Origin of the sequence: Campylobacter concisus (assembly GCF_003048985.1) — a bacterium.
GTDB lineage: Bacteria > Campylobacterota > Campylobacteria > Campylobacterales > Campylobacteraceae > Campylobacter_A > Campylobacter_A concisus_AY.
The window spans coordinates 57,672-115,342 of record NZ_PIRS01000008.1 but is presented as its reverse complement, the minus strand read 5'-3'; the positions used below and the strand labels follow the sequence as shown (position 1 = coordinate 115,342).

Below are 57,671 nucleotides of genomic sequence, written 5' to 3'. Positions count from 1 at the left end.
AAAACTAGGTCGCCACAAGACGAAATAACACTAAGAAAAGCAAATGCTGCTAAAAATCTAGCTGTAAAAATATTTTTAAATAGCCTTTCTAACACATCAGATGACATAAGAATGAGAGATAGGCTAAATGAAGTTTTAAAAAACGCAAATGCAAGTTGGGAGAGCTCTAATCTCTCGTTTCTTAGCTTTGTTGAGTTAGCAAATTCTGCTGTTGAAAGTGGGCAAATTTTATTTAGAGATATTGCTTTAGACATTGATATCAAGCGCTATATACTCTCTTTACTCAGAGCCTATGAGCTGCTTCAAAACGTAAATACCACAAAAGAGCATATCTTGGCTGTGCTTATGGGTAAAGAAAAAATTACCGAAAGTTCGCTAAAACAATTTCTAAATAGCCTTAAATACAATGATATAAATGCAAATTTACTCCCAAATGGCGACATAAAAGACAACATAATAAGAGATATAGAAAGGCTTGATAATATAGAGACCTCTCAGGGCTATGACGAGATCCGCTTTAAGCTAAAGCTAAAAAATGAGCTAACACGTGATGAAATTTTGCAGATATATACCTTTGAAAGCAATAGAGCCAAGCTCTTTAGCAAGATAGCAAATGTCTTAAGTGACGAGCTAAAGAGATTAAATGATAACTTTAGAGTAAAGGTGCTTTGTCTAACGCTTTTGATGTTTTTTCTTTCTCTTTGGCTCTTTTACGCTGGCTATAAAACATACATCTGGCTAAAAGATCTAGAGAATTTAAATCAAAAAATGAAGTTTGTAAGAGATGAAATTTTTAAAAGAGGGGATAGAAATCCACAAAATTTAATAGAAAATTTCATAACCCTATATAAAGAGCTACTTCAAAAATATGAGCAAGAAAGAAGCTTTGCTGCTATAAAAGATAGACTGCTTGTTAGGCTAAGTAAGAAATTTTATCAAGCAAAAGAGCAGATCTTTAGCTCGGTCGCTACCCTAAAAAAAGATGAAAACGTCCTTAAAAATGAGCTTCTTTTTGAAAATTTAGAAAAAAATAGCCAAATAATCGCGCTAAATTATAGCAATATAAAAGGCTTGCTTGATAGCAAAAATGGCGAAGTTGGACTAAATTTAAAGCCATTTAACCCACAAATTTTATTTTCAAACATACTTGAAGCGCAGATACCTTTTACGCAAGAGAAAAAGCTAAATTTCTTAACCTATCTTGACGCAAACATTAGCGACGAGCTAGAGGGAGATAGCGAGAAGATAAGCGTCGTCTTTGGCTCTATCATGCAAGCTGTCGTGACAAAATGCGATAAATTTGCCAACTTGATAGTAGAGATAAAAAATGTCAGCGACGCCCTTAGTCAAAGTGGTCTTTTGCTAATCGAAACAAAGATAAGGACAAATCAAATTTTCATAAATGAAGAGCAGATAAAGGCTTTAAGCGCAGAAGATGAAAATGAGATAAATGACGAAGAGAGCGAGTTTTATCTAAGACTTGCCGGCTTTTATCTAAAGCTTTTTAACTCAAGCCTTGACATAAGCACGCTTGGCGGAGCTGGCAATGAGTTTAAATTTATCCTTAGCCTAAAAAAGGTGCAAAAACTGCAAAATTTCAGCCTAAATCACGAGCTAAGGATCGCGTATCTGCCTGATATAAATGCAAAATACAATGAATTTTTCGCAGCTACTTTAGAAGATATGGGGCTTAGGTTTCAAAATATTATCTCAAATAACCAAGCACTAGCGAAAAACTACGACATCGTCTTTGCAAGGCAGAGTGCTAGTAAAAATATAAATATAAAAAATGCGGTCTTGCTAAAAGATCCGCTCACGCCACTTAGTGTTGCGCGGCTTGTCTATATGGAGAAGAACAAGGGCGAGAGCTTGACTGAAGAGAAAGTGCTCTTTTTGCTATGTGATAAAAATCCGCTTAGTCTTGAGATGTTTTCGCGCGCTTTTAGCTTCTTAGACTGCGAAGTTATAGGCGTTAGCAGTCATAAAGAGCTTAAGCAAGCACTACTTTTAAATAGGTTTAACGCGGTATTTATTGATGCTTCATTTTTTGAAAATGGCGTGGCAAATTTCGTAAAAGAGATAAGATCGCTTCAAGAAGAGAAGATAAATTTAGTCGCTGTGGTCTCAAACACCTCAAATATCCCTGAAAGAGAACTGCTACCTGCTTTTGATGAGAAGATCAGAAAGCCTTTTAGCAAAGATGATCTAAATCAAATTTTGCCTAAATTTATAAAAAACTATAAGCCAAGCAAAGAAAATAGATACTTTAGCAAAAATGAAAATATAGTGATTTACAAGAGCACGAAGCTTGAAAATAAGATATTTGCTGGCGCTCTTGGCGAGTTTCAAAACACGCTTGAGATCGCAAATAGCTTTAGCGAGCTTTTGATAAAGATAAAGACAAAACCTTGCTCGTTAGCGCTTGTGGATGAAGCAGCAGAGGGCTTTGATATAAAAGAGCTAATAGCCACGATATCTGAGCTTAGATCGGGGCTAAAGCTAGATGCTAGAGTGCTACTTTTTAGCAACAACTTGGAGCTTAAAAATCAAAAAGAGTATATAAAAATCCTATCTCCAAGTGTGAGCAAGATAGAGCTTACAAACTTTGTAAAATCAGAGCTTGGTGAGATAAATTCGACCCAAAATGAACTAAAGAACAACTTTAAGTTTATAAAATTTAAGAGTTGAGTGTTTGGCTAGCTTGTAAATTTAAACTAAATTTCTAGGCTTGCATCTTTAGTAAATTTATGTGAGATAAAATTTAAATTTTTGCTGGTAAATTTGCCGCTTTGATTTAATGTAGCTTGCATTTTTGACAAAGCGATTTTAATCAAATTCTAGCTAAGGATTTGCAGGTTTTTGAATTTATTTAAGCCGATAGTAGATCAAATTTATTCTTAAAACGGCATAGGTAAAAATAGAAATTTAACTAGCCTGTAAATTTGGCATTAGGCTAGCTTTGGATCAATTTTGCTCTTTTATCCTACCGATAGCTTCAGCGAATTTAAGCTCTTTATTTTCAAAAAGGTTGTATTCGATCGCATCTTTTTCGCTAAGTATGACGATAGTTGAGCCAAGCTCGAAATTTCCAAGACGCTCGCCCTTTTTGATGTGTAAATTTTCATACTCATAAATTTGTGTAAAATTTGCCATCGCATTTGTCTGGATGCGTTCATCAAAGCAAAATTTCATCTTGCCAACGTTTAGCGCACCCACAAAAACTAGCCAAAGTTTTTTGCCATTTTTCATCTCACAAAGTAGCGCCACACGCTCGTTTTTGGTATAAAGGCTATCGACCTTGCCAAGCCATTTTACCGCCACACTGTAAAGCTTGCCAGGGATATAGACCGCTTTTTTTATCGTAATATCACAAGGTGCATGATAGTGATGATAGTCTTTTGGGCTAAGATAGATGTTAGCAAAGTCATACTCGCCCTCAAGCTCGCCCTGCCCCAAAAGCTCCTTCACGCCGTAGCTCATGCCTTTTATACTAAAAGCTTCTAGCTCTTTCGTGGTGCCAAAACTAAGGCAGGTACCATCAACAGGACTTATAAATATCTCATCTGCTGCGTCAAATTCTCTTGGCTTCAAAAGCTCTCTGGTGAAAAGTTTGTTTAAATTTTTATACTCACTTGCTGGCTTAAACTCGCTCATATCGATCTTAAATAGCTTTACATAAAAGGAGTTGATAAGCTCTTGAAGCGGCTTGAAAAAGTTTATTTTTGCAACCTTGCCAAAAATTTGAGAAAAGAGATTGTCCTTGTTCATTTTAGTCCTTGCTTAAATTTAAAATAGCGATCTCACTAGGAGCAAATATCCTAACCGGAGGTCCCCAAAATCCTGCACCACTACTAACATAAGCTTGCATTTTATCATTAATCTTATAAAGCCCATGTAAAAAACCTTGATCCAGCAAAACTAGGATACTAAAAGGGAAAATTTGTCCAGCGTGCGTGTGCCCGCAAAGCACTAGATCGACATCTTTTTGCATAGTTTTTATAAATTTTGGCTGATGAGAGAGTAGGATGGTAGGCAAATTTGGGTCACATCCTGCTAGCGCTTCGTTTAAATTTGGCTCTAAATTTTTAAACCTTATGCCAGCTAGATCATAGACCCCAGCTAAATTTATGCCAGCTATTTTTTCATTTTTATTGCCAAGTATCCTAATGCCAAGAGCGCGAATTTTTTCTAATATCCCATCAACTCCGTGGTAGTATTCGTGATTACCAGGAACATAAAAGGTGCCATAGGTGCTTTTAAGATTTTTTAATGGATCTAAAAAATCGCCTATAAGCTCGGCTCTCATATCAACCAAGTCGCCAACTATCACCACTAGGTCTGGTCTAGCTAAATTTATCTCTTTTGCAAGCTCAGCAACAAAGTCCTTTTGCAAAAACTCACCAATATGCACATCTGTTATCATGGCTATTTTTAGATCATTTTGTAAATTTTTTATTTTTATACTAATTTGTCTAATTTTTGGCGGAGTAAGTGCATTAAAAATTCCTTTTAAAAAGCAAGCAACTATAAAAACAACAAATGTCACATCAAAGCAAAATTTAATAAATTTTCGTCTTGTGGGATTAAAATGAGCTTTTGAACAAATAGATCTAACAACATCATAAAACAAACTAACACCAAATAAAAATAGAGAAAAACCAATGAGCGTCCCTGCTATCAGATAGAGTTCTATATTTAAAAAAGAAAATCTTAGTTGAAGAACAAATATAAACTCAAGCACACTAATAATATAGAAAAATATACGAATTTTTTTAAGATGCGGTGTAAAAAACGATACCTTTTTGATAAAACGTTTGTATGAGTATAAATTTGTAAGAACACTAAAGATAAATGCCCCAATAATTATCCGAAAAAGTCCCAAAATATCTCCTTGAAAACAAGGATTATATTTTATATTTTTAAATTTACATTATAAATTTTATTAATTATTTAGAACAATTTGTAGTGCTAAGCCGTATGATTTTATAATTTAAATTTATAAAAATAATTGTTAAAAGGTATTTGCTTTAGGATAATAACTAAAAGATAAAATTTTGGAATTTAAAAATAAAAAGGTGGGAAAAACTCCCACCCTAAAAAGCATTACTCTACTTTACCAGATTCCATTCTTTTTTTGTAGATCTCGCGAAGTTTTCTTATATCATTTTTAACTTCGAATACACCATGCCAGTGTGAGTAGTCAGGGCCACCCATTAGAGCGCCTTGTCTCATACGACGACCTTCATGGTGCCACATATGATAATAGACATCTTGGAATTCATCTGACCAAGCATCTTCTAGTAGTAGGTTTTTAGCTTTCAACTCTTCAAGCATCTTAGTTGCTTCAGCGCTATAAACGTTATAAAGCTCTACTTGTTTATCACCCATAATGAAGAAGTTATCTGTGTGAGTTGTAGAGTGGCAAGCTTTACAAACTAGTTTCATCTCAGCACGTGCTTTTTCAGGATCGCCACTTGGGTGACCTGCTAGAGGTGTTCCTATGTTTAGTTTGCCAGTTTTTTCGTAAATAGCAGCAGCTTGTTCATCACCAGCTGTTCTTAGCTTACTGCTGATGCCCCATAGGTTCCATTTTAGTCTTCTTGAAACGTTGTGAGTTGTTGTTGTTTCACCAACACCGCTCATATGACAAGCTGCACAAGTTGGAGCTCTAAAGTCTGGTACATCCCATGTATCAGGAGCAGCATCAAAGTTCCATTTGTGAGCTTCACTGTTATAGATATGTCCGTGCATTGAGTTGTTAAAGATCTCAATATCTGGGTGATCAGGTCCAAGGTGGCAAGATGCACAAGCAGCTGGTTTTCTAGCTTCAGCTATACTAAATGTGTGCGCGCTGTGACATGATTTACAGTTACCTACGCCACCATCTGGATAAACATTGCCTATACCATAGTTTGGCCAAGTCTCTTTTGTAGGTTTGTGATCAGCGTCTAGTTTGATGACGGTTCCGTGGCACTGAGAACAACCAGTGGCATCTGGAGCCATTTTAAAGTCAGGATGATCTGCTCCCTCATAGTGATACATTAGTTTCACCATTGCAGGATTAGCATACATTTGCATAGCAGCTCTTGCGTGACCGCTCTTTACTAGTTCATCAACTTCGTTTTCGTGGCACTTAGCACAAGTTTTTGGGCTAACTAGCATTGAAACATGGTTGTTAGAATCTTTTGGATGCACCTTAACTGAAGCCATAGGATTATCTGCATTTACAGAGTGGCAATCCATACAACTTACGCCAACGTGAGCGTGGCGACTATTTTTCCAATCGGCAACTATGCCGGGTGTCTCTTTAGCGTGGCACTCAACACAGCTTTTTGATAAGTCTGACATTTTGTGAGCAACTTTAATGTTTTTTACAACATTAAGGTTTAAAGCATCAGATTTATTTGCATCCATGTTTGCGGCAAAGCCAAAAGACATTAGACAGGCTAATAACATTAGCGACTTTTTAAACATCTCTCCTCCTTACTTGGTTTTATTGTTTTCTTGTTTTTTAATTGCTTCAAATTTATCGATTTGTAGTCCTAAATTCTTGTGACCAACATGCTCGTGGCAGTCAACACATGATTTTTTATTAGGATTTCCAAGAACGAAATAATCTCTATGTGGCAAGAATGATTTACCAGCTTGAATAACATTTTTTAAATTTGAGTGGCAAGTCAAACATCCACTATCATATACAAAGTGAGATGCATGCTCGCGTTTTTTACGCCAGTCGATCTTGTCTGTATCTGTAAAAAATGTCTTATAGCCATCATTTATCGATACTTTAAGTTTTGTAAGCACATAGGTATAGGCACTTGTATGATTTAGGTGACAGGCTGAACATTCAGCTTTTATGCCAAGCTTGTTATTGCCGCCGTGTACATCTTCATGATATGCAGCATTCATAGGATCCATCGTGTGACACATGGTACAGACAAATCCGCTACCAGTCGCATGAAGTGCATCAGCTATGCCCATAGAAGCGATAAGGCCGATTACGATGCCTATTATCACAGATGACCAAACAAAAAATTTCTTCTTAACTTCAGCCAAATTTTCCTCCTGAATTTATCAATATATCGTAAATTTTTACGAAAATTTTAGACGAATACTATCCAAAAATATATAAATTTTTTCTTTAAGTAAATGAAAATATTTATTTGATATTAACTTTCAATAAGAATAAATTTCTTGTAGCCCACCTATATCTTTTTCCAAAATTTGGTTCTTCTCATCAAGTTTGACTAAACCATTTGTTTTAAATTTATTTAAAATTCTCGAAAAAGTTTCTGGAGTCATATTGAGTATTGATGAAATTTTTGTATGCTTTAACTCATTAAATAGATCTTCATGATCTAAAATAAACCTAGCGACCTTCTCTTCAGAGCTTAGTATTAGCTCTTGGTGGAGTAAATTTGTAGTTATTCTTATCTTTTGAGCCATTGACTTTAGAAATTTCATGCAAATTTCTGGCTTTGTTAAAAATTGTGCTTCAAATTTTTCATAATTTATCTTTAAAACTTCACCAGAGATAGTAAAAATGGCGCTTGCAGGATAAGGGATATTTTCAAAATTTACGACTTCAGCTACAAAATTCATAGGTGCAAGCTGATGGATAAAAATTTCTTTGCCATTTGCCGTAGTTTTATAAAGCTTAACTGAGCCAGTTATCAAAAACGTAAGCCACTTTGGCTCCTCGCCCTCTATAAATAAAAACTCGCCTTTTTTGTATTTTTTAACAACACTTATTGCTTCAAGTTTGGCTAGGTCCTCGGCGCTAAGACCTTGAAAAAATGGGATTTGTTCTATCATATTTCACTCGCTTTTAAGATGAAAAAGCATTTTAGCATAAAAAATAGGACAAAATTTAACGGATTTCAAAGGGAGCTTTCTCCCTTTGATTTAAGAATTTATTTTTTAAGAAGATCTCTGATCTCTGTTAGAAGTGCTATATCAGCTGGAGTTTCAGGCTCTACAGGAGCTGCCTCTTCTTCTTTTGGTAATTTATTTTTAAGTGTATTTAAAGCTTTGATGACGCAAAAAATACAAAATGCAATGATTAAAAAATCAACCATTGTTTGTATAAATGAGCCATAGTTTATCGTAACAGCTGGCGCACCTTCTGCAGCTTCTTTTAGTGTTAGCTTAAGATCAGTGAAATTTACACCGCCTGTTATAACACCAACAACTGGCATAATAATATCACCAACTAGCGATGAAACGATCTTTCCAAATGCCCCACCGATAACAACACCAACTGCCATATCTATGACATTTCCGCGCATCGCAAATTCTTTAAATTCGCTGATAAAACTCATTCTTTCTCCTATAAATAGTTAAATTTTCGTGCGGATTTTATAAAAAATATGCTTTGCTTAGCCTAAAAATTTAAAATTACATAACTTTAAATTTATCAAGCGAGTGTTATAATCCAAACTTCAAATTTAACGTAAGGAATGAGCTTATGTATCGTTTTGCACCCTCTCCAACAGGAGATATGCACATAGGAAATTTACGTGCTGCTATTTTCAACTATATTTGTTCTTTGCAAGATAAAAGTGGCTTTATTTTACGCATAGAAGATACCGACAAAGAGCGAAATATCGAGGGAAAAGAGAAAGATATCTTAGAAATTTTGAGCAAATTTGGCATAAAACCAGAGCAAATTTACATCCAAAGTGAAAATTTAAAATTCCACAGACAGCTTGCATCAAAGCTTCTCATCGATAAAAAAGCCTTTGCTTGCTTTTGCACCGAAGAAGAGCTCGAAGCAAAAAAACAAAAAGCAAAAGAGCAAGGCGTGGCATATAGATATGACGGCACCTGCGAGAGACTAAGCGACGCTGAAGTTTTAAACTGCGAGAAGCCATTTGTCATCCGCATGAAAAAACCAACACGCACGATGAGCTTTACAGATGCGATCAAAGGCGAGCTAAGCTTCGAGCCAGACGCTGTTGATAGCTTTGTCATCATGAGAGCAGACAAAACTCCAACTTATAACTTCGCCTGCGCGGTTGATGATATGCTTGAGGGCGTAACCTTTGTCATACGCGGCGAGGATCACGTGAGCAACACGCCAAAGCAAGACCTCATACGTGAGGGGCTTGGATACACCGGCAAGATGAACTATGCGCATTTGCCCATCCTTTTAAATATAGAGGGCAAAAAGATGAGCAAACGCGAGAACGAATCAAGCGTAAAATGGCTCTTTGAGCAGGGATTTTTACCTGAGGCGATCGCAAACTATCTGATACTTCTTGGCAATAAAACTCCAACTGAAATTTTTACGATAGAAGATGCGGTGAAGTGGTTTGATATAACCAAAATTTCACGCTCACCTGCTAGATTTGACGTGAAAAAACTTGAGCAGATAAATAGAGAGCACATCAAAATTGCCTCAAAAGAGCGCATAAAAGAGATCTTTGGTGTGGATGAGAGCAAGGTTGAGCTAGTTAAATTTTACACTCAAGAGAGCTCTCTAGTGCCTGAGATAAAGGCAAAAGTAGAGGCTATTTACTCACCAAAAATAGCTCCAGATGAGTATAAAAACGAATTTGAGATCATCAAAAAAGCAGCTCTAAATTTAAAACCGTGCGAAACATTTGATGAGTTTAAAAAAGAGCTTATGAGCGCTACAAATTTAAAAGGCAAAAACTTTTTCATGCCACTACGTGCGCTTCTTACAAACGACCTTCACGGCCCTGAGCTTAGCGAGCTCTATCCGCTCATCAAAGATGATCTAGGCAACATTTTAATCTAGGAGCAAAAATGATACTTTCCACCCTATTTTCAGCGGTCGCAAACATTTTGCACCTTATCATCACGGTCTATACGTGGATCGTCATCGCAGCAGCTCTCATTAGCTGGGTCAAGCCTGATCCTAGCTCGCCAGTCGTGCAGCTACTTTATAGGCTGACTGATCCTGTTTATAGCTTCATCAGACGCTACATCAAAACAGAATTTAACGGCATCGACTTTGCCCCACTCATCGTGCTTTTAGCACTTCAACTCATAGATCAATTTTTAATAAGGCTTTTATTTGTTTTTGCTGCGTCACTTTAGTATCCTCTCTTTAGCCTGCGTTGCTCTTTTAGCTAAAATTTACACCTACGAGGAGCTAAAAAACGAGCCAAAAAGCCTTGCAAAAGACTACTACATAAACCGCCTTATAAACGAGGGTAGCTATACAAAGGAGCAGATAGCTGAGCTTTCACGCGACGTTTTTAGAAAAAGTGGCTTAGTTCAAAAATCAATCAATAAAATTTTACCTCCCAAAGCAGCCCCTAGCAAGTGTCCTGGCATAAACGCAAGTAACATTACAAGTGCTAGCTTGGCTTGCCAAAATTTACTAACAACGATGAGCTTTTCTCTAAAACTTGATAGCAAAACTCGTGAAATTTTAGCGGCAAATCTTGCAAGCACAAATCCAGAAAAAGCTAGAATTTTACGCACTTTAAACGAGCCAAACCCGGCTCTTAGCTTTGCAAATGCAAACGATACAAAGAGCTTTTTAGAGCTTTTTAATGCTTCAAGTCCGCAAAGCAAAAGTGCTCTTTTTAGCGTAAATTTTGAAGCAAATTTTATGAATAAGCTCTACATGCAAAAGGGCTTTACAAATTTATTAAACGATGTCGTATTTAATAAAAAATACGAAAGCTTTAGAAGAAATTTACTTAGCATAGATCCTGCAGTCACTGAAAAAAGCGACGCATTTACACTTGGGCTAAACGCTATCTTGCTTGGTCAAAATGACGTTGCATTTAGTTTTTTCACAAGGGCTAAAAATACCTTTGATAGGGCTTGGCAAAGAGACAATGCCACATTTTGGCAGTATGAGCTAAGCGGTGATGAGAGCTTTTTAAAAGAGCTAAGTGCTAGCAAAGATGCAAATATCTACTCACTTTACGCAAGAGATTTGGTCGGTGGCGAGCCACTTGAGGTGATAGTGCCAAGGCCTAGCAAGCAAAATATCGAAAATTTTGATGTGAGCGATCCATTTTTATGGAACAAAACCGCGGCCCTTGCAAAGGATATGAACGCCACGCAGGCAAGCGAATTTGCGATGAAATTTTACACAAACGAGAGCATCGGTGCATACGCATACTTCATGCAAAAGGCACATAGCTGGGAGAAGCAGTACTTTTTGATGCCAAGCTCACCAGAGCTTGAGGGCATCAGCACTGAGCGAAAGTCGATGATCTACGCACTTGCTAGGCAAGAGAGCCTCTTTATCCCAAGCGTCGTTTCTACCTCATACGCCCTTGGTATGATGCAGTTTATGCCATTTCTTGCAAATGCGATCGGCAAAAAAGAGCTAAAAATTCCAAATTTTGACCAGGACGATCTTTTTAAAACTGATGTTGCCTTTAAATTTGCAAATCACCACCTAAACTACCTTGATAAATTTCTTTACCATCCGCTCTTTACAGCCTACGCGTATAACGGCGGTATCGGTTTTACCAAAAAAGTCATCACAAGAGATGATATGTTTAAAGAGGGTAAATTTGAGCCGTTTTTATCAATCGAGCTAGTCCCTGTGGCTGAGACTAGAAACTACGGCAAGAAGGTGCTTGCAAACTACGTGATCTATATGGCGCTTAATGGTTCCAGTATAAAGATTTCGCAACTTTTCGAAAATTTAACAAAACCGGCTTTGACTGATAAATTTCGAAACTAAGTGCGAGATCGTCACTTTGCTTACTTGGTGCGGTCACTTCGTAATAGACCGCCCAAGGCATAGAGAATCCAGCAAATTTAAGCATCTCGTCACTTTCATCAAGCAGTCTTGCGCTTGTGGCATTTGAGTCGCCATTTACCTTTATGTTGCTCAAATTTTGCGCATGCTCTTTTGGGTTTATAGCTACTAAAAAGTGCTCTTTGCTCTCGTCTAAATTTGAGTTATATATAGGATTTAGATAGGTTGCGATTATGAGCGTTCTTTCGGTGCCATCAATGATCTCACTCTTGCTTGTGTAGGCTAAAAGCTCATTTTTTAGTGGCTCATGCACGATCACTTTTTGATCGGCGCAGCCAAATATCATCAAAATAAATATAAAAAATAGTGTAAATCTTCTCATAAAAAACTCTTAAAACATTAAATTTTCTCGCATTTTAGCATTTTATTTTTTAAATTTCACTCATAAATTTTAAAGCCAATATGAGCTATAATCGCAAGAAATTTTAACTAAAAAGGCTCTTATGAAAAGACTTGCCATTGCTTTTTCTGGCCCTTCAAATAGCGGAAAAACGACGCTTATCTTAAAAGTCGCAAAAAAATTTATAGATGATGGGCTAAAGGTCGTTGTGGTTAAGCACGACCCAGGCGACAAGGCCAAATTTGACGTTGAAGGCAAGGATAGCTTTAAATTTTCTCAGGCAGGAGCTGACGTAGTCGTGATGAGTCCGACTAGAACGACTTACTTTTCACAAAGCTCGCAAGGCATAGACGAGGTCATAAGGATGATCGGCGAGTTTGACATGCTCTTAGTTGAGGGGCTAAAGACACTGCCACTGCCAAGACTAAGCGTCTTTAGAGGCGAGATCGATGAAGCTTATCTTAGCTTTTCAGACGCGATCGCCACTTATAAAGAGCAGATCCCCTACGAGATAACAAATCTAAATTTAGACGATATAGACGCCATTTGTGCGTGGATAATCAAAAATGCAAAGGCTGTATAATGCAAGAACTAAACCAAATTTTTAACACCATTAAAGATATCGCAAAAGAGATAAGCGAGGTCATAAAATACGCCGATCTTGGCTACACAACTCACGAAAATGCAACTGGCGACACCCAGCTAAAGCTTGATGTCAAAAGCGATGAGATCATCACGGCTAAATTTAAGCAGCTTTCATGCGTAAAAGCGCTAATTAGCGAAGAGAAAGAGGACGAGCTTGAGATAAATAAAAATGCTAAATTTATCATCGCTTACGATCCGCTCGATGGCTCAAGCCTAGTTGATGTAAATTTCGCTGTTGGCTCGATCTTTGGCATCTACGAAGACGAGGTAAAACCAGAAAATTTAATAGCCGCAGCTTACAGCATCTATGGTCCAAGGCTTGAGCTAGTAATTGCCGAGAAAAAGGGCGCTTTGCCTAAATTTTATAGACTTGGCAAAGATGGCGAGTTTAAATTTGTAAAAGAGCTTGAGCTAAAAGAAAAAGGCAAGCTAAACGCTACAGGAGCTACGCAAAAAGGCTGGAGTCAAACGCATAGAAATTTCATAAACGAGCTATTTAACGAGGGCTACAGGCTAAGATACTCAGGTGCGATGGTGAGCGACTTGCATCAAATTTTACTAAAAGGCGGCGGTCTTTTTAGCTACCCAGCAACGAGCGATCATCCAAATGGCAAGCTAAGGGTTGTCTTTGAAGTGTTGCCATTTGCCTTTATATATGAAAACGCAAAGGGCGCAACCTCAAACGGCAAAAACCAAACACTTTTTGATATAAAAATAGAAAAAATTCACCAAACTACGCCATGCTTCTTTGGCTCACGTGATGAAATTTCACTTTTGCATAAATTTTACGAGCAAAAATAATGCAAGAAGCACAAGCAAACGAGCCACTTGACGCATTTGAGCTAGCCCTAAAACAAAAGGCTAAAATCATGCAAGAGTGCCAAGAGCAAAAAGGGCGCAAAAGCTGTTTTAACTGCGAGGCATTTTTTGACTGCGAGACTAGGATAGAGTATGTAAATAGCTGCTACAACTCGATGTCAAAAGGCAACACCGGCAGTGACGGCGGATTTGATTTTTAAATTTAAAGGAAAAATATGAAAGAAAAAGCTTATATAACCACTCCGATTTATTACGTAAATGACGTGCCACACATCGGCCACGCCTACACGACCATCATCGCTGATACGCTAGCTAGATTTAACCGCTTGCAAGGCAAAGAGACCTACTTCATGACTGGCACAGACGAGCATGGTCAAAAGATCGAGCAAGCAGCTCGCGCTAGAGGTAAAACACCAAAAGAGTATGCTGATGAGATCAGCGGCAAATTTAGATCGCTTTGGGACGAATTTGAGATAAGCTACGACCATTTTATAAGGACGACCGACGAAGAGCATAAGCAAACCGTGCAAAATGTCTTTGAAAAGATGCAAACAAACGGCGATATCTACAAGGGCGAATACGAGGGCTTTTACTGCGTTAGCTGCGAGACATTTTTTAACCAAAGAGACCTACTTGAGGACAACCGCTGTCCAGACTGCGGCCGCGTGACATCTTTGGTTAAAGAAGAGAGCTACTTTTTCAAGCTTTCAAAATACGAAGACGCACTTTTAAAATGGTACGAAAACGACGAGCTTTGCGTCATCCCAAAGGGTAAGAAAAACGAGGTCGTAAGCTTTGTAAAAGGCGGACTAAAAGACCTATCTGTGACAAGAACGAGCTTTGACTGGGGCATAAAGCTACCAAAGAGCGCAAATGACGACAAGCACGTTATGTATGTATGGCTTGACGCGCTCATAAACTACCTAACAACACTAGGATACTCAAGAGATAACGCTAGAATGAACTTTTGGCCGCATACGACACACATTGTCGGCAAAGACATTTTGCGTTTTCACGCAGTTTATTGGCCGGCATTTTTGATGAGCCTTGGCTTGCCACTACCAAAACACGTCGCAGCGCACGGCTGGTGGACGATAGATGGCGAAAAGATGAGCAAAAGCAAGGGCAACGTCATCAACCCAAGAGAGGTCGCAAACGCTTATGGACTTGAAAATTTCAGATACTTTTTGCTTAGAGAGGTGCCTTTTGGACAAGATGGCGACTACAGCCAAAAAGCCTTGATCGAGCGCATAAACTCAGAGCTTGGCAACGGACTTGGCAACCTGCTAAGCCGAATTGTGGGCATGAGCGCAAAGTATAGCGACTATAAAATCGACTCAAAAGATGTGATCAAATTTCATAAAGCCGAGCTTGATGAGGCGAAGGGCTACCTTGATGAGGCTATTAAAAATTTAGAAAATTTAGCGACAAACCGCTATTTAGAGGATCTTTGGAAGGTTGTAACGCTTGCAAACGCAGCCGTTGCGAAGTATGAGCCATGGTCGCTCGTAAAAGCTGGCAAAAGTGACGAGGCAAACGCACTTGTGGCACTTTGCGCAAATTTACTTGCAAAAGTGGCGATACTGCTTAGCCCAGCTATGCCAAAAACTTGCGCTAAGATAGCTGATACGCTTGGCTTTAGCATAGATACAGCTTCTTATGAAACTCTTGTATTAAAAAATGAAATTTCAAATTTTACTGCAAAAGCTACTGAGCCACTTTTCCCAAGGATAGAAAAAGAGCTAATGGGCGAGGCTAGCAAGCCAAAAGTAGAGGCAAAAGCTGAGCCAAAAGAGGAGAAAAAAGAAGAAGGTATCATTAGCATCGATGACTTTGCCAAGATCGTGATAAAAGTAGGCGAAGTGCTCGAGTGTGAGAGGGTTGAGGGCAGTGAGAAGCTGCTTAAATTTAAGATAGATCTTGGCGAGGAGCAGCCACGTCAAATTTTATCAGGCATCGCCAAATACTACGAGCCTAGCTCGCTTGTGGGCAAGCAAGTTTGCGTTTTAGCAAATTTAAAAGAGCGAACGATGATGAAAAAATATGTCTCACAAGGCATGATCCTAAGCGCATCAGACGGCTCGCTAACGCTTCTTGGCACGCAGGGCAAGGTCAAAAACGGCGCGATCGTTGGCTAAATGACGATAGAAAATTTAACCCACATAATAAATGGGCAAATTTTAAACAACCCAAGCATCTCAAGCGTGACTAGCTTCGCGTTTGAGGCTAAAAATATAAAACGAGGCTACGCTCTCATCGCCACGCAAAGCGATCAGATCGCACCTGCGATAAAGCAAGGTGCCTACGCTATCATTAGCGAAGAGGAGATCACGCCAAGCGACGATGAGATAGCCTTTATCAAGGTAGCAAGCCTGCAAACGGCTATCATCAAGCTCATGCGCTTTGAGGCGATCCACAAAAATATAAAATTTTGCGCGGTCAATCCCTTCATAAAAGCGCTTTTAGAGAAGTCGCACCTTGAAAAAAACGCCCACGTCATACCTGAAAATTTAACCGAGCTTTTTTACAAAATTTTTCATGCAAATTTGTTTGACACATTTTTTAGCGACGATACAAGGATACTTCAAAGGCTCTCGCTACTTTATGAGACAGCATGGACTGACACAAACATAAGCGTGCTAAATCCAAGCTCGATCTTTTTTACAACGCTCATTTACGACGACAAATACTATCAAAATTTATCCATCCCTAGAGTTTTTGCTGGGATGTTTTGCGGACTTCTTGGCTATCTTAAGAAAAACAATATCAGCTTTAAAGTGACAGAGAGCAGGATTTCATCGCACTTTGACCCAGTCTTTATCGACAAAGACTTTAAACCAGTTGGCTTTGGTAGCAGTTTTAGAGCGGTGATAACTGAAGAAGACGAGGAGCTATTTTTGACTGAAAGCATATTTCTAAGGCGAAATTTCAGCGAGAGCGAGCTTAAATTTTGCCTGCCAAAAGATAGCACGCTAAAGGTTGAAAACGCCATTTTTTATGAAAATTTAGACGAGATAAAGAAGCTACAAAATTTCGTCTACGCCCTTGTGCTTTGCAAAAAAGAAGAACTTCTTGATAGCCTAAGTCAAAGCAAAGAGCAAGACGGACTTTTTTAAATTTAGAGCCAGAGCCTAAGCTCTGGCAGTTTTTTACTCACCTAAGAAGTATTTTAGATCAGCTTGCGCGTCGCCGCTAATTGGTCTAACGTTAAATTTATCCACTAAGAAATTTATGATCTCTTCATTGAAAAATTTAGGCAAACTTGGTCCTACGTTGATATTTTTTATACCAAGGCTAAATAGCGCTAGCAATATGATGACCGCTTTTTGCTCCATCCACATTAGCACGATAGAAACTGGTAGGTCATTTACTGCGATGCCTGTTGCCTCGCTAAGCGCAAGAGCGATCTTAACTGCGCCGTTGCTATCGTTGCACTGGCCAAGGTCGATGTAGCGTGGTAGTTCGGTGCCTGGGACGTTGCCAAAGTCGATATCGTTAAATCTAAATTTGCCGCAGCTTGAAGTAAGTATGACGCAGTCTTTTGGAAGGCTAGCAGCTAGCTCTCTATAGTACTCACGTCCCTTGCCAGGTGCGTCACAGCCAGCGATCACGAAAAATCTGCGGATCTTGCCTGAGTTTATCGCGTCTAAAATTTGTGGGGCTAAAGTTAGGATAGTCTTGTAGTGGCCGCCAGTTACTAGGCTCTCGTCGCTATCAAAGCCGCTAACGTCGCCACAGGCTAGTGCGCACTCGATAAGTGGTGTGAAGTCGTCGTTTTCGATGTGTTTTACGCCGTTTGTGCCTGCGATCGAGTAGCCAAATAGTCTGTCAGCGTATGTGCAGTTTGAGCGTAGTGGCACGATGCAGTTTGTGGTCATCAAAATCGCGCCCTTAAATTCGTTAAATAGCTTAGTTTGGTCAAACCACGCCTTGCCGACGTTGCCTTTTAGGTGGCTGTACTTGCGTAGTTCTGGGTATCCGTGAGCTGGGAGCATCTCTGAGTGAGTGTAGATGTTGATGCCCTTATCTTTTGTCGCCTCAAGTAGTGCTTTTAGAGCGTGCAGGTTGTGACCGCTTACTAAGATCGCCTTGCCCTCGACCTTGTTTTGGCTCACTCTAACTGGTGTTGGGATGCCAAATTTAGCCGTGTGAGCCTCGCTTAGTAGGTTCATCACCTCAACGCCAGCACCGCCTACTTCAAGAAGCTGCTTGATGTGCTCATCGAAGTTGAAATTTGAGTTTGTAAGCGTGAAATAAAGCGTATCAGCCATAACGCGATCAACGTTGCTAGTATCAGCGCCAAGCTCGTGTGCGTGGTGGCGGTATGCGCTAAGGCCTTTTAAGCCAAAAACCATCGTATCTTGCAAAAGTGCTAGCGTGTCACTCTTGCCACAGGTGCCCATAGGCTGGCCCTTTGCACCGCATCCATCCTCAGCGCTCATCTCGCACTGATGGCAAAACATCTTCATATCTTTCATCGTCTCTCCTTGTAAATTTAAAAATTTAAGCGGATTTTATCCTAGGTGGCTAGCCATTTTGGTTGATAGCAGTCAAGAAAAGTTAAATTTAAATTTTAGTTGTTAAATTTAAGGTTTTATGATTATGGATATCAAAATATAAATTTGAAATTTAGCACAAAGAGTTAATAAAATTTACAAAAAAACGATTTACATTTGAAATTTATTTAAAAGGATGAAAATGAAAAATTTATTACTAGTGGTATTTGCTGCCTTTATGCTTTGTGGCTGCGCTCCAAAGGGGATATTTGTGAGCTTACCAGAAGAGCAAGCACCTTCAAATGTTAGCAAAAAGACAAAAATTTACATCGAAAGCGTCAAAGATGTGAGAGCCTTTGAAAACGACCCAAAACAAGCCAGCACCCCATCTTTATACAAGCACAATGTAAATGAAGTTAGCGCAAAAGAGAAGCAAAAATACATCGGTAGAACGAGAAATAGCTACGGCAAAGGGCTTTGGAACGTCATTTTAGAAAATAAACAAAGGACAACTAGCATAGTAAGGGCGCGCATAGAGGATGTCTTTAGAAGCAACGGCTACCAGGTCGTAAAAAACGAAAACGAGATAGATAAGGATACGATAAGCGTTAATGCAAGGATAGAAAAACTTTGGACTTATATGACGCTTGGTGCGGTAAAAGTTGGTCTAAACGCTGATATAAGCACCACTTTAAGCGTAAATAATAAAGAGCTAAGCACGGTTGTAAAACGCAAAGAGGAGTATCTCTTAATAAATCAAAATGACTATGCAAATATCATCAAAAGCTCTTTGGCTGAGTACAAAGAGAAGCTTGCAAAACAGATAAGCGAGCTAAATTTAGAGTAAATTTTAGGCTAGCTACTAAATTTATAGTGGCTAGCTTTTAAATTTCAAGACAAATTTCACTTTTTATAAGGAATTTTATCAACGGCGTTTGCTTTTTTAAAGCCATTTAGCCTTAGCCTGCAGCTATCACAAAGCCCGCACGCCTCGTCCTCGCTCTCGTAGCAGCTCCATGTTAGCTCTATTGGCGAGCCAAGCTCAAGCGACTTTGAGACGATATCAGCCTTGCTTAAATTTACAAGCGGCGTTATGATCTCGCAAGAAAAATCAGCCGATGTGCCTAAATTTATCGCCTCATTTATGCTTTTTATAAAGCTCTCTTTGCAGTCAGGATACCCAGAGCTATCCTCCTCTACCACGCCTATGTAGATCGCCTGCGCCCCCTCTTTTTCGGCAAGCGCAGCAGCGATTGAGATAAATACACCATTTCTAAACGGCACGTAGGTGTTTGGCACGTCCTTACTAACGCCATCTTTTCTTATCTGCAGGCTCTTATCGGTTAGCGAATTTCCGCCTATTTGAGCGATGAAGCTAACGTCAAGGTTTATCTTTTTAACCACACCAAGACGCTCACATATCTCGTCAAACGCACGTTTCTCTCGTCTCATCGTCCTTTGTCCGTAATCAAAATGAATTGCGACTACATCATATCCAGCCCTTTTTGCCATCACAGCGCAAAGCGTGCTATCCATACCGCCGCTCATTATACAAACTGCTTTTTTCATATTTTGCCCTTTAAATTTGCTAAAATTATACAAAAATTTACTAAGGACAAGCCAAAAATGATACTTTGCGAAGAGAGTTATCCAGAAATTTTAGATCAAATTTGCTCATATCTAACGCCTGGAGAAGTTGAGCTGCTTTTTATCAATAAAGATGAGATGAGAGAGCTAAACAGAACTGAGCGTGGTATAGATAAAACCACTGACGTCTTAAGCTTCCCCCTTGAGCTTGTCATACACGCCCCACTTGGCTCGGTAGTCATAAACAAAGATATGGTAAAAGAAAAAGCAGCCGAGCTAAATCACAGCGAAGATGCCGAAACTGCGCTACTTTTCACACATGGCTTGCTGCATATCTTAGGCTTCGATCACGAAAAAGATGATGGGCAAATGAGAGAGAAAGAGTGCGAGGTAATAGCTAAATTTAACTTGCCAAAGAGCCTAATCGTAAGAAGCGAGGACGTTAGGCTCATTGATCTTATAAACAAAAAGGGCTGATAAAGCCCCTGATTTAAAGAGCCTCTTTTTTTGTCTCTAAATTTTCAACTTTTGGCGCAAAAGCCTTGTTTATCTTTCTTATCCAAATGATGAGCGAGATAAATAAGATAAAGTAAAGCACGTAGCTAGCGATAGGCCAGCTGGTGTTTGTGCCGCTATCTTTTATCGAGATCGCGTTTCTAAACTCGTTTAGCATAGAAATTCTATATCCATAGTATTTGATAGTGACGTTTTTATCGCTATTTGTAAAGCCTTGAGCCTTGGCTTGGATGTCGGCTGAGTTAAATTTAAAATAAAATGGAAAGCCCCACGCCGTATCTTCGTTTCTATAAGCCATAACTTTTTCAGCGTTTTTCGCATCTTTTGTGTAGATAAAATAGACGTCTCTTACAGGTCCATCGGCTGGGTTTTTGGCGTCTATTATGCCATCTTTATCCATGCGTTTTACGTCGCCGCCAGTTATCTGCACGCTTGCGTAGTGCGGAAATGAAAAATCAACCAAAAACGCCAAAAATAGGTGCAAAAGCACGACAAATGTAACGCAAATTCTCTTTAAAAATATCATCATTTCTATCCTTTAAATTTGCACTATTTTATGAAAAGATAGCTTAAATAAAGGGGCAAAGCGCCCCCATAAATTTAAGCCTTTTTATTAAGCATAAATTTTAAAAGCTGAGCAAAGAAGCAGATGCCGCCGATTATTAAAATCGTATCGCCAAGCATCCTTAACCATCTTAAATTTTGCAAGTGTGACTGTTGTAAAAGCTCAGCACTTCTTGCATACCACATGCCCTGCTCCAAGCTTGCAAATGCCTGATAGATGCCTATTGGAAGTAGTGAAAGCACGATCATTAGCATAAGTCCTGCATTTAGCCCCCAAAAGCCAACTTTCATCAAATTTTCATCAAATTCTTGCCCTTTATATAGATAAGTAGCCACAAGCCAGACAAAACCAAGTGCCAAAAATCCATAAACGCCAAATAGCGCTGCGTGTCCGTGAACTGGCGTTGTATTTAGCCCTTGGATGTAAAATAGCGAGATCGGAGGATTTATCAAAAATCCAAAGACGCCAGCGCCTAGCATATTCCAAAAGGCAACTGCGATGAAGCAGTAAAGTGGCCATTTAAGCGTTTTGGCCCAGCTTTGAGCAAACTGAAGTTTGTAGTGCTCATACGCCTCAGCGCCAAGTAAAACTAAAGGCACGACCTCAAGCGCTGAAAAGCTAGCGCCAACTGCCATTATAGGCGTTGTGGTGCCTGCAAAGTAGAGGTGGTGAAATGTGCCTGGGATGCCGCCTATCATAAAGAGTGACGCACTTGCAAGCGTTGAAAATGTCGCAAATCTTTTTGAAACAAGACCCAGCGAGACAAAGACAAAGGCGAGTGAAGCCGTCGCAAATACCTCAAAAAAGCCCTCAACCCAAAGATGCACGACCCACCAGCGCCAGTATTCCATCACTGGCAATGGGCTTCTTTGTCCATAAAATAGCCCTGCTCCGTAAAATAAGCCAACCGCAACCGCTGACATAGCAAAGATAGCAAGTAAATTTTTATCGCCTTTGTTTTTAAAGCCGCCTGCAAATCCACGAAGTAAAAGCAACATCCAGATGACAAGACCGACAAACAAAATGATCTGCCAAACACGTCCAAGATCGATGTATTCATATCCTTGATGTCCAAGCCAGAAGCTTAAATTTATAGGCATGATGTTTGCGATGGCTAAGTATTCGCCCACAAAACTGCCAATCACAAGGATAAGTAGCGCGTAAAATAGCAGATCAACGCCAAGCTTTTGAAATTTTGGATCCTTGCCGCCATTTATGATCGGAGCTAAAAATAGTCCAGCCGCTAAAAATCCAGTCGCTATCCAGAAGATACTAGCTTGTATATGCCACGTTCTAGCAAGCGAATAAGGGATGTAGGCTGATAAATTTATGCCATAAAATTCTTGCCCTTCGACTGTGTAGTGAGCTGTAAAGCCACCTATTAAAATCTGAAACGCAAAAAGAGCTAGCGTGACAAAGAGATACTTTTTAAGCGCCTTTTGTGACGGAGTTAAATTTAGCTTTTTAAGCGGATCTTCACTAATTGGCTCAAGTTTTTCATCATCTTTTTTGCCGTAAAATGAGCTAAACCAAACAAGAAGTCCAACGCCTGTTAGAAGTATCACGACGCTTGCAACCGACCAAAAGATATTCTCACTTGTTGGCACGTTATCTATTAGTGGTTCGTGCGGCCAGTTGTTTGTGTAAGTTGCCTCACTACCAGGTCTGTTTGTCGCTGTCGCCCAGGCCGACCAAAAGAAGAAGTTGTTTAGATCGGCTCTGTCGCTTGCACCTGGGAGCGTGTTTTCCTTCATCGCATAAGCTTCTCTTAATGATTTAAACTTAGGATCATCCCCAAAAAGTGCAGCATACTCGCTAGCTACTTGACTTATCGCCTTTAGCCTATCAGCGCTTAGCACAAATTTATCGTCCTTTACGCTATTTTCTCTATACTCTTTTTTAAGTAAAACCTTTAAATTTGCCTTTTGCTCGTCGTTTAGATCGGCGTATTTTAGATGATAAATTTCATCAGCCTTGATCTCTAAAAAGGCAACTAGCTCTTTGTGAAGCCAGTCCGCACTCCAATCAGGCGCTTGATATGCCCCGTGCCCCCAAACAGAGCCAACTTGCATACCGCCTATGCTTTGCCAAGCCTCTTGACCTTTGTAGATGCTCTCTTTATCGATCACGACCTTGCCATTTTCGTCAGTGAAATTTACAACTGGAGGCGAATTTCTATAAACCTCAACGCCGTAGTAGCCTAAAATACTGAAGCAAACCACCAGCACAGCAACGAGTGCGAGCCAGTATCTTTTGTATTCACGCATCAATTCTCCTTTTTTAAAATTTAGGAGAAAGTTTATCTCATTTCAAAATAGTGACTAATGACATATATCAATAAAAGGAGAATATTTATCCTATTAGTTTTATAGAAATTTACAAAAATATGCATTTTTTTCACAATGTATATGCAAATTTTACATAACATTAATGTAAATAGCAGTAACATATCAATCAAACTATTTCACACGAAAAAAGGAAAAAATATGCAAATGAATTTCATGCACAAAGTGGCTAAAATAGGCCTTGTTGCTTCACTTTTTGCAGCTCTTAGCCTAAGCGCAGCTGAGTCTGCAAGAAGTATCACCGATATGCAAGGCGTCAAAGTAAGCGTGCCTGAGAAGGTTGAGAAGATCGCTGCATTATGGAATGCAAACAACGAGATCATCCTAGCACTTGGCGGTATGGATAAGGTTGTAGCCACAACTGATCTAATCAAAACCAACAAGTGGTTTGAGCACGTCTATCCAAAACTTAAAAATTTACCAGCTGCACTAAACGGCAAAGACCTTCAGATCGAAGAGCTTGTTAAGCTTGCCCCTGATGTTATCATAGTTTTTAACAAAAACTATCAAGATGAACTTACCAAAAACGGCTTTAGTGCTGTAAATTTGATCTTTAGAGACTATCCAGATATGGAGAAAAGCATCTACGCAACAGCTGAAGTCATAGGCACTGATGACGCTAGAAAAAAAGCTGAAAAACTTGCTAATAAAATCCATGATAACTCTGAGTTTGTAACAGCAAGAACAAAAAACATCCCTGACGCTAAACGTCCAAAAGTACTTCACTTGCTTGGCGGAGCGAATTTGCTAAAAGTTGATGGCACAAACACTATCCAAAACACTTGGATCAAGCTAGGTGGCGGTGTAAATGCTATCAATACTGAGGGCTCAATGATCGAAGTTAGCGCAGAAGAGATCATCAATGCAAATCCTGATATCATCATCGTTGGCGGCAATGACACAGACGCACAGATCAAAAAGATAAAAGAGCACCCTGCATTCTCTGGCTCAAACGCTGTTAAAAACGGCAAAATTTACGGCAACCCAAAAGGTGTATTTAGCTGGGATAGATATGGCGCTGAAAACGTGCTTCAAATTTTATGGGCAGCAAAGACTATCCAACCAGATCTATTTAAAGATATCGATATAAAAGCAAAAACAAAAGAGTTTTATAAAGAGTTCTTAAATCACGATCTTAGCGATACAGAGTACGGCTATATCTTAAAAGGTCTAAATCCAGACGGTAGCAGCAAGTAAGATATGAAAAACGCAAATTTTTCAATAGTTGTTATCTTTTTAGCCCTGCTAACGCTTCTATGCGCCTTTGTTGCACTTGGCGTTGGTAGATTTTACATACCTTTTAACGACGTCTTTAGCGTGCTGGCTCACAGCTTTGGTTTTGGAGATGGCGCAGCTAGCAACATCACAAACGTGATAGAAAATTTACGCATCCCACGCATCATCGCAGCTATCCTTGTAGGAGCCGCTCTTAGCGTGAGTGGTGCGGCCTATCAAGGCGTCTTTAAAAACCAGCTAGTTAGCCCTGATCTTCTAGGCGTTTCAGCGGGCGCTTGCGTGGGAGCAGCCACTGCTATCATCTTTGATCTATCGCTATTTTGGGTGCAGGCTTTTGCCTTTGGCTTTGGCCTAGCAGCCGTTGCTATCACGCTAGCCATACCAAAGATGATGGGACGCACGAGCACGCTTATGCTGGTTCTTTCTGGTATCATCGTAAGTGGCCTTATGGGCTCAGTGATCGGCTTTTTAAAGTATGTCGCTGACCCTGAGACGAAGCTGCCTGACATTGTTTATTGGCAGCTTGGTAGTCTTGCAAAGCTTGATAGTGACAACTTAAAATACATAGCCCCAGTGATGATCATCTGCGCCATTTTGCTTATCGCCATGAGCTGGCGTATAAATTTACTCTCTCTTGGTGACGAGAGTGCGGCAAGACTTGGCGTAAATGTCTCATTTGAGCGCGCTGTCATCATCATCTGCGCTACGCTTCTTACAGCGTGCAGCGTCTGCATAAGCGGCATAGTCGCTTGGGTGGGACTTCTCATGCCTCACTTAGCGCGCATGCTAGTTGGCGCAAATAACATAAAAAGCATGCCTGCAAGCATATTTATGGGTGCGATATTTTTACTATTTGTCGATACTCTAGCACGCAGCATAAGCGTGAGCGAAGTGCCTCTTGGCGTGCTTACTGGCTTTATCGGCACGGTATTTTTCGTCTGGGTTTTATGGCGAAATAAAAAGGTTGCATGATGCTTGAAGTTAGAAATTTAAACTTTAGCTACCCAAATGGGGCTGGCAAACTAGAAAATGTAAATTTAAAGATAGGCGCTGGAGAAATTTTAACCATTCTTGGTCGAAATGGAGCTGGCAAATCAACAACTCTTGGGCTAATAAGCGGCTCGCTAAAGCCAGTTTCAGGAGAGATCTTTCTTGATGGCAAAAACGTAGATAGCCTAAGCAACAAAGAGCGTGCTAAGATCATGGCGTATGTCGCTCAAAGCGAGGTTACTGAGTATGACTACACCGGACTTGAGTTTATAACTATGGGTCGCGCGGCGCACCTTGGCATCTTTGCAAGACCTAGCAAAGAGGATGAAGAGATCGCTAGAATTTACACCAAAAAGCTTGAGATCGAGTATCTTGAAGATCGCTTCATCACGCAGATGAGTGGCGGTCAAAAGCAGATGTGTATGATCGCTCGTGCGATGGCTGCGCAGCCAAAGATGATCATATTTGACGAGCCAACAAGCGCGCTTGATTTTGGCAACCAGTATAAATTCCTACGCACCGTCAAGTGGCTAAAAGAGCTTGGCTACTCGGTCGTGCTAACCACTCACAACCCTGACTTTGCCGTGCTTCTTGGCGGATATGTCGCTCTTGTAAAGGGTGATGGCGAGGTTGGATTTGGCACGGTTGATGAGATCATTAGAAGTGAGAATTTAAGCAAGCTTTACGGACTAAATTTAAACGTGAGCTATATCGACGAAGTAAAAAGAAACTGCTGCCTCACTTATCCACTATAAATTTATCTGCTCTTAAATTTTTAAGGGCAGATAGTCGTTTTATCTAAAAATTTCTACTTAAATTTACTAATCATAAATGCTAAAATGCAAAATAAATTTAAAGGAAAAACAATGGCTTACCCACTACTAGGCACAAAGATCGTGATCGATGAAGAAAAGGTTTTAAGGGAGAAAAAATATAAGCTAGATGTGATCTATGAATATTTAGACCAACTTGCCAAGCAGTGCGACTTGATCAAGATTGACAAAAATACTTTTCACGCAAAGGGTAATGAAAATGACTTGGCAAATTTGGGTCTGTTTATGTGTAGATATGCGGTAGAGAACGAATGGCTGACAAAGAATATCAAAGAGTGGATTTGCATTAGCGAGCGAAGTGGCGAAGAAGACATGGTAGCAAGGTTTAAAAGAGAGAATATAGGAGTTTAGGAGTGAGCGATAAAAAGGATAAATTTATCCCACCATATCAAATTTCATATAAATTTTAAAAAGAGCCTGCGAAAGATTAAATTTTGCTAGGCAAGGTAAATTTAGATATGGCAGTTCTAAACCGATTTGTTAGCAACCTTTTTATTAATAGCAATATCGAAAAAGACAAAAAGCAAGATCAGTTTTGGCAAGGGATTAAAATTTAACCGCATAAAACTAACAGCCTTGCCATAAATTTGACGCAAATTTATATCCTCCTAGCCAAAAGCAATCATCTACCTAAATTTAACACAACCCACAAGATCAAATTTGAGCGTTATTTTTAAATTCCGCCACTCTCGCCTTTGCAGCCTGCGTGATATCATCCTCGTAGTCGTAGAAGTTAAAGGTCGCTCCGTGCTGAAAAAAGCCATTTAGTATATCGCCGCTCTGGCGGTTTTTCAGATCAAGCTCGGCCACCTTAAAGCCGTCATTTGTTGCGCAAAATTCCTTTAGCCTTGCAGGCGCCTCTTTTAGCTTGGTAAATAAAAAGCAGTATCCATCGCCGCCATTTCGCCCCACTCTACCGCGCAGCTGATGAAGCGTGGCAAGCCCCAGCCTCTCAGCGCCCACGATCACTATCGTATTTAGCCTTGGCAGTGAGATGCCGACCTCAACAACCGTCGTTGAGAGCAAAATTTCGCCCTCTTCTCTAAACTGCCTTAAAATTTCCTCTTTTTCTTTGTCTTTGCCGTGCGTGACAAAGACATTTTTGAAATTCTTTAGCCAAAAGCCCTGAGCCTCACTTAGACTTTGGTAGTTTGAGCTCTCGCTACTCTCAACTAGTGGATAGATGATGGCTACTTGAAAGCCGCCCACAAGCTGTTTTTTGATGTGTGCGAGCAGATAGCCAAACTCGCTAGCACCTAAAATTTGGCTCATTATATTTTTCTTAAACGGCATCTGCTTTAAAAAGCTAAAATTTACGATCTCAGACTGGATCAAACTAAGCGTCCTAGGTATTGGCGTAGCTGAAAACTGCACGAAATTTGCTCGCTCATCCTCGTTTGAGGCAAGCTCTTCTATCTTTTTGCGCTGATTTGAGCCAAATCGGTGCTGCTCATCGACCATGACAAGCGGCGAATTTGGTAACTCATGAAAAAGTAGCGCATGCGTGCCAACGATCAAATTTACCCCGCTAAAGTCTATCTTTTTCTCCCCGCTTCGCACGAGCATCACATTCATAAAAGCGGGCAGCAGCCTCTTTGCTTCGTTATAAATTTGCTCGCTTAAGATGCTTGTTGGCGCCATCAAAATGGCACTTTGCGGATAGACGCTAAGAGCGGCTGCTAGGATAACAAGCGTCTTGCCACTTCCCACATCGCCCATTATGACGCGCCTTTTTGCCTGCACAGCGCTAAGGTCGTCTCTGATATCATTTATCGCATTTAGCTGATCATTTGTCGGCGTAAATGGCAGGCTCTTAAGCCAAGAGTTTATGTCAAAAAGCTTGATTTTAGGGCTTTTAAAGTATGTTTTTTTCGCACTTAGCTTCTTTATGTAGTTAAAAATCTCTACAAATTTTAAAATTTGCACGCCCTCATTATCATTTTTTAGGCGGTATAAAATTTGCACGCTTTGCTCGTCTAGCCGCTGCAAATCAGCTAGAAATTTAGCCTCTTTTTCATTTAAGCCCTCTGTTAATAAATTTTCTAAATTTATATATTTTAAGATGATTTTTTTTAGCTCTTCATCTTTTAGCTCGGTCTTAAATTTAGGCACGATCTGGCCTATTTTTGTGGTGATTTTTGGATTTACGATCTGCCAAGAGCCAAAGGCGTAGGAGCAAAGCCCATATATCGCCATCTCTTTGCCAACCTTAAAAGCGCCGTAGTGCCATGACTTTGCGTTAAAAATGACGATCTTCACGCTACTTTGCCACTGCTCGCAAAAGGCAAGTGCTGTTAGCATACCAGGGCGCGAGGCGAGCGAGGTGATCTTTACATTTATGCAGACCTGCCCTTCTCTTGGGCTCTTAGCGATCGTCGTATCCTCAAAGCCCTTTGGCAGCACTAGAGCAAGGTCGAGCAGGCTAAGCACGCCTATTTTTAGAAGTTTTGCTCTGTCGCTTGCTTCAAATTTCATTTTTTAAGACGCAAAAACTTAGCTCGTTTATCTCTGCGTGGGCTTTTATGAAGCTATTTAGCTCGTTTAGCGAAAGGGCTGAAATTTTATCAAGGTCCTTTAAAAATGCCCCAAGCTCGCCATGCTCATAAAACTCGCCTTGCGCGATGTCAAGTCGCTTAAATAGCGTCTCAAGTCTAAGCGGCAACGAGCCAAGTAAAAATTTCTTCGCCTGCTCAAGCTCGGCTTTACTAACGCCTTTTTTACTAAATTTTAAAATTTCCTCTTTTATAACGGCGATCGCCTCGTCTTTTTTCTCATTTTTTGTCTGCATGTAGCCGTAAAGCTGGCTGTAAGAGAGATTTAGTAAATTTCTAGCGTAAGCGCTGTATGCAAGCCCTCTTTTCACGCGGATCTCCTCCATGAGCCTCGAGCCAAAGCCACCCTCGCCTAAAATAAATGTCGCCACTGCGGCCTTGTATTTCTCTTCAGGTTTTACATCAAATGGCGCGCCAAAGTAGATGTATGCCTGCTCGCTTTGCCTGATGATCTCGCTACTTTCGCACTTGTTACTTGGGCTAAAGCGCTCTAGCTTTCGCACCTTGCCAGGTTTTAGGATTTCTAAAACGTTAGCCAGCTCTTTTGTCTGCTTCTCGTCGATGTCGCCACCAAGCACGCAGAGCAAATTTGAAAGGTCTAAATGCTCGTTTAAAAATTTCCTCACATCTTCAAGCGTGATCGCTTTTACGCTCTTTTTAGTGCCGATACTTGGTTGTGCAAGCACGCTTTTTGGGTATAAAATCTCAAAAAGCCCTTGCCTTGCCACGTAGTCAAAGTCGTTTTCATTTGCTGCGATCTCGCCAAGAGTGACGGTTTTGCACCTATTTAGGATCTCATCTGTTAAATTTGGAGCGAGTAGTAGCTCTTTTAGCTTGCCGCACGCAAAGGCAAAGTGCTCTTTTAGGCAGTTTAGATCGATGCAAAATGTCTCAAAGCCGCAGCTTGCATTTAGGCTAATTGCCCTTACCTCAAGCTCTTTGGCAAATTTAGCCGAGCCTAGCTTCATATCGCCCTCATTTAGTAAATTTGCACTAAGTCTTGCAAGGCCTGCTAGCTTGCCGTTTTGCGAGCTACCAGCTGCTTTGAAAACTAGTTTTAGGCTCACTACTGGCATCGCTTTTGAGTTTTCAAAAACGACTGGAATTTTTATATTTTTTACATTGATATCTAAAATTTTCATCTAAAATTTCTCCAAAATATCGTAGTTTGTGTTACGCTTAGCTGGAATTTCTCCAACATCTTTTATAAGCTCGATCATCTGGTCTTGATTCATCCTAAAGCTAGCACCTGCGGCCTTTACGACGTTTTCTTCCATCATCGTGCTACCAAGGTCATTTGCGCCAAAAAGAAGCGCTAGCTGGCCTACGTAGCTGCCCTGCGTGACCCAGCTGCTTTGGATATTTTTAAAGTTATCCAAAAAGAGCCTTGAAACCGCAAGTAGTCTTAGGTAGACGTTTGAGCTTTGCTTTTTGATCTCTGGAAACTCTTGCATGAGCTTTGTATTTAGCCCCTGAAAGCTCCAAAGTATAAATGCTCTAAATCCAGCCGTTTCATCTTGTAAATTTCTGATGTGCTCCCAGTGCTCGACGATCTCGCGAGTGCTCTCAACCGTGCCAAACATCATCGTCGCAGTCGTCTTCATGCCAAGCTCGTGCGCCTCTTTGTGTATGCGAAGCCAGTCTGCAGTGTCGCATTTTTTTGGCGCAATGATGTCACGCACTCTATCACTTAAAATTTCCGCTCCAGCCCCTGGCATCGAGTATAAGCCCTTTTGGTTTAGACGTCTTAAGACCTCTTTTGTAGAAATTTTTGAAACTCTTGCGATATAGTCGATCTCAACGGCTGAGAAGCCATGTATCGTGATGCTTGGATAGTGCTTGCTGATGTAGCCCACTAGCTCCTCGTACCACTCGATCTTTAGCTTTGGATGAACGCCACCTTGAAATAAAATTTGCGTGCCGCCAATGGCGATTAGCTCCTCGATCTTCTTGCCAATCTCCTCAAAACTTAGCACATAAGCGTCTTCCTCTTTTGCGTGGCGGTAAAATGCGCAGAATTTACAATCCACCCAGCAGACATTTGTATAGTTGATGTTGCGATCTACGATGAAGGTCGTAATGCCCTCTGGACGAAGCTCTTTTTTTCTAGCTAACGCCATCTTGCCAAGCTCGTAAAGCGGTGCATTTTCTATAAGATCGATGGCTTCATTTACACTAAGTCTTTTCAAATTTAACCTTTTATTTTGCTTATTTTTGGGCGAAAGTTTAGCCAAAAATGCTTTTAAATATGATAAATCAGGCGTTATGAAAAATTAATTTTTAAAGGCTAAAATGTGAGAAATTCTTTAAAGGAGAGAGTTATGAAAAAGGTGATATTTGCCGTTATCTGCGGATTATTTTTAGTTGGTTGTGCTAAAAATGAGCTAAAGCCAGCTGAGCCACAAGGTACAAGTTGCGGATGTGCTCATCATCAAAAAATGATGCAAGAAAATATGCCAAGCTGCCCTCATCACGGCATGCAAGGGGCGATGCATGGGCAAATGCCAGCAGGCTGCCCAGCCCACGCAAAATAGATAAAGTGCCAAATGGCACTTTATTTTAATATAACCTTGTCGCCTTTAGTGCCTAAAACCTGCACTTTCTCGCCGTTTTTTAGCGCTCCTTCATACTTCCAAAGAGTGCCTTTAAAATAGACCATATTTTCTCTGATCTCGCCAACTCCAGGCTCATCTAAAAACTCCTCGTTAAAGCTCTCTTTTTTAGTCATAAATTTGCTCTTTAACGGCGCCTTTAAGAGCGCAAGCAAGATAAATGCAAGCACTAAGACAGCTAAAATTTGAAAGCTCCACTCAAAACTAAAGCCAAAATTTAACGCTCCAACGATGATAAAAGCTAAGCCAAAAAATAGCAGATAAAATGAAAATAGCATAAGCTCAGCCACGCACAAGAGCGCACCGATGGCTATCATTATAAATGGACTTATCACGCCTTATCCTTAGCTAAGAAATTCTTTAAAACGCTAAGCGAGCCAATTAGCTCAGTCGCCTCGTAAGGGACTAAAATTTTATCTTTTGAGCTATTTTTAGCTAGCTCGCTAAATGCCCCGACCCTATCACGAGCAAGCAGAAATTCAGCCGCATTTGCGTTTTTGCTCATGCTGTCATTTATCATATCCATAGCCTCTTTTTGAGCCGTTGCAATGGCGATTTGCTCGTATTTTTTCGCATCAGCCATACGCTCTATCGCCTCTGCTTGAAGCACTTTTTCTTGCTTTAGCGCCTCTGCGTTGCGGATTAGTGCCTCTTTTTCAGCCAAGGCTTTTAGCTCGATCGCGCGCTTTTCACGCTCTGCCTTCATCTGCATATTCATCGCCTCTTCGATGCCAAGTGGGACAGAAATTTCAGAAATTTCCACACGCATGATCTTTACGCCCCAGTTGCCAGCAGCGTCGCCAAGAGCCACTTGAAGTGCGGCATTTAGGCGGTCACGAGAGCTTAGCGTATCATCAAGGTTCATCGCGCCTATCTCGCCACGAAGCGTTGTCATGGCTAAATTTGCAATGGCGCGCTTGTAGTTATCTACGTTATAAACCGCCATTTTTGCGTCAAATACCTTTAAAAAGACGATGCCATCGACGCTAATATTAACATTATCTTTTGTGATGACTTGCTGTTTTGTGATATCAACAAGCTGCTCTTTTATAGTTATGATCGCCCTTATCTGATCGACAAATGGGATGATAATGTGAAATCCTCCGTCAAGCACCTTGTGAAATTTACCAAGTCGCTCGATCAGCAGGTTATCTGCTTGCGATACGATCTTGATGCCAGCTTTTAAAAACAAAAATGCAAAAATAACCAAAACAACGACTAAAACGCCAAATGTCTCAACTTGCATCTTCTCTCCTTTAATTTATAATTTGTTATTTTCTTAAGTATTATAATACATTTTAAATTTTATTTTCAAAAAGGATCAGCATGAAAAATTTTATCTTTGCACTAAGTGCGGCTCTACTTTTAGCAGGTTGCGCTGCGTCAAACCAAAGCACGAGCGTCCCACAAGGCAAATGTGAAGTAAAAGGTAGCTGCATGGCCCCAGTAAGCAGCATTGAAGGCACTTACAAGGCGTTTTTACCTTGCGCTAGCTGCATGGGCATAGACTCAACTCTTACGCTTAAAAAAGACGGCACATTTGAAAGTGTGATGAACTACAAGTCAAAAGACAACTACAAAGCCGTTAGCAAGGGCAAATACTCTATAAAAAATGGCGTTATCACAACTGTTGATGAGTATAAAGAAAAGAGCTTTTATAAGATCGAGGGAGAGAACCTAAAGATGCTTGACATGGATCAAAAAGAGGTCACTGGCGAGCTAAAAGATAAATACATCTTTAAACGCGTAAAATAAATTTTAAAGGCAAAATGATATAATTTTGCAATTTTTAAGGAGTTGCAAATGAAATATCTTTTTGCCATACTTATCTCATTTTTTATCATTGGCTGCGCTAAAAATGAAAATTTAAAGCCACAAAACCAAAATCAAACACAAAAATCAAAAGAAGAAAAACCACTTCTTAGAGATGAAAAACCCAAAAAAACAGAAAAACTAATACTTTCAAACTCTATCTACACGAGCTACTACACAACCTTGCCATGCTCAAACTGCGAGGGCGTGAAGACCATCTTAACTCTAAATAAAGACAAAACCTACACAAAAACTATGCTTACAATGGATAAGGCTGCTACCTTGGTAGAAAAAGGTGGCACATTTGATGTCGATGAGAGCGCTATCGTGCTAAAAGATGAAAGTGGCGCACTAAGCTACTTTGTGCCAAATAAAAACTCACTTCTTCAGCTTGATGATAAGAAAAATAAACGAGTTGGCGTGCTAGCTCAAATTTATAACTACGAGCCGGTAAATAAGGCATATAAAGATAGTTTTTTTGCTAGATTTTCTAAATTTAAAGACAAAAATGGCTTTTTAGAGCTTGTACTCGTGCCTAGTAAAAATGGCGCAAAGATAAGCTTTTACTCATCGCTAAAAGATGGCTCACCACTTTGTAAATTTAACTCAGAGCTGCTTTATGACAAGGGCATTTTTTACCTTTTAGACGAAAAAGGCGTGGCTTTAAGCGTGCATAAAACCGCTAACGACATCTTCATAATCGCAAACGATAAAATTTGCAAAAACGCTCACATAAGCGGGCACTACAAAAGAGAAAAAGGCAGATCTAGCCTCTTTGGCAAGGGCTTTTTTGCAAAACTTACAAACGAGTCAGCAAATGCTGATGTGATGAAATTTTATGGCGCAAAAAACATAAAAAGAGACAATACAAAAAAAGAAAATAGCTACATCGTCACAAATAAAAACGAGAGAATTTTTGAATACACCTTGCTAAATGGTATCATTACAAGCATTGAAATTTACTCAAATGAGTTTAAAACTCCTGAAAACATCAGCCTAAAATCAAATTTCAAAGATATAAAAAACGCCCTTGTTATCTCTAAATTTCAAAGCGATGCAAACAATATCTATCTAAAAATAGACAGCCACGATATGCTTATAAAGCTTAAAAATCCGCTCGCACAAGAGATAACAAGCTTAAGCCAGATCCCAGACGAGGCGCAAATAGAACAGATAACTCTGATGTGGAACCAGTAGCTTGAAAGAGTATCTTAAGCTTTTAAAGGACGAGAGAAATTTCCGCCTTTTAAGCACCATCCAGCTCATGTGCTACTTTGGTGTGTGGTTCTCGCACACTGGCATCTTTACGCTACTTATCTCGCTTGACGCTCCTGTTTGGGCACTTACACTAAGTGCGGCAATGGCGTTTATCCCAGGCGTTGTCATCGCTCCATTTAGTGGTATTTTGGTTGATAAATTTAGCCCAAAACCGATGCTTGTTATCATGATGGCGGTTGAGACCATAAGCGTTTTTATGCTGCTTTTTATAAATTCGCTTGATTATCTATGGCTGCTTTTGCTTATCATTTTTATTAGAAACGGCGTTGGCGGGATGTATTTTCAAGTAGAGATGAGCGTGCTGCCAAAAATTCTAAGCAAAGAGAGCCTAAAGCTTGCAAACGAGATCCACTCGATCATCTGGGCGGTCTCATACACCGCTGGCATGGGGCTTGCAGGCGTTTATATACACTTTTTTGGCATCAAAAGTGCCTTTTTGCTTGACGGAGCTCTTTATCTTTGCAGTTTTGGCTTTTTATATCTTTTAAAGCTAGACGAGCTAAAGCCAGAATTTATAGAAAAACCTCTAAAAATGCTAAAAAATGGGCTTAAATATTTAAAAGAAAATAGGCTCATCGTGCATCTTATATTTTTGCATGCCTTTGTTGGCATCACAGCTTATGACGCATTGATCGCGCTTTTGGCTGACTATAGATACGCAAATTTACTCTCAACCTCGCTGGTTATTGGCCTGCTAAACGCCTCAAGGTCGATCTCACTGATGTTTGCACCGGCCATGCTTAGTAAATTTATGAACAAAAAAACGCTCATCTACATCTACATCGGTCAAGGGCTTGGCATCATCATCTGGGCACTCTCTTTGCGAAATTTTTATCTCTCGCTAATTGGCATCGTCTTTGCAGGCTTTTGCACGTCAAGCCTTTGGAGCTACACCTACACACTGCTTCAGCAAAACTGCCAAAAAGAGTTTTACGGCAGAGTGATCGCGTATAACGATATGATTTTTCTTGGATTTAGCGCGCTTATCTCATTTGCGATCGGCTTTTTATACGAGCTTGGACTAAGCGTGGAGATGATAGCAGCCTTCATGGGAAGCCTCTTTTTCGTTGGAGCCTTTTACTATCACGTAGTTTCAAAAAAGTATGAGATAAAATAGAAATTTAAAAATCAGTATTAGATCGCGGACTAAGCCGCAATCCATTATAGATAAACTGGGATATTTGTATGTTCTAAGAAAAATCTTGATGTTCCGCCAAGGACCATCTCCATTAGTCCGTTTTCGCCGTATCTGCTGGCTACGATAAGGTCCGCATTTCTATCATTTGCAGCTTTTAAAAGTGCCTCGCCAGGTATAGTTGTAGTTGCTATAACTTCAAAGCTAGCACTGATATTATGAACCTTAAAGTACTCTTCAAGCTTTTTAAGATTTAGCTCGGCGTTATCGCCAAGGCTTGCTTTTGAAGTGATGCACTGAACCTTTTTGGCGTTCTTTAAAAGATCGATCGCACCAGTTAGGGCTCTTGAGCTTTGAGTTGTTCCTGTCCAGCTTACAAGGATGTTATCAGCTTTAAAATCACGCATCTTTCTAGGGATAACGATCGCATTTTTGCCACTTTTTAAAACAGCTGACTCAAATGTGCCAGTGATCTTGCCATCAAGTGGCACTGCAGCTACGACTAGATCGCAAAATTTACTCTCTTGCTCAACTATGACGCTTCTTTTTCCATTATGGATCGTGAAATTTGCAGTGCAGACATCTTCGATGACCTCGTCGCTCACCTTTATGCCTAGCTCGGCGCAAATTTTATTAAAAAGCTTTTCGTTCTCTTCGTGCTCAACCGCAAGCTCAGACTTGGCTGATTTTAAAAATTCCTCAAAAAGCACTCCACCACGAAGCGTCATTTTCATATTATAAACCACGCTTGGATCTAGTTGGCAAGTAAGTATCTCCATGTGAGCTTTAAACCATTGTGCAACCTTTAAAGCACCGTAAATTCTTGGCTCGATATCGTCCCCTGCTCCTATTGGAAAAAGCAACTTTTTGTATTTCATCATCTATCCTTTAAAAATTTATTCAACCAAAGAGAGCGAAATTTTGTTTCCTTTTTGCTCGCTCACACACACTTTTACCTGATCGCCTACGTTTAATGGGCTCTTTATCTTTGAGATGTGAAGCAGACCATCAACACCGTCTTTTAACTCGATAAATACTCCAAAATCAACCACGCTTTTTACGCTTCCAACAAACTCATCTCCGATATTAAATGTCGGTTTTACACGGTCCTTGTCGTGTTTAAACGGCTTTTTGCCAAATGAGCGAGAGTTCTCTTTTGAAGTGATAGAGATGATGTAGTCTTTTGCTGCATCGACGTTTTTCTTAGCGCCGCCTGCGATTTTAACCTCGCCTTTTTCTCTATCAAGGTCTATCGAAACTTCAAATTTCTCAATGATCTCTTTTATAGTCTTGCCAGCTTGACCGATGATATCTACGATCTTGCTTGGATCAACGTTAAATAGCTCAAGTTTTGGCAATACATCTTCGTTTATCTCTATATTTTTATCAGCCTGTGTCATTAGAGCAAGGATGTGCTCTCTGCCGCGTTTTGCTTGATAAAGCGCCTCTTTTAGCACTTCTAGGCTGATGCCTCCAAGCTTGATGTCCATCTGAAGTGCTGTGATGCCGTCACTTGTGCCAGCAACTTTAAAGTCCATATCGCCGTCGTGGTCTTCAAGACCCATGATATCGGTTAAAACAGCGTGTTTCTCGCCCTCAAATATAAGACCCATCGCAACACCAGCGACTAGTTTTTGGGTATTGACCCCAGCAGCTCTAAGCGCGAGCGAACCACCGCAAACACTAGCCATAGAGCTTGAGCCGTTGCTCTCTAAAATTTCTGAAACGACCCTTATCGTATATGGAGATGCTAGATCGATGCTTGGTGCAAGGGCACGTTTGGCTAAATTTCCATGTCCAAGCTCACGTCTGCCTGGAGCTTTAAGTGGGCTTGCTTCACCGACGCTAAAGCCTGGGAAGTTGTAGTTAAACATAAATTTCTCAACCAAAGGAGCTTTTTCAGTTAGGATATCATACATCTGAGCATCACTATCTGTGCCAAGAGTGGCGACAACTAGCGCCTGAGTTTGACCTCTTGTAAAGAGGCATGATCCGTGAGCATTTGGAAGGACATTTGTCTCGATGCTAATAGGCCTAACCTCTTCAAGTCCGCGTCCGTCGGCTCTAACGCCCTCGTTTATGATCTGCTCTCTTACTATTTTCTTTTTATATTTACCAAGGACATTTGAGATGACAGCCTCGTCCCAGCCCTCTTTTTGAGCTACCTCATCGCTTGAAATTTGCTTAGCGATCTTGCCAAGCTCGCTTGCACGCTCGCTCTTTGCCATTTGGTTGATCGCGTTTTTAACCTCTGCTTTATAAAATTTATCGATATAAATAGCTATATTTTCGTTTTCTATCTCTGGTTTTAGCTCAAGTGCGGCATCCTCTTTTTTATGCTCTTTAAACGCCTCTTCGTAAGCGCTGCTAGCTCTTAGTATAGCCTTGCCAGCAAAGTCGATCGCCTCAACCATCTTATCTTCGCTAAATTCATTCATCACTTGCTTTTGCGCCATGCTATCGCTTAGGCTAGGATCTATCATCGGCTCGATCGCTACCATCGGTATGAGCTGCGTAGTTTGCTGAGGCAAGCTTCTCATCTCGATCATTAAAAGCTCATCTTTTGTGCCAGCAACATAAAGATCGATCGCGCTTTGTTTTAGCTCAGAGTTGCTTGGATTGATAACAAATTTATCATCTATATAGCCAACTCTTACACCACAAACTGGGCGATTTACAGGGATGTCGCTAAGGTAAAGTGCAACTGAAGCCGCATTTAGGCTCACAACTTGTAAATCAACCTCAGGATCAGCTGAAAGCACCATGACAACGATCTGTGTTGGGTATGCGTAGCCTTTTGGGAAAAGTGGGCGAAGTGATCTATCAATGATGCGAGCTGTTAGCGTCTCAAAGTCGCCTGGTTTGGTCTCGCGCTTGACGTAACCGCCTGGTATTTTGCCAGCAGCGTAAGCTTTTTCGATGTATTGCACGGTTAGAGGCAAAAAGTCCTCTTCAACTTGCACATCTTCTCTTGCCACAGTTGCTAAAACTACGGTGTTTTTCACCCTTAAAAGCACTGCCCCACTAGCTTGTTTAGCTACTTTATTAAGGTCAAAAATTTCGACCTGATTATTGACTTCTATACTATATTGCATTATTTTTATCTCCTTGTTGTTTTTGTAACGGTAAATAGTGAGGGCTCTCTTCTAATATCGACATGATGCGCTCGCTCGTAGCCTCGATCTTTTTCTCGTAATACGAATCCACATCGATAAAATCAACGATCTTGTTTATCGTGTAAATTTCATCAACCATATCATTTAAATTTGCAAAGACATCAGTGGCTATCATCGGCGTTGCGTATGAGATGGATTTTACCTTCACATCAAGCAGCGTCTTTATGCAAATGAGTGCCGTCATGCCAGTCTCACACCCCTCATCGATCAGTAAAATATTCTTGCCCTTTAGCTCTCCTATCAAATTTCCTTTTCTGTATTTATAGACATTTTTTAAAATTTTCTCTTCATATTTTCTATGCGCTTCGCCGTAGATGTAGTCATAGCTTATATTAAAAGCTTTTATGAGAGGATCGTTTAGCACGATATCCTCAGTTTCGCTAACTATCGCTACGTCGCATTCGCTGTTGTTTGGCGCAGGGATTGGCTCGCTAAAGAGCATCTCATAGCTCAAATTTAGCCCCCTGCAAACCACATCAGTCAGGATAACTGACTCAAGCGACATGCAAAGAACTATCGTCTTAGCGTCATTTAGCTCTTTTTTTGGCAAGATCTCGATGAGCTTGTTAGCTGCATCTAGTTGATCTTTAAATTTAACGCTTGCCATTATCTAGCCATCTTATTTGCTACTTGATGAAGTGGTGCTGCTTTGTGAAAAGTCATAGTGCAAGCCGCCCATCGGATAGAAATTTATAGTAAAGTAGATGCCGCTTTTCTTAGTTGAGGCTGAGCCATTTGTCGTTGTTGTTGGCTCGACATCGTGTTGATAAATTAGCCCGTAGTTCCAGCACTTTCTTTGATGAAGCACGCCAACTCTCCAGCTCTTTGTGTAGCTTCTCTCAAGATCGTATTGCCAGCCGCCAATTAAGCTATATTGATGCGGGAGCTTCACGCCAGCGCTACTGGTAAAGTAGCTATCTTTTGTTGCACTATTTTTAGCCTTGCTGTCGCTCTTTTTCATCGTATGGAGCATATTTATCCAAAATAGATCGTGCGTATAGTAAAGTCCGTTTTGCACCTTTTTAAGTTCTCTATCTTTGTGCGAGTACTCAAGCTTGTTATAAACGCTAAAATTCTCAAACGGATATAGGTAGATGGCATTTTTTAAATTTGAATACTCATCATCTTTTGTGTAGTAACCTTGTGAGATGCTGTGTTTGACAACCTTTCTGCCGCTGCCGTTAAAGAAATACTGCGTCAAATAGCCAGAAACTTCCTCTTTGCTCTGATCTTGAGCTAAGAAATTTTCATACTCATTTAGATCTTTGTCATAGATAAACTCGTCGTCTAAATTTCCTTTTCTGTAGCCTGGTAGCAAATATTCAGCACCAAAATTTAAAGTGTGATAAAAGCTCTCATACGCCTTTGCAAGGTCTGTGTGAAGAGCAAATTTATGGTAGTTATTTACAAAATTTGCGTGCTTATCTTCTCTTTTGTCATCAAATGAATTTATCTTGTTTTCGTAGTTTATCCTTGAAGCGTAAAGGTACTCATAAAATGAAAACGTTAGGCTATCATCAAATAGTGGCACATGCACTGAAGCTGGCAGCGTAAATTCATACTGAGTTGCTCTAACTCCTATCTTTCTATCATATCTATGCGATTGAAGATCGATTGAATATAAGATATTTGGCAAGACTATGTCGTCTGTAAATTTATGATACTGAAGCGATGGAAGCTCTTGAAGCGTATCTTTGTTTTCGTTCTTTGAGCCGATCTTTTCGGTATCTATGTAGTATTTCGCATAGGCACCAAAGTAGTGATCGTCATTTGCTATGAAGTAGTTAAATTTAGAGGTGACAAGCGAGTCATAGTCATCATCTCTGCCCTTTAAATTTAGATAGTCTATATCATTTAGCTTGGTTGCATCTATCCACATGCCCTCTTGCAGATCAGCCTCGCTAAGGTATTTTATGAGTTTATCTCTTTCATATTTTAGCCCGACACCTTTGTGAGTTTTGTTTTTTAGCTCAGCTCTGTTTGAAGTCTCGCTTTTTTGCTTGGCTCGGTAGCTGTTTTTATCAGTAAATGAACCAAAGCTGATCTCACCTCTTGAATCAGGCGAATCAGTAAATCTAAAAGCACCGTAAATTCCAGCGCCCCTGTTTGTCCTTATCTGCGGATCAAACTCCAGATCCCACTGGTTATAAGGAGCAAAATAGACTGGCTGCTTATAGTAAAAGCCCTCTGACTTGCCATATCCAAGCTCTGGTGGCAAAAGTCCTGTCCTTCTTGTAGTATCAGTTGAGAAGCCAAAGTATGGCAGGTAAAAGACTGGTACGTTTGCTATGCGAAAGACTGGGTTAAAAAGATGCAAAAATTTACTCTGTTTGTTTAGCATGGCTGAGCTTGAGGTGATGCTCCAGTCAGGGTCTTGGACGTTGCAGCTTGAAACCATCGCCTTTTTAACTCTGTAGTATTCGCTATCTGAGCTGCTCTCATCGCTTCTCATCCACACTTCCATGTCTTTGTTCATCATAAAGAGTGACTCAAAGGCAGCGTTGTTGTTTTTTAAATTTAGCTTAGCGTAGTTTGAGCGAGAAACCTCATCTTTGCCCTTCATCATATTGACATTGCCAAAGAGCTCAATGACTGAGTTGTTTTGATCATAAACAGCACAATCAGCCGTCACAAGATACTCTTGCGAATATACAACGACGTTTTTATTTGCCGTTACGATGCCCTTATCTTGCTTCACATCATCAGCTAATAGCTGCACATCTTGCACTGCTGCACTTAAACTAAAAACACAAACCGGAATTAAAAATAAAATTTTACGCATTTATCACCACTGTTTTTGCTATTTTGTCTTGCCAAGTCTGCCTTGCAGGGTTTGAAAGTGCCCACGCAAAGCCAAGATAAAAACAAGCTTCACTAACTATCCTAAATATCGCCCTAACAAGACTTTGAGTTAAATTTGGCTTATCTAAAATTTCTACATTTATACACATCGTCTTTGTTATCATCTGCCCGGGGCTTGCGCCATAATACCAAACGAAAAATGTGTGATAGATGACTTTTAGCAAGTTGATCTGCCAAAATAAATTTAATACCAAATTTCTAGTATCATCAAAGTTAGTGCTAGTAGAAAGAGGCTCCCAATAGATGATCATAAAAAGAAACGAAACTATGATCTCATCGATAGAAAACGCCATGATCCTCTTAGCAAAAGGAGCAAGTGAAATTTCTTCGTTTTGAAGCTTCTCTTCTATCTGCATACTCATTTTAGAGCCTGCCACGCGATATCTTTTCTATAGTGTGCTCCGTCAAATTTGACATTTTTGCAAAGCCCATAGGCCTTATCACGCGCCTCTTTTATGCTCTTTGCAGTCGCCACGCAGACTAGCACTCTACCGCCATCTGCGTAAATTTCATCGCCCTCTTTGCTCACGCCTGCGTAAGCTATATGGGCATCTTTTACGTCATTTAAAACTGAAATTTTAGCCTTTGGGCTGCTTTTATAAGGATAGTTTTTGCTAGACATTACGACGCCAACAGCAAATTCATCTTTTAAGCTGATAGGCTTTAGCTCACCCTTTGCAGCATTTAGTAAAATTTCACTCAAATTTCCGTCAATTAATGGCATCAAAACCTCGCACTCAGGATCGCCAAATCTCACGTTAAACTCAAGCACATAAGGCTCATTTTTCACGATCATCAGCCCCACAAAAAGCACTCCACAAAACGGACTGCCCTCGTTTTTCATCCCTTTTAACGTAGGTTTTACCACCTCTTCTTCGACCCTTTTTACTAACTCTTTTGAAGCAAGCGGACTTGGAGCATAAGCGCCCATACCACCAGTATTTGGACCCTCGTCGTTATCAAGTAGGCGTTTATGGTCTTGCGCCACTGGCAAGCTTACGAAATTTTCGCCGTCACAAATGGCAAAAAAGCTAAGCTCAAAGCCGTCTAAAAACTCTTCAACCACCACAAATTTGCCAGCATCACCAAAGCTAGCCCCACTTAGCATGTCGCTAACTGCCTCTTTGGCTTCTTCTTTGGAATTTGCGATGATCACGCCTTTTCCAGCGCAAAGCCCGTCAGCCTTTACGACCATCGGAGCGCTTAGGGTATCAATAAATTTAAATGCTTTTTCTTTGTCGTCTGTGTTTAAATATTTTGCAGTTTTTATGTTATTTCTAGCTAAAAAGTCCTTCATATAGGCCTTGCTAGCCTCAAGTCTAGCAGCTGCTTTGCTTGGTCCAAAGATGAGCAAACCCTCTTTTTTAAATATATCCACCACGCCTTCGCTAAGAGGCGCTTCAGGTCCTACGATAGTTAGCTCGATACTATTTTTTTTGGCAAAATTTGCTAGCTCGTGAAAGTCTTTTATGTTTAAATTCTCACCAAGGCGTGAGGTCGCACCATTTCCATGCGCAAAGTATAAATTTATATTTTTTTCGCTTTTTAGTTTTAGAGCAATGGCGTATTCGCGGCCACCACTTCCTATTATGAGAATGTTCATATTATCTCCGTAAATTTAAAAACCCAAGTGGGCGTCGCATAGAAGAGTGGCCCATAAACAAAGCCAATCTTGCAAATAGATGGATACCAAAAGGTTGCAACTTCTCGCTGTTTAAGGCTCAAACGAAGCCACATCGCAAGGCACCCATACCTTTTCGCTAACAAAAAAGTGTTGGACCCCGTAAAATGCTGACTCGCTTCACTCAGGCAATAAAATTATATAAATTCTTTGCTTAAAGTAACGTTTTGGCAAGTGCGATACAAGCGTTTATATCTTGACTTTGACTAACAAGTGGCTTTGTAAAATTTAGCTCTTTTGCAGTGACCTTTCCGATGCTTATCGTCTGATAGCTCTCGTCCCAGCCAAAATTAGTTAGAAAATTTCTCACATTTATCGGAGATGCGAAGATCAAAATGCTATTTTTTGGCGGTTTTAGCTCCATTTTGCAAGGATTTAAGACATTTTCATAGGCGATGACCGCCTTTATATTTACGCCACCATCTTGCAAAATTTCTAAGAAATTTGAAGCGCTATCTTTGCCTTTTAGATAAAGAACCTTTTTGCCTTTTAAAAGTGGCAAAATTTCTCTTGCAAAGTCATCTCCGTGTGCGTTTTGCCCAGTGTAAATTTCACTAAAACCAAACTCTCTTGCAGCCGCTGCGCAACTACTTGCAATAGCAAAAACTGGTAAATTTTCTAGCGCGTTAATCTCATTAAATTTTAAAGCCTTAAAAGCATTTTTGGAGGTTGCCACAAGCGCGTCAAATTCGCTTAAATTCAGATCAAATTTCAAAAACTCTATCTTGCTAACGCTTAAATTTACAACGCTCTCATCAGTCGTCTTTGTGTTTGAAACAAGATAAATTTTACGCAACTCTTTTTAGCCCTAAAAATGAGATAAAGGCAAGCACGCTGCAAGCTAAAATAGCTATTGAGGTCGAGTAAAAAATGTCACCAAGACCAACTAGTGGCGAGATGATGCCACCTAAGAAAAATGGGCAAAATCCAAGCACTGCTGAGGCTGAGCCCGCGTACTCTCTGCCCTCATTCATCGCAAGTGATGAGGCCGTTGGTAAGATAAAGCCAGTAAAGAGCAAAAGCAAGAAAAATGCGATGATAACGCCGATCACTTCAAATTTAAAGCAAAGCACAAACACTATAAAAATACTAGCAAACAAGGTGCCAAAAAGCCCAGTTTTTAGTGCTTTTCGTTCATTTAGCAAGCTTGCAAGTCTAGCACCTATGACGATAGCTAGGCCATTTGCCGCAAAGCAAAAGCTGTAGCTTACTGGGCTTAGCAGGTAAAACTCTTGTAAGATAAAAGAAGATGCCGCGATATAGGCAAACATCGCAGCCATCGTAAATGTTTGGATCGCAATAAATAGCATAAATTTCTTTTTTCTTAAAATTTTGCCAAAGACGCTGTAGGTCTGAAGCAAAGGCACTTTTAGGCGGTTAGCAGGGCTTAGGCTCTCTTTGAAGTAAAAATTTGCGATAAATAGCAAAATACCGATGATCGTTAGCGCCATAAAGATGCCGCGCCAGTCGGTAAATTTAAGTAGCAAGCTGCCGCCTATTGGTGAAAATATCGGAGCAAGACCATTTACAACCATCATAAGACTAAAAAATTTAGTCATCTCGTGACCCTTGTAAAGGTCGCTCACAACGGCTCTTGAGATAACCAGACTGCCCGCACTTGCAAGCCCTTGTATGATGCGCATAAAGATAAAAAACTGGATATTTTGCGCAAAAAATATAAAAATCGTGCTTATCGTATAGACGATGAGCGAGATGGTAAGTGGCGTTTTTCGCCCAAATTTATCGCTGATTGGACCAACTATTAGCTGACCGATCGCAAGGCCTGCCATCGAGGTTGTAAGAGTTAGCTGGGTTGCTGAAACGCTTGTGCCAAACCACTCAGTTATGGCTGGCAGTGCTGGCAGGTAAAGGTCTGTGACAAATGGTCCAAAAGCTGAAAGCGCGCCCAAAAATAGTAGTAAAAATAGTTTGGAATTTTCTTTTTTCATAGCTCTTCTTTAAATTTTAAAGAGATTATATTATGACTTTGCTTTTTGAGTTATTAAGGGTAAATTTAATGTGATTTATAAAAGATAAAAGCCCTAAAATAGGGCTTATTTTTACATTTTGTCTTTTGTGACGATTAGAAGCATTTTGAATTTGTCTTTCACTTTTAGGCCGTGTGGGATCTTGCCAGGAAGCACGATGCTATCGCCCTTTACTAGATGAAAGCTCTCATCAGCTATCTTTAAATCAAGCTCGCCATCAAGCGCGATAAGTAGCGCATCGCCAGGGGCAGCGTGGGTTGAGAGCTCTTGGTCTTTGTCAAAACTAAGTAGCGACATCGAGCCATTTTCGTTTTTGACAAGCGTCTTGCTAACTATCTTGCCATTCTCGTAGCTAACGGCATCTGCGAGACTAAAAACACTCGCTTTGTCTAAATGATCTATCATAACATTCTCCTTAAAATCTATTAGTAAATATTTTGTCTTCTTTGTAAATTTGAGCTTTCGCCAGGTTTTTGCCTCGATAAGGCAGGCCTCATCACGCCCAAGCCTCATCTGCTTTTCGCCGTATTCAAGCTGTGCTTCGCCGTCAATGACGAAGGCAAGGCTATCTATAAAAAGCATCTCGTGATCAAGCTCTTCGCCCTCATCAAATGCGTATATATCTACACTTGCGTTTTTGTTTTGAAAGAGCCTTTTACTAACAACGCTTTTTTCAACTATCTTTGTATCTTTGTCAAGATTATAAATTTTGCTCAAGTTGTATCCTTTTTGCGAAGGATTATAATGCAAGTTTTGATAACAGTTCTTAACATATGTTAAGGAATTTGACTATTTTAGTCCTTTTTTTAGCTTTCTTATCAAAAATCTAGCAGGGTGTAGCTCAAAAAATAGCGACCTTTCTATGCAAAGTGGGCGAGCAAGCACAAGATCGGTTATCAAATTTGCTCCAAGTATCGCCGTGCCAAGGCCACGCGAGCCGTGAGCGAAATTTACAAAGAGATTTTTTTCGTAGCTTGCTTTTGGATTGTTATCTTTATTTTTACTCCAAAATAGCCCCTTGTAGTTTTGCTTATAAAACTCCTCGTCGTGCAGGGCGCCGATTATCGGGAATCTATCTCCGCTGTAACTTCTATATCCCACACGTGAGCCTATGATGATAGCTTTTGACGTGTCAAAAAACTCGCTCACGTCGCTTAAATTTTTAGCGTTATCCACGTCTTTAGGCGTGTCGCAAATTTCATTTCTAGCGTAGGTTGCGCCGATGACTTGCACCCCTTTGACGGCTGGACAGATGTAGCCTTTTGCGCTTAGTGGTAGCTCATTTTTTAGCACTGGTTTTAGGTGCGTGACTTGACCTCTGACGCTACTTATTTGCATGTCATAGTCTTTAAAAATTTCACTACTTTTACTACCTGTGCAAAAGACTAAGATATCAGCCTCCAAGCTTTTTTTATTTTTAAATTTAACGCTTATCTTGCCATTTTGCAGATGCGTCCTGCTCTCATACTCGTGGTTAAATAAAATTTCAAAGTTACTTGATAGAAATTTACAAATTTCTCTTGGCCTAGCATAAGCCGCATCTTTTATAAATATCCCAGGGTATGGCTTTAAACTCTCATCAAATTTAAAAATATCCTCCGCGCTTTGATCCTGCCATGAGGCATACCTTTTAACGAGCTCGTCATCGAACGCATAGTCGATGCAGCCATTAAATTTGATAAGGCTTTTTGGTAAATTTGCCTTGTAAAATCTCACTGCTTGCAAAAACGCATTTATGTGCATACGGCCTAAATTTACCCCGGGCTTCGTAACTAATGGCATCAAGGCGCCGCAGTGATTACCTGAGCCATTTGTCGCGACCTCACTCTTTGCCTCGGCGATCACCACTTTAAAGCCATTTTTGGCTAGCTCTCCAGCGGTGGCAAGTCCAGCCACACCTGCTCCTATAACAAGCGCTGTTTTGCCTTTTACGCTGGCGACTGGCTCGCACCTAGCAAACCAAGCGTCCTTTAAATTTTCATCCTTTTTCTCTAGCACGGCGCTGCTCATCTGGCGTTTTCTAGCGTAGCCCTCTTTTAGACTCAGCAAAAAGCCAGCATTTTTTAGCCCATCTTTTACCATTTTTGCGCACGAGTAGGTTCTAACTATGGTGCCAACCCTGCTTAGCCTTGCGATCTGCTTAAAGACATCCTCGCTCCAGATCGAGCCATTTTTACTTGGGGCAAAGCCGTCTAAAAGCCAGATATCAGCAGCAAAATCAAGCTCAGGCAAAATTTGATCTGCCTCGCCGTAGCAAAGATCAAGGGTGATATTTGGCGCGAAATTTATGCGGTGTATGCCTGAGATTAACGGCGGATAGAGTGAAACTAGCCTTTTAGCATAAGCTTTAAAAATGCCTAAATTTTCATAAATTTTTAAAAGATCTTCTTTTTTGATAGGACTTTTTTCGATGCTAACGAAGTGAAGTTTTTTGGGGCTTTTTTTAAATTTTTTACAAAGTGTGAAGAAATTTAGCCCAGCGCCAAAGCCAGTCTCGGCGACTATAAAGTTATCTTTGCTCTGCCAAATTTCATCAAGTGCGCTCGCAAAGACAAATTCACTCTCAAGCCAAGGCTTGTCGGTATTAAAGTAGATATCGCCAAACTCTTCGTTAAATGGAATTTGCCCTTTAAAGCTCAAATTTGCATTTTTCATCTATTTTTTGCGAAATATCCATCTATGCCGTTTGCGATGCCGTTTGCAAGGGCTTTTTGATAGGCCTCGTCAAAGAGTTTTTCGCCCTCGACTGGATGCGTGATGTAGCCGATCTCGACTAGAACCGCTGGCATAAGAGCACCCACGAGCACCCAAAATGGCGCTTCTCGCACGCTGCCGTCGCTGGCTGCATAGACCTTTCTAGCACTTGCTAAAATTTCTTTTTGGATGTCGATACCAAGCTTGTTTGAGGCGATGATCTTCTCGCGGTTTAGCACGTTTAGAAACGTTTGCTGCGAAAAGTAGTTCATCTCTTCGATGTCTGATTTATTTTCAAGTGCGGCTGCGTTTTTGCTGCGCTCGCTCCTTGCAGGCGATAAGAAAAAGGTTTCGATGCCGTGCATGCTCTTTGCTTTAGCAGCGTTTGGAGCGGCGTTTGCGTGGATAGAGACAAAGAGGTCAGCCATCTTGTCGTTTGCAAATTTTGTTCTTGATCTTAAATTTATAAAAACATCAGTTGATCTGGTGAAATAGACCTTGTAACCACGAGATTTTAGTATCTCGCCAAGCTTTTTGGCTACACCTAAAACGGCTGTTTTTTCTTTTAAACTGCCATTTACTGCGCCTGGATCTGTGCCGCCATGCCCTGGATCGATGACGATCGTTTTGTTGCGTGAAAATTTACCCGCAGCAACTGGAGGCAAAGGCTCTTCTACTGGCTCACTTTGTGCTGGCTCACTCTGTACTGACTCAGACTTTAAATTTGGCTCTACTGCGCTTTGTGCTGGCTTTTCGTTTTTATTTTTAAGCTTATGAAGTGGTGCTCTTACGTTTTCATTTGAGATGAAATTTTGAGCGCTGATTATTAGCAAATCCCCAGTCGCGTTTGCTTTTATCGTCTTTTGCACCTTGTCAGAAAAGATGATCCTAACGGTGTTTTTATCATACTGAGAGATGTGAATGTAGTCTGAGATGAAATTTTTATAAGTTAGTGGGTTGCCATTTAGCCTGCCATCAATATCCATGATATTTTTGTAGGCATTTTGCTGTTTGGCAAACGATGTCTTTAGCCTTGCGGTATCTAGCTTTGTGTTAAATTTAAGCACCAAGGTGTCATTTACCTTTGTGGCACTTAGTAGCGTTAAAGCTGGCGAAACCGCTGGCGCGCTGGCACCTTTTACGCCGTTTATCGCATTTAGATCTCTTATATATGCGCTTGAGTCAAAGCCAAGCGCCTTTGAACTGGTTATTAGCCTAGTAAGTGCCTGCTTTTTCGTGTTTTTGTCGTTTTTAATGATCGCATCAACGTAGATATTTTTTATATCATTATGAAGCTTGATCTTAGCGCTTCTATTTAGAGCCATAAAATTTCTATCAAATTTGGCAAAAGTCTCCGAATTTGTCGCCGCAAAAAGAAAACTAAATGCTAGAAAAAGAGATATTAAAACCCGTTTCATTCACCATGTACCAGCTTATGCATTAGCTCTTTTACGCTTATTAGCTCTTTTAGTTTGTAGCCGTTTGCTCCCGTGAAAAATAGCCCGCTCTCCTTTTTGCCGCTATATGCGTCAAATAGCCTATCTGCAATGCAGTATCCCACCTGCTTTGCCTCTTTGCCTCTTTGGCAAGGACTTACGCAGTTGCTTATGCACTGGATCTTTGGACCCATTCTTTTATCGACTAAATTTATCAAATTTGTTCTTATCCCGCGAGCTGGATAGCCAACTGGGCTCTTTATAAGCTCGATGTCTTTCTCTTCAGCTGCCAGCAAGACCTCTTTAAAGCCGATGTCTGCGTCGCACTCGTGGGTGCCAATGAAGCGTGTGCCCATCTGGACGCCATTTGCTCCAAGCGATATCGCCTTTTCGATGTCGTTTTTATCCCAAATTCCACCAGCTGCGATGAGAGGGAAGTCGCCCCACTCTTTGATCTCAGCTTTTACTTGTGGGATGAGATTAAATAGTGAAAACTCAGGATCAAGGCACTGCTCGTATGTAAAGCCCTGATGGCCGCCACTTAGCGGTCCTTCAAGCACGACAGCATCTGGCAAGCGCTCATATCTTTGAAGCCAGCGCTTACAGATGATCTTTAGTGCTTTTGCGCTTGAGACGATCGGTACAAGTGCTATCTCTTTAAAATTTTGTGTAAATTCAGGTAAATTTGTAGGTAGCCCTGCACCTGAGACTATGATATTTATACCAGCCTCGCAGGCGTCTTTAACCACCCTTGCGTAGTCGTTTGCAGCATACATTATATTTACGCCAAGTGGCAAGTCGCCACAAATTTTACGTGCATTTTCAATGATTGCTCGAAGGCCTCTTGTGGAGTAGAAATTTTCGCTTCCAAAAGGCTTTGCATTTAGCTCTTTATCTATAAATTTGCGGTTTTCATAGTAGCCTGTGCCAACTGAGCTAATTATGCCAAGACCGCCTTCTAAGCTCACATTGCCAGCTAGTTTGTCCCAGCTGATGCCAAGCCCCATACCGCCTTGAAATATCGGGTATTTTATCTCGTATTTACCTATTTTTAACGGCTTTAACTCCATTTATTCAACCTTTATCTTCGCAAATTTACGCTTACCAACCTGCAAGATATACTCGCCTGCTCCTAATTTTAACTGCTCATCACTAATTTTTTCTTGATTGATGCTAACTGCATTTGCTTTTATATCTCGCCTTGCTTGAGAATTTGACTCACTTAGCCCACACTGAGATAAGGCTTCGACTATCCAAATCGGCGCTTTTAAGCTAAATTCTTTCATATCAGTTGGGAGCTGGTTTTGAGAGTGAACGCTGTTAAATTCAGCCATAGCAGCCTTAGCAGCCTCCTCGCCGTGATATCTCGCTGTTATCTCATAGGCAAGGTCCTCTTTTGCCTTTTTTGGATGATATTTGCCACTATTTACGTCATTCATCAGCTCTTCTATCTCGCCAAGTGTTTTTGTGCTTAGTAGCTCGTACCAGCGCCACATAAGCTCGTCACTTATGCTAAGCGTTTTTGCAAACATATCATTTGCATTTTCAGTTACGCCTATGTAGTTGCCAAGGCTCTTACTCATTTTATTTACGCCATCAAGCCCCTCAAGAAGTGGCATCATGATGACAGCTTGCTCTTTGCCGATATTATATGTGCGTTGCAAGGTTCTGCCCATTAGAAGGTTAAATTTCTGATCTGTGCCGCCCATTTCGATGTCGCACTTCATCGCCACGCTGTCATAGCCTTGAAGAAGCGGATACATAAACTCAGAGATTGATATAGGATTTCCCGCTTTTATCCTCTTTTCAAAGTCATCTCGCTCTAGCATTCTAGCTACTGAAAATGTGCTAGTTAGCTCGATTATCCCAGCAGCTCCTAGCTCATTTGACCATTTTGAGTTAAACATGATCACCGTTTTTTTTGGATCTAAAATTTTAAAAACTTGCTCTTCGTAAGTTTTAGCATTTTTTAAAACGGTCTCTTGATCTAGCTTTTTTCTAGTAGCTGACTTGCCTGTTGGATCGCCTATTTGAGCGGTAAAATCACCTATCAAAAACTGCACTATCGCGCCATGTTTTTGAAGCAGAGCCATCTTGTTTAAAACGACTGTGTGGCCTAGGTGAAGGTCTGGAGCTGTTGGGTCAAAACCTGCTTTTACGTAGAAATTTTCGCCTTTTTCATAATAATTTTTAATTAAGTTTTCAACCCTCTCAGCATCGATCATCTCGGCAATGCCGCGGTTTATCTCTTGTAAAATATCGTCTATATCTTGAACCATTTTTCTCTCCTAATTATGATATGGGTCGCTTTGCGAAACAAAATCAATAATCTTATATCTATCTTTGATCTTCTCTTTGATTTCGTTTGCATCGATGTTTTCTGCTATTTCGACGCTTATTTCAAACGTATCTCCGCTAAGATCATTTGCTTCGTTTAACGAGATTGTAGCTAAATTTATATCAAGTCTAGCAAGATATGTTAAAAATTCAGCCAACGCACCTTTTCTGTTTTCTAAATTTAATAAAATTTTATACCTATGCGGGGCATTTCTCGTCCATTTGACAAAAATGATCTCATCGCCTTTATCCATTAGCTTGCCAGCGCGCTCGCAAAGCTTGTGATGTACTGTCACAGTGTGGCCATTTTTAAAGCCCACTATGCTATCGCCCCTTTTTGGGTTGCAGCAATAATCAAACTCGACATTTGAAATTTTATGGTTTGAGTAGATCACTATGTTTTCAAATTTCTGCTTTTTGATCTGGTATTTGTCGCCCAAAGAGATCATAAATGGACGCTCTTTTCTGATGTATTTTTTAAGCATATTTGCCACTTCTTGCAGATACTCACTATCAGTTGCTGCACGAAAGACCTTTTTGCCTAAATTTTCACTCTCTACCCACTCTAAAATTCTATCTTTTGAGACGTTAAATACTGATTTTAAAATATCTATCGCCATTTTATAGTTTATATCTCTTATCTTTTGCTTGCAAAATGACCTTATCGTCGCCTTTGCCTTGCCTGTTCGCACGCTATTTATCCACGAACAGCGAAATTTAGCCTCTTCGCCAGTTACTATCCTAACGATGTCGCCATTTTTTAGCTCTGTTAGAAGTGGCATCCTAACTCGGTTTATATAAGCTTCTTTTGCGTAAAGTCCGATCTCTGAGTGAATCTCATAAGCGTAATCAAGCGCCGTAGCACCACGTGGCAACGTAAAGACCTCGCCCTTTGGAGAATAAACTGCGATATCTTCGATATAAAGGCTATCTTTTGCGTATTCATATAGCTCTTCGACATTGCTTTCGTTCTCGCTATTTTGCATGCTGATGTCATTTAGCCAGTCAAGCTTTGGATTGAGTAAGCTGCCCTCGCCGTTTTTATATTTCCAGTGAGCAGCGACGCCGTATTCAGCGGTTTTATGCATATCATAAGTGCGAACTTGCGCCTCAAATATGCTTTTGTTATCAAAAATGGTTGTGTGTATAGTTTGATAGCCATTTTGCTTTGGAAGCGCGATATAGTCTTTAAATCTTGAGATGAGAGGGTTAAAATTTATATGCAAATTTCCAAGTGCAAGGTAGCAATCAAGCGGCTTTTGCACGATGATCCTAATGGCAAGCAAGTCAAGCACCTCTTCGATAGAAATGCCCTTTCTTTGCATCTTTAGATAGATCGAGTAGTAGTGTTTTATACGTTTTTGTATCTCAAAAGTGCCTTCTATAAAGCCATTTTCAAGCAAAATTTGACTTACCTTTTCGTGAAAAGCATTTAGTTTTAAGCTAAGTTGCTGCTTGTTTTTGTTTAGGTAGCTATCGATCTTTGCGTATTCTTCTGGCATCGCATACTTAAAGCTTAGATCTTCAAGCATGTTTTTGATCGATGAAATTCCCAGTCTATGAGCGATCGGAGCGTAAACCATAAGCGTCTCTTCGGCGATACGTTTTTGCTTTTCAGGCCTTAGCGCTTCAAGAGTTAGCATGTTGTGAAGTCTGTCGCAAAGCTTTACGACAAGGACTCTGACGTCTTCTATGGAGATTAAGAGCATCTTTCTAAAAGTTAGCGCCGAGCTTGCCAGTTTTTCGTTGCTATCTGAGCTTGCGAGCTTATTTTCTCTAATGGCAACTATCTTTGTAAGCCCTTCAACCAGCTTTGCCACCTCATCGCCAAATTCAGCCTGAAGCTCACCTAACGTTACGTCGGTATCTTCGACCACGTCATGAAGAAGTGCAGCTATGACCATGCTCTCATCGCCGCCCATATTTGCTACGATAGAGGCTACTAAGATGGGGTGAATGGCGTATGGTTCGCCACTTTTGCGGTATTGTCCAGCGTGAGATGTGACGCAGCTATCTACGGCTTTGTCTAAAATTTCACTTCTCTCACAAAGAGAAAAGAGCAGTTTTATCGCTTCTGAAACGTTTTTACAAGCTAAAATTTGCTCTATCAACTGCTCTAAAAAAAGACTATTTTCCTTCAACTATTGCCTCTAAGCCTATTTTGCCCTCAGCCACTTCAAGTAGTGCGATGTCGGCAAATTTCATCTTTGAAGTATCAGCATCAACTAAAGCTATGGCGCCATTTGCTAGCGCTTCTGCACGCTTTGCAACGATAAGTGAAAGCTTATATCTATCATCTCCTACTTGTTTTAGCGCTCTTGCTGTGATTTGTTCTGTTCTCATTTTTATCCTTTTTGAAATTTATTTTACAACTGAGTATAGGGCTGCTTCTTCTTCATTTATTATTTTTAATAAATTTCCAGCCTTAAACATATTACAAACTAAGATCGGCAGTGCGTTGTCCTTTGCTAAAGCTATGGCAGTGTCGTCCATAACATTGATATCATCGCTCATCGCCTTTTCGTAGTTTAGTGATTTTAGAAGTTTTGCATCTTTGAATTTTTTAGGATCTTTGTCATAAACGCCATCAACTTTTGTCGCTTTTATGATCATATCTGAGCCGATCTCGATAGCTCTTAGCGTAGCTGCTGTATCTGTTGTGAAGAATGGATTGCCCGTGCCTGCAGCAAAGATAACAACTCTGCCCTTTTCTAAATGGCGCTGCGCACGTCCTACGATGAAGGTCTCGCAGATCGCTTCCATCTTGATCGCGCTTTGCACTCTTACTTCAAGCCCGCTTCGCTCCAATGCTTCACGCATCGCGATCGAGTTGATGACAGTTGCTAGCATGCCCATGTGATCGCCGCTCGTTCGTTTGATGATACCATCTTTTGCAGCGCTCACGCCGCGCACTATGTTACCACCGCCGATGACGATGCCAACTTCGATATCATTTTCTATAAGCTCTTTTATCTCGCTTGCTATAAATTTAAGCACAGCTGTGTCTATACCAAAACCATTTTCTCCAGCCAAGGCCTCGCCTGAAAATTTGACCAATACGCGTTTTCTCTTACTCATTGTCATGCTCCTTGAAATTCACGCATTTTAGCCAAAAAGGCTTTAAATTTAGCTAATAACGCTTACAAAGTGACTATTTTGAGATCATTTCAAGCGGGTCGATATGGTAGTTTCTTTGCGTTACTTCAAAGGTTAGATCGTTTCTAACTCGGCCTATGACGTAGCCTTTTTGCACGACTGAGCCGACCTTTACAGTTGGCGCGATCTGGCTTAGGTGGGCGTAGATCGTGTGGATGCCGTTTTCATTTTCGATGATAACGACATTTTCAAGCATCGGAGTTGCTTTTGCAAAGACGACCTTGCCATTTAGCACGCTTTTAACCTTCGCATCTGGGGTGCTTGAGCGAAGTATGACTGATTCGTTGAAAATTTTGATGTTATATATCGGATCTACGTAGTTGCCAAATTTTTGCTTTACAGAGTAGCTATCAAGCGGAGCGATCGTCCTTGCGCCTGAGTATCTCTTAACTGAGCTTGTCTGATAGCCCCCACCCATTGGCTGGCTCTTTTCGCCCTTTTTGCCACCTTTGCTAGCTGCTCTTTCTTGCTTTTCTCTAGCTGCACGTGCTGCTTCATCCTCTTGCTTTTGCATGATAGCAAGCTGCTCAAGCGTCTTTCTTAGCTCGTCTTGTTGGGCTTGAAGCTTGGCTAGCTTTTTGCTGTAAATTTCTTTATCGCGTTTTAGCCCGTTTATTGTATTTTTCTGCGTGCTCTCTAGGCTTTGTAGATCATTTTGCTTGCGCCTATAGTTTTTTATGCTTGAGTTTATCTCATTTATCTTGCTTGATTTGTTTTTTATCTTTTCTATCGTATCTTCGTAGTTCTCACTAAGCCTTTTAAAGTCCTCTTTTGCTATGGCATTTAGCTTGGTTAAAATTTGCGACGAGATAATGCTCTCTTCGCTTTGTTTGCCCTCGCTTGCTGACATCATAAGATCAAATGAGAGGTCTTCTGCGATGATCCTTATCATATTTTGCTCTAGCTCTTTTTGGGTGCGCTCTAGCTCTTTGTTTTGCTTTGTTAGATCATCAAGCTCAAGAAGCGCTTTTGAAGCATTTGTCTCAAGGACCGAAATTTGACCTTTTAAATTTGTGATATCGCCGCTTATGCCGCGAAGTTTTTTCTCGCCATTTACGATATCGCCAGCCAAGTCATCAAGCTTTTTACTAAGCTGCTCGCTCATAGCCTGCGTCGATCTTAGCGAGTTTTTGGAGTCTTTTATCTTCTCTTTAGTATTTGATGCAAAAGCTAGACTAAATGCTAGCAAAAGTGTAAAAATTCCTTTTTTCATATCGTGCTTTTTCTAGCCTTACTCATCACTAAACTAACAGCAAAAATGCTTAAAACCACAGCCACGCCAAATAGGATAAAAATATCTCTTGAAAGATCAAGGCTAGGCAAGACTACATCGATGCTTGCGGCATTTTCTCTAAAAATTTCAATGCTAGGCAAGAAAAAGAAAAACGCGCCAACAACAATGGTCGCAACTATGCTATCAACCATGGCTGATTTATAGAGCATGGCTGATTTTAGCCAAAATGGCGCGCCAAAAAGCGTCATGATCTCGATGCGTTCTCTATGCTCAAATAGCCAAATTTTAGTCTGCTTAAGCATAAGCATAAGCCCAACGACACAAAGTATCGCCATAAATGCATAAGATATGCTTTTAGCTAAATTTAGCATCTTAAAGACCTTGTCATGGGTCTTTGAAAATGTCTCGACCTTGCTTATACCATCAAATTTCAAAAGCTTTTGCTTTATCTCCTCCATATACTCTGGCGATGGAAATTCGCTTAGTCTTAGCGAGTAAAATTTAGGCAAGGCATTTTGAAGGATGGATAAATTTTTAGCTGAGATGTCGTTTGATAGGCGGTCTATGATCTTTTGCGGGCTTAGTGGCTCGACGCTAGCTAGCGTGCTAACCACTGGCTTTAGCACTGGCTCGCTTAGCTCTTTGTTTGAGACCACCACGATGTTGTAGTCATTTCCCATAAGCCTCTCATACTCTCTTACGATCTTGTCTGCTGTGAGGCTAAACTGCACTGAAAATAAAAGCGCGATTAACGGCAGGATAAATCCAAGGTGGTTTTTAAGCGATCTCATGCACGCCTCCATTTTCTATGACGAAGTGGCGGTATGGGATGCGAAGCGTTGATGGGATGTGATGCGTCACCACGACGACGCTTGTGCCTAGAAATTCTCTAGCTGATTTTAGAAGCGACCAGATGACGTCGCTTGAGTATTCGTCTAAATTTCCAGTTGGCTCGTCGCATAAGAGCAAATTTGGATTGTGTGCGAGTGCTCTTGCCATGGCAACTCTTTGCTGCTCGCCGCCACTTAGCTCACGAGGGTATTTATCGGCTTTGTGAAGCATATTTACATGTTTTAAAAGCTTAGCCACCTGCTTTTTGCTCACATTTTGATTGACGCCTTTGATGATGAGTGGTAGCATGACGTTTTTTTCGACATTCCACTCATTTATCAAGCGATAGTTTTGAAATATAATGCCAACTCGCTGCCTAAGCTCGCAAAGTCTTTTGTCATCGATATCGTCCATTTGCGTCATGCAGACATTTAGCTCGCCAGCTAGAGGCGAAATTTCTCCGTAAAATGACTTTAAAAGCGTGCTCTTTCCGCTTCCACTCTTGCCTGTGATAAAGACAAAGTCATTTGCGTAGATGTCTAAATTTACGCTATTGATCACAACCTCGTTGCGCTCATAAGCTAGGCTTAAATTTCTTGCGCTAATTATCTCTTGCATCAGCCAAATACTCCTTCAAAAGCTCGTGTGCTGCTAAATTTTCACGTATTAAGATCGGTTTTTTTATAAAATATTCGCTTTTTTCATCGCTTATTTTGATGAAACATTGCTCTGGTTTGTTAAACGCTCCAAAGGCGAC

The 57,671-nt window shown here is 40.5% G+C and carries 55 protein-coding genes (2 of these 55 cut by a window edge); 19 read left to right on the top strand and 36 right to left on the bottom strand.

What is annotated here, in order from left to right; translation table 11 throughout:
• Positions 1 to 2,688, top strand: the 3' portion of a protein-coding gene (locus CVS91_RS06855; protein ID WP_107831199.1) for a histidine kinase. The gene continues 192 nt to the left of window position 1, outside the view; only the last 2,688 of its 2,880 coding nucleotides appear in the window; the start codon falls outside the window, past its left edge; it ends in the stop codon at positions 2,686 to 2,688.
• A gap of 276 nt (positions 2,689 to 2,964) precedes the next feature.
• On the opposite strand, the gene CVS91_RS06850 is transcribed toward CVS91_RS06855, so the two are convergent.
• The 6 genes from CVS91_RS06850 to mscL form a co-directional block, all read right to left on the bottom strand.
• A complete protein-coding gene (locus CVS91_RS06850) occupies positions 2,965 to 3,768 on the bottom strand; it encodes a phosphatidylserine decarboxylase (RefSeq protein ID WP_107831197.1) in 804 nt (267 codons plus the stop codon).
• Position 3,769: 1 nt separating this feature from the next.
• The gene (locus CVS91_RS06845) at positions 3,770 to 4,882 is read right to left on the bottom strand and encodes a metallophosphoesterase (RefSeq protein WP_107831195.1); all 1,113 of its coding nucleotides are present in this window, start codon (positions 4,880 to 4,882) and stop codon (positions 3,770 to 3,772) included.
• A gap of 221 nt (positions 4,883 to 5,103) precedes the next feature.
• Complete coding sequence (locus tag CVS91_RS06840; RefSeq protein WP_107831193.1) at positions 5,104 to 6,474, bottom strand: multiheme c-type cytochrome; 1,371 nt, start codon at positions 6,472 to 6,474, stop codon at positions 5,104 to 5,106.
• Positions 6,475 to 6,483: 9 nt separating this feature from the next.
• Positions 6,484 to 7,056, bottom strand: a complete 573-nt coding sequence (locus CVS91_RS06835) for a cytochrome c3 family protein (protein WP_021089703.1) — start codon at positions 7,054 to 7,056, stop codon at positions 6,484 to 6,486.
• Between the two features lie 120 nt (positions 7,057 to 7,176).
• A complete protein-coding gene (locus CVS91_RS06830) occupies positions 7,177 to 7,815 on the bottom strand; it encodes a Crp/Fnr family transcriptional regulator (RefSeq protein WP_107831191.1) in 639 nt (212 codons plus the stop codon).
• 98 nt (positions 7,816 to 7,913) lie between these two features.
• Positions 7,914 to 8,321, bottom strand: coding sequence for a large-conductance mechanosensitive channel protein MscL (mscL, locus tag CVS91_RS06825; protein ID WP_107831189.1), 408 nt, complete (start codon positions 8,319 to 8,321; stop codon positions 7,914 to 7,916).
• A 146-nt stretch (positions 8,322 to 8,467) separates the two neighbouring features.
• Between mscL and gltX the strand changes: the two genes are divergently transcribed.
• The 3 genes from gltX to CVS91_RS06810 are packed head-to-tail and all read left to right on the top strand — an operon-like array spanning position 8,468 to position 11,680.
• Complete coding sequence (gene gltX / locus CVS91_RS06820; protein WP_107831187.1) at positions 8,468 to 9,763, top strand: glutamate--tRNA ligase; 1,296 nt, start codon at positions 8,468 to 8,470, stop codon at positions 9,761 to 9,763.
• Positions 9,764 to 9,771: 8 nt separating this feature from the next.
• Positions 9,772 to 10,065 carry a YggT family protein gene (locus CVS91_RS06815; RefSeq protein ID WP_021084756.1) on the top strand — a complete coding sequence of 98 codons (294 nt, stop codon included), beginning with the start codon at positions 9,772 to 9,774 and terminating at the stop codon, positions 10,063 to 10,065.
• Entirely contained in the window at positions 10,043 to 11,680 is a 1,638-nt protein-coding gene (locus CVS91_RS06810) for a lytic transglycosylase domain-containing protein (RefSeq protein ID WP_107831185.1), read from the top strand. The genes CVS91_RS06815 and CVS91_RS06810 overlap by 23 nt, the downstream gene beginning before the upstream one ends.
• Here the strand turns inward: CVS91_RS06810 and CVS91_RS06805 are convergent.
• Positions 11,601 to 12,080, bottom strand: a complete 480-nt coding sequence (locus CVS91_RS06805) for a hypothetical protein (RefSeq protein WP_103636526.1) — start codon at positions 12,078 to 12,080, stop codon at positions 11,601 to 11,603. The two genes, CVS91_RS06810 and CVS91_RS06805, sit on opposite strands and share 80 nt — an antisense overlap.
• 121 nt (positions 12,081 to 12,201) lie before the next feature.
• Between CVS91_RS06805 and mobB the strand changes: the two genes are divergently transcribed.
• Genes mobB through CVS91_RS06780 form a run of 5 tightly spaced genes read left to right on the top strand, consistent with a single transcriptional unit; the run spans position 12,202 to position 16,678 of the window.
• Positions 12,202 to 12,681, top strand: a complete 480-nt coding sequence (mobB, locus tag CVS91_RS06800; RefSeq protein WP_012001396.1) for a molybdopterin-guanine dinucleotide biosynthesis protein B — start codon at positions 12,202 to 12,204, stop codon at positions 12,679 to 12,681.
• Complete coding sequence (locus tag CVS91_RS06795) at positions 12,681 to 13,544, top strand: class 1 fructose-bisphosphatase (protein WP_002940090.1); 864 nt, start codon at positions 12,681 to 12,683, stop codon at positions 13,542 to 13,544. The genes mobB and CVS91_RS06795 overlap by 1 nt, the downstream gene beginning before the upstream one ends.
• Positions 13,544 to 13,762 (top strand): hypothetical protein, encoded by a 219-nt coding sequence (locus tag CVS91_RS06790; protein WP_002940116.1) that lies wholly within the window; start codon positions 13,544 to 13,546, stop codon positions 13,760 to 13,762. Before CVS91_RS06795 ends, CVS91_RS06790 begins: the two co-directional genes overlap by 1 nt.
• 15 nt (positions 13,763 to 13,777) lie before the next feature.
• Positions 13,778 to 15,700 (top strand): methionine--tRNA ligase, encoded by a 1,923-nt coding sequence (gene metG / locus CVS91_RS06785; RefSeq protein ID WP_107831183.1) that lies wholly within the window; start codon positions 13,778 to 13,780, stop codon positions 15,698 to 15,700.
• Positions 15,701 to 16,678 (top strand): ferrochelatase, encoded by a 978-nt coding sequence (locus CVS91_RS06780; protein WP_107831181.1) that lies wholly within the window; start codon positions 15,701 to 15,703, stop codon positions 16,676 to 16,678.
• 33 nt (positions 16,679 to 16,711) lie between these two features.
• On the opposite strand, the gene hcp is transcribed toward CVS91_RS06780, so the two are convergent.
• Positions 16,712 to 18,040: a hydroxylamine reductase gene (gene hcp / locus CVS91_RS06775; protein ID WP_107831179.1), complete on the bottom strand. Its 1,329-nt coding sequence runs from the start codon at positions 18,038 to 18,040 to the stop codon at positions 16,712 to 16,714.
• Positions 18,041 to 18,260: 220 nt separating this feature from the next.
• On the opposite strand from hcp, the gene CVS91_RS06770 reads away from it, so the two are divergent.
• Positions 18,261 to 18,905, top strand: a complete 645-nt coding sequence (locus CVS91_RS06770; protein WP_107831177.1) for a flagellar biosynthesis protein — start codon at positions 18,261 to 18,263, stop codon at positions 18,903 to 18,905.
• Between the two features lie 56 nt (positions 18,906 to 18,961).
• On the opposite strand, the gene queC is transcribed toward CVS91_RS06770, so the two are convergent.
• Complete coding sequence (gene queC, locus CVS91_RS06765) at positions 18,962 to 19,660, bottom strand: 7-cyano-7-deazaguanine synthase QueC (RefSeq protein WP_107831175.1); 699 nt, start codon at positions 19,658 to 19,660, stop codon at positions 18,962 to 18,964.
• Between the two features lie 24 nt (positions 19,661 to 19,684).
• Between queC and ybeY the strand changes: the two genes are divergently transcribed.
• Positions 19,685 to 20,122, top strand: coding sequence for an rRNA maturation RNase YbeY (ybeY, locus tag CVS91_RS06760; protein WP_107831173.1), 438 nt, complete (start codon positions 19,685 to 19,687; stop codon positions 20,120 to 20,122).
• Between the two features lie 13 nt (positions 20,123 to 20,135).
• Here ybeY and CVS91_RS06755 read toward each other — a convergent pair whose 3' ends face one another.
• Together CVS91_RS06755 and CVS91_RS06750 are read right to left on the bottom strand one after the other, a co-directional pair.
• Positions 20,136 to 20,690 (bottom strand): DUF1523 family protein, encoded by a 555-nt coding sequence (locus CVS91_RS06755; RefSeq protein ID WP_103636533.1) that lies wholly within the window; start codon positions 20,688 to 20,690, stop codon positions 20,136 to 20,138.
• A gap of 71 nt (positions 20,691 to 20,761) precedes the next feature.
• Positions 20,762 to 22,993, bottom strand: coding sequence for a nitric-oxide reductase large subunit (locus tag CVS91_RS06750; RefSeq protein ID WP_107831171.1), 2,232 nt, complete (start codon positions 22,991 to 22,993; stop codon positions 20,762 to 20,764).
• A gap of 219 nt (positions 22,994 to 23,212) precedes the next feature.
• On the opposite strand from CVS91_RS06750, the gene CVS91_RS06745 reads away from it, so the two are divergent.
• From CVS91_RS06745 to CVS91_RS06730, 4 genes are all read left to right on the top strand, one after another.
• The gene (locus tag CVS91_RS06745) at positions 23,213 to 24,268 is read left to right on the top strand and encodes an ABC transporter substrate-binding protein (RefSeq protein ID WP_107831169.1); all 1,056 of its coding nucleotides are present in this window, start codon (positions 23,213 to 23,215) and stop codon (positions 24,266 to 24,268) included.
• Positions 24,269 to 24,271: 3 nt separating this feature from the next.
• Complete coding sequence (locus CVS91_RS06740) at positions 24,272 to 25,279, top strand: FecCD family ABC transporter permease (protein WP_021084752.1); 1,008 nt, start codon at positions 24,272 to 24,274, stop codon at positions 25,277 to 25,279.
• Complete coding sequence (locus CVS91_RS06735) at positions 25,279 to 26,052, top strand: ABC transporter ATP-binding protein (RefSeq protein ID WP_012001386.1); 774 nt, start codon at positions 25,279 to 25,281, stop codon at positions 26,050 to 26,052. Before CVS91_RS06740 ends, CVS91_RS06735 begins: the two co-directional genes overlap by 1 nt.
• 111 nt (positions 26,053 to 26,163) lie before the next feature.
• Positions 26,164 to 26,481 carry a hypothetical protein gene (locus CVS91_RS06730; RefSeq protein WP_035142411.1) on the top strand — a complete coding sequence of 106 codons (318 nt, stop codon included), beginning with the start codon at positions 26,164 to 26,166 and terminating at the stop codon, positions 26,479 to 26,481.
• Positions 26,482 to 26,784: 303 nt separating this feature from the next.
• On the opposite strand, the gene recG is transcribed toward CVS91_RS06730, so the two are convergent.
• From recG to CVS91_RS06715, 3 genes are read right to left on the bottom strand one after another with little or no spacing between them, the layout of a single operon-like run.
• Positions 26,785 to 28,605 carry an ATP-dependent DNA helicase RecG gene (recG, locus tag CVS91_RS06725; protein WP_107831167.1) on the bottom strand — a complete coding sequence of 607 codons (1,821 nt, stop codon included), beginning with the start codon at positions 28,603 to 28,605 and terminating at the stop codon, positions 26,785 to 26,787.
• The gene (locus tag CVS91_RS06720) at positions 28,595 to 29,824 is read right to left on the bottom strand and encodes a M16 family metallopeptidase (protein ID WP_103572930.1); all 1,230 of its coding nucleotides are present in this window, start codon (positions 29,822 to 29,824) and stop codon (positions 28,595 to 28,597) included. The genes recG and CVS91_RS06720 overlap by 11 nt, the downstream gene beginning before the upstream one ends.
• The gene (locus tag CVS91_RS06715) at positions 29,825 to 30,871 is read right to left on the bottom strand and encodes a dehypoxanthine futalosine cyclase (protein WP_103572929.1); all 1,047 of its coding nucleotides are present in this window, start codon (positions 30,869 to 30,871) and stop codon (positions 29,825 to 29,827) included.
• A 132-nt stretch (positions 30,872 to 31,003) separates the two neighbouring features.
• Here CVS91_RS06715 and CVS91_RS06710 point away from each other — a divergent pair, with 132 nt between their 5' ends.
• Complete coding sequence (locus CVS91_RS06710) at positions 31,004 to 31,216, top strand: hypothetical protein (protein WP_103572928.1); 213 nt, start codon at positions 31,004 to 31,006, stop codon at positions 31,214 to 31,216.
• A 20-nt stretch (positions 31,217 to 31,236) separates the two neighbouring features.
• Here CVS91_RS06710 and CVS91_RS06705 read toward each other — a convergent pair whose 3' ends face one another.
• Both CVS91_RS06705 and CVS91_RS06700 read right to left on the bottom strand, forming a co-directional pair.
• Positions 31,237 to 31,629, bottom strand: coding sequence for an NfeD family protein (locus CVS91_RS06705; protein ID WP_107831165.1), 393 nt, complete (start codon positions 31,627 to 31,629; stop codon positions 31,237 to 31,239).
• The gene (locus tag CVS91_RS06700; RefSeq protein ID WP_009294606.1) at positions 31,626 to 32,540 is read right to left on the bottom strand and encodes an SPFH domain-containing protein; all 915 of its coding nucleotides are present in this window, start codon (positions 32,538 to 32,540) and stop codon (positions 31,626 to 31,628) included. Before CVS91_RS06700 ends, CVS91_RS06705 begins: the two co-directional genes overlap by 4 nt.
• 80 nt (positions 32,541 to 32,620) lie before the next feature.
• Here CVS91_RS06700 and CVS91_RS06695 point away from each other — a divergent pair, with 80 nt between their 5' ends.
• The 3 genes from CVS91_RS06695 to CVS91_RS06685 are packed head-to-tail and all read left to right on the top strand — an operon-like array spanning position 32,621 to position 35,501.
• Positions 32,621 to 33,049 (top strand): copper resistance protein NlpE, encoded by a 429-nt coding sequence (locus CVS91_RS06695; RefSeq protein ID WP_107831163.1) that lies wholly within the window; start codon positions 32,621 to 32,623, stop codon positions 33,047 to 33,049.
• 48 nt (positions 33,050 to 33,097) lie between these two features.
• Positions 33,098 to 34,303, top strand: a complete 1,206-nt coding sequence (locus CVS91_RS06690; RefSeq protein ID WP_107831161.1) for a copper resistance protein NlpE — start codon at positions 33,098 to 33,100, stop codon at positions 34,301 to 34,303.
• A 1-nt stretch (position 34,304) separates the two neighbouring features.
• Positions 34,305 to 35,501, top strand: coding sequence for an MFS transporter (locus CVS91_RS06685; RefSeq protein ID WP_107831159.1), 1,197 nt, complete (start codon positions 34,305 to 34,307; stop codon positions 35,499 to 35,501).
• Between the two features lie 44 nt (positions 35,502 to 35,545).
• Here CVS91_RS06685 and CVS91_RS06680 read toward each other — a convergent pair whose 3' ends face one another.
• The 20 genes from CVS91_RS06680 to trmB form a co-directional block, all read right to left on the bottom strand.
• Complete coding sequence (locus tag CVS91_RS06680) at positions 35,546 to 36,397, bottom strand: universal stress protein (protein WP_107831157.1); 852 nt, start codon at positions 36,395 to 36,397, stop codon at positions 35,546 to 35,548.
• Positions 36,398 to 36,415: 18 nt separating this feature from the next.
• A complete protein-coding gene (locus CVS91_RS06675) occupies positions 36,416 to 38,614 on the bottom strand; it encodes a polyribonucleotide nucleotidyltransferase (protein ID WP_009294272.1) in 2,199 nt (732 codons plus the stop codon).
• On the bottom strand, positions 38,604 to 39,302 hold the full coding sequence (locus CVS91_RS06670; RefSeq protein ID WP_002941705.1) for a sodium:proton antiporter: 699 nt from the start codon (positions 39,300 to 39,302) through the stop codon (positions 38,604 to 38,606). Before CVS91_RS06670 ends, CVS91_RS06675 begins: the two co-directional genes overlap by 11 nt.
• A gap of 12 nt (positions 39,303 to 39,314) precedes the next feature.
• Positions 39,315 to 41,477 carry an LPS-assembly protein LptD gene (locus CVS91_RS06665; protein ID WP_107831155.1) on the bottom strand — a complete coding sequence of 721 codons (2,163 nt, stop codon included), beginning with the start codon at positions 41,475 to 41,477 and terminating at the stop codon, positions 39,315 to 39,317.
• Positions 41,470 to 41,919, bottom strand: coding sequence for an RDD family protein (locus tag CVS91_RS06660; RefSeq protein ID WP_107831153.1), 450 nt, complete (start codon positions 41,917 to 41,919; stop codon positions 41,470 to 41,472). The genes CVS91_RS06665 and CVS91_RS06660 overlap by 8 nt, the downstream gene beginning before the upstream one ends.
• The gene (purD, locus tag CVS91_RS06655) at positions 41,916 to 43,160 is read right to left on the bottom strand and encodes a phosphoribosylamine--glycine ligase (protein ID WP_107831151.1); all 1,245 of its coding nucleotides are present in this window, start codon (positions 43,158 to 43,160) and stop codon (positions 41,916 to 41,918) included. The genes CVS91_RS06660 and purD overlap by 4 nt, the downstream gene beginning before the upstream one ends.
• Positions 43,161 to 43,392: 232 nt before the next feature.
• On the bottom strand, positions 43,393 to 44,034 hold the full coding sequence (locus tag CVS91_RS06650; RefSeq protein WP_107831150.1) for a uroporphyrinogen-III synthase: 642 nt from the start codon (positions 44,032 to 44,034) through the stop codon (positions 43,393 to 43,395).
• On the bottom strand, positions 44,027 to 45,187 hold the full coding sequence (locus CVS91_RS06645) for a multidrug effflux MFS transporter (RefSeq protein WP_107831148.1): 1,161 nt from the start codon (positions 45,185 to 45,187) through the stop codon (positions 44,027 to 44,029). Before CVS91_RS06645 ends, CVS91_RS06650 begins: the two co-directional genes overlap by 8 nt.
• 111 nt (positions 45,188 to 45,298) lie before the next feature.
• Positions 45,299 to 45,943: a cupin domain-containing protein gene (locus tag CVS91_RS06640; protein WP_107831146.1), complete on the bottom strand. Its 645-nt coding sequence runs from the start codon at positions 45,941 to 45,943 to the stop codon at positions 45,299 to 45,301.
• Positions 45,944 to 46,015: 72 nt separating this feature from the next.
• Positions 46,016 to 47,881: a bifunctional tRNA (5-methylaminomethyl-2-thiouridine)(34)-methyltransferase MnmD/FAD-dependent 5-carboxymethylaminomethyl-2-thiouridine(34) oxidoreductase MnmC gene (gene mnmC / locus CVS91_RS06635; protein WP_107831144.1), complete on the bottom strand. Its 1,866-nt coding sequence runs from the start codon at positions 47,879 to 47,881 to the stop codon at positions 46,016 to 46,018.
• The gene (locus CVS91_RS06630) at positions 47,878 to 49,338 is read right to left on the bottom strand and encodes an N-acetylmuramoyl-L-alanine amidase family protein (RefSeq protein WP_107831142.1); all 1,461 of its coding nucleotides are present in this window, start codon (positions 49,336 to 49,338) and stop codon (positions 47,878 to 47,880) included. The genes mnmC and CVS91_RS06630 overlap by 4 nt, the downstream gene beginning before the upstream one ends.
• Positions 49,335 to 50,426, bottom strand: a complete 1,092-nt coding sequence (locus CVS91_RS06625; protein WP_107831140.1) for a nitronate monooxygenase — start codon at positions 50,424 to 50,426, stop codon at positions 49,335 to 49,337. The genes CVS91_RS06630 and CVS91_RS06625 overlap by 4 nt, the downstream gene beginning before the upstream one ends.
• Positions 50,427 to 51,635 (bottom strand): tyrosine--tRNA ligase, encoded by a 1,209-nt coding sequence (gene tyrS, locus CVS91_RS06620; protein ID WP_107831138.1) that lies wholly within the window; start codon positions 51,633 to 51,635, stop codon positions 50,427 to 50,429.
• Positions 51,636 to 51,644: 9 nt separating this feature from the next.
• Complete coding sequence (locus tag CVS91_RS06615; RefSeq protein ID WP_103586872.1) at positions 51,645 to 53,834, bottom strand: RelA/SpoT family protein; 2,190 nt, start codon at positions 53,832 to 53,834, stop codon at positions 51,645 to 51,647.
• Complete coding sequence (locus CVS91_RS06610) at positions 53,821 to 54,036, bottom strand: DNA-directed RNA polymerase subunit omega (RefSeq protein ID WP_004317259.1); 216 nt, start codon at positions 54,034 to 54,036, stop codon at positions 53,821 to 53,823. Before CVS91_RS06610 ends, CVS91_RS06615 begins: the two co-directional genes overlap by 14 nt.
• A gap of 18 nt (positions 54,037 to 54,054) precedes the next feature.
• On the bottom strand, positions 54,055 to 54,771 hold the full coding sequence (gene pyrH / locus CVS91_RS06605) for a UMP kinase (RefSeq protein WP_107831136.1): 717 nt from the start codon (positions 54,769 to 54,771) through the stop codon (positions 54,055 to 54,057).
• Between the two features lie 73 nt (positions 54,772 to 54,844).
• On the bottom strand, positions 54,845 to 56,062 hold the full coding sequence (locus CVS91_RS06600) for a murein hydrolase activator EnvC family protein (protein WP_021088579.1): 1,218 nt from the start codon (positions 56,060 to 56,062) through the stop codon (positions 54,845 to 54,847).
• The gene (locus CVS91_RS06595; RefSeq protein ID WP_004317184.1) at positions 56,059 to 56,874 is read right to left on the bottom strand and encodes a cell division protein FtsX; all 816 of its coding nucleotides are present in this window, start codon (positions 56,872 to 56,874) and stop codon (positions 56,059 to 56,061) included. Before CVS91_RS06595 ends, CVS91_RS06600 begins: the two co-directional genes overlap by 4 nt.
• Positions 56,861 to 57,532, bottom strand: a complete 672-nt coding sequence (locus CVS91_RS06590; protein ID WP_004317228.1) for a cell division ATP-binding protein FtsE — start codon at positions 57,530 to 57,532, stop codon at positions 56,861 to 56,863. Before CVS91_RS06590 ends, CVS91_RS06595 begins: the two co-directional genes overlap by 14 nt.
• Positions 57,516 to 57,671: the 3' end of a tRNA (guanosine(46)-N7)-methyltransferase TrmB gene (gene trmB, locus CVS91_RS06585; RefSeq protein ID WP_107831134.1), read on the bottom strand. The gene runs 1,032 nt beyond the window's last position; only the last 156 of its 1,188 coding nucleotides appear in the window; the start codon falls outside the window, past its right edge; its stop codon occupies positions 57,516 to 57,518. The genes CVS91_RS06590 and trmB overlap by 17 nt, the downstream gene beginning before the upstream one ends.

Coding starts and splice junctions, on each gene's coding strand:
- CVS91_RS06850 (WP_107831197.1), bottom strand. CDS start 3,768: ATGAACAAGGACAATCTCTTTTCTCAAATTTTTGGCAAGGTTGCAAAA.
- CVS91_RS06840 (WP_107831193.1), bottom strand. CDS start 6,474: ATGTTTAAAAAGTCGCTAATGTTATTAGCCTGTCTAATGTCTTTTGGC.
- CVS91_RS06830 (WP_107831191.1), bottom strand. CDS start 7,815: ATGATAGAACAAATCCCATTTTTTCAAGGTCTTAGCGCCGAGGACCTA.
- mscL (WP_107831189.1), bottom strand. CDS start 8,321: ATGAGTTTTATCAGCGAATTTAAAGAATTTGCGATGCGCGGAAATGTC.
- gltX (WP_107831187.1), top strand. CDS start 8,468: ATGTATCGTTTTGCACCCTCTCCAACAGGAGATATGCACATAGGAAAT.
- CVS91_RS06815 (WP_021084756.1), top strand. CDS start 9,772: ATGATACTTTCCACCCTATTTTCAGCGGTCGCAAACATTTTGCACCTT.
- CVS91_RS06805 (WP_103636526.1), bottom strand. CDS start 12,080: ATGAGAAGATTTACACTATTTTTTATATTTATTTTGATGATATTTGGC.
- mobB (WP_012001396.1), top strand. CDS start 12,202: ATGAAAAGACTTGCCATTGCTTTTTCTGGCCCTTCAAATAGCGGAAAA.
- CVS91_RS06795 (WP_002940090.1), top strand. CDS start 12,681: ATGCAAGAACTAAACCAAATTTTTAACACCATTAAAGATATCGCAAAA.
- CVS91_RS06790 (WP_002940116.1), top strand. CDS start 13,544: ATGCAAGAAGCACAAGCAAACGAGCCACTTGACGCATTTGAGCTAGCC.
- metG (WP_107831183.1), top strand. CDS start 13,778: ATGAAAGAAAAAGCTTATATAACCACTCCGATTTATTACGTAAATGAC.
- CVS91_RS06780 (WP_107831181.1), top strand. CDS start 15,701: ATGACGATAGAAAATTTAACCCACATAATAAATGGGCAAATTTTAAAC.
- hcp (WP_107831179.1), bottom strand. CDS start 18,040: ATGAAAGATATGAAGATGTTTTGCCATCAGTGCGAGATGAGCGCTGAG.
- CVS91_RS06770 (WP_107831177.1), top strand. CDS start 18,261: ATGAAAAATTTATTACTAGTGGTATTTGCTGCCTTTATGCTTTGTGGC.
- ybeY (WP_107831173.1), top strand. CDS start 19,685: ATGATACTTTGCGAAGAGAGTTATCCAGAAATTTTAGATCAAATTTGC.
- CVS91_RS06755 (WP_103636533.1), bottom strand. CDS start 20,690: ATGATGATATTTTTAAAGAGAATTTGCGTTACATTTGTCGTGCTTTTG.
- CVS91_RS06750 (WP_107831171.1), bottom strand. CDS start 22,993: ATGCGTGAATACAAAAGATACTGGCTCGCACTCGTTGCTGTGCTGGTG.
- CVS91_RS06745 (WP_107831169.1), top strand. CDS start 23,213: ATGCAAATGAATTTCATGCACAAAGTGGCTAAAATAGGCCTTGTTGCT.
- CVS91_RS06740 (WP_021084752.1), top strand. CDS start 24,272: ATGAAAAACGCAAATTTTTCAATAGTTGTTATCTTTTTAGCCCTGCTA.
- CVS91_RS06735 (WP_012001386.1), top strand. CDS start 25,279: ATGCTTGAAGTTAGAAATTTAAACTTTAGCTACCCAAATGGGGCTGGC.
- CVS91_RS06730 (WP_035142411.1), top strand. CDS start 26,164: ATGGCTTACCCACTACTAGGCACAAAGATCGTGATCGATGAAGAAAAG.
- recG (WP_107831167.1), bottom strand. CDS start 28,605: ATGAAATTTGAAGCAAGCGACAGAGCAAAACTTCTAAAAATAGGCGTG.
- CVS91_RS06720 (WP_103572930.1), bottom strand. CDS start 29,824: ATGAAAATTTTAGATATCAATGTAAAAAATATAAAAATTCCAGTCGTT.
- CVS91_RS06710 (WP_103572928.1), top strand. CDS start 31,004: ATGAAAAAGGTGATATTTGCCGTTATCTGCGGATTATTTTTAGTTGGT.
- CVS91_RS06700 (WP_009294606.1), bottom strand. CDS start 32,540: ATGCAAGTTGAGACATTTGGCGTTTTAGTCGTTGTTTTGGTTATTTTT.
- CVS91_RS06695 (WP_107831163.1), top strand. CDS start 32,621: ATGAAAAATTTTATCTTTGCACTAAGTGCGGCTCTACTTTTAGCAGGT.
- CVS91_RS06690 (WP_107831161.1), top strand. CDS start 33,098: ATGAAATATCTTTTTGCCATACTTATCTCATTTTTTATCATTGGCTGC.
- CVS91_RS06680 (WP_107831157.1), bottom strand. CDS start 36,397: ATGAAATACAAAAAGTTGCTTTTTCCAATAGGAGCAGGGGACGATATC.
- CVS91_RS06675 (WP_009294272.1), bottom strand. CDS start 38,614: ATGCAATATAGTATAGAAGTCAATAATCAGGTCGAAATTTTTGACCTT.
- CVS91_RS06670 (WP_002941705.1), bottom strand. CDS start 39,302: ATGGCAAGCGTTAAATTTAAAGATCAACTAGATGCAGCTAACAAGCTC.
- CVS91_RS06665 (WP_107831155.1), bottom strand. CDS start 41,477: ATGCGTAAAATTTTATTTTTAATTCCGGTTTGTGTTTTTAGTTTAAGT.
- CVS91_RS06660 (WP_107831153.1), bottom strand. CDS start 41,919: ATGAGTATGCAGATAGAAGAGAAGCTTCAAAACGAAGAAATTTCACTT.
- purD (WP_107831151.1), bottom strand. CDS start 43,160: ATGAACATTCTCATAATAGGAAGTGGTGGCCGCGAATACGCCATTGCT.
- CVS91_RS06645 (WP_107831148.1), bottom strand. CDS start 45,187: ATGAAAAAAGAAAATTCCAAACTATTTTTACTACTATTTTTGGGCGCG.
- mnmC (WP_107831144.1), bottom strand. CDS start 47,881: ATGAAAAATGCAAATTTGAGCTTTAAAGGGCAAATTCCATTTAACGAA.
- CVS91_RS06630 (WP_107831142.1), bottom strand. CDS start 49,338: ATGAAACGGGTTTTAATATCTCTTTTTCTAGCATTTAGTTTTCTTTTT.
- CVS91_RS06625 (WP_107831140.1), bottom strand. CDS start 50,426: ATGGAGTTAAAGCCGTTAAAAATAGGTAAATACGAGATAAAATACCCG.
- tyrS (WP_107831138.1), bottom strand. CDS start 51,635: ATGGTTCAAGATATAGACGATATTTTACAAGAGATAAACCGCGGCATT.
- CVS91_RS06610 (WP_004317259.1), bottom strand. CDS start 54,036: ATGAGAACAGAACAAATCACAGCAAGAGCGCTAAAACAAGTAGGAGAT.
- pyrH (WP_107831136.1), bottom strand. CDS start 54,771: ATGAGTAAGAGAAAACGCGTATTGGTCAAATTTTCAGGCGAGGCCTTG.
- CVS91_RS06600 (WP_021088579.1), bottom strand. CDS start 56,062: ATGAAAAAAGGAATTTTTACACTTTTGCTAGCATTTAGTCTAGCTTTT.
- CVS91_RS06595 (WP_004317184.1), bottom strand. CDS start 56,874: ATGAGATCGCTTAAAAACCACCTTGGATTTATCCTGCCGTTAATCGCG.
- CVS91_RS06590 (WP_004317228.1), bottom strand. CDS start 57,532: ATGCAAGAGATAATTAGCGCAAGAAATTTAAGCCTAGCTTATGAGCGC.